We start from the raw sequence: 56,001 nt of genomic DNA, 5'->3' as shown, positions 1-56,001 counted from the left end.
GATTCAGGTAACATTGGTAACTTGCAACCTGGGCTCGTAGCTCGTAGCTCGTAGCTCGTAGCTCGTAGCTCGTAGCTCGTAGCTCGTAGCTCGTAGCTCAGATTGTCTTTCTTCCCGCTTCCAGGCGCGAAGCGCCGCTCTTACCGCTTACAGCTCCCCGAAGGCGATTTATGACCAAGGTCGATTTCTACATCCTGCCAGATACCACGCTGGAAGCCCGGCTGACCTTCGCCTGTCGACTGGCGGAGACGATCTATCGCAAGGGTTACCAGTTGCACATCCACACCCAGAACGAAGCCATGGCTCGCGAGCTCGACGAGCTGTTGTGGACGTTCCGCGAGGATAGCTATGTCCCGCACCGGGTCGCGGGAGATGAGATGGACCCTGCCCCACCGGTCACCATCGGCTGGGAAACCGTGCCGGAACCGGGCGTGCAGGCGATGCTCAATCTGAACGACGAGATCCCCGAGTGGTTCTCGCGGCTGGAGCGCGTCGCCGAGATCATCAACCAGCATCAGGACGTGCTGCGCACCAAGCGCGCCTGCTGGAAGACCTACAAGGATCGGGGGTACCGGGTCAAGGCGCACAAGCTGGGGCAGTGAGCCCCAGCCTGGCGCCGGCCTCACGAAGAGGATGTGATCTACAGCTTGAAGATCCGAATCGCCTCGCGCAGTGCTACCGATCGCTCCCGCAGGGCATCCGCCATGCTCGAGGTCTGCTCGACCAGCGCGGCGTTCTGCTGAGTGGTCTGGTCTAGCTGGGATACGGCGTCGTTGATCTGCTCGATACCACCGGTCTGCTCCAGTGCCGCATTGGCGATCTGGTCGAACAGCGTGTCGATCTCGCGGATCTGGCCGTCGATTTCCTGCATCTGCGCCTTGGCATCGTTGACTCGCGTCGCGCCGGTGGCCACCTGCGCGCTGGAGGTCTCGATCAACCGCTTGATATCCTGCGCGGCCGTCGCCGAGCGGTTGGCCAGCTGCCTCACCTCACCGGCCACCACCGCGAAACCGCGTCCATGCTCACCGGCACGAGCCGCCTCGACCGACGCATTCAGTGCCAGGATGTTGGTCTGGAATGCGATGTTGTCGATCAGGCCGATGATCTCGGTGATCTGACTGGCGCCTTGGCGGATCTCCTGCATCGACTCCACCGCGCCGAGAATCGCCCGCTGGCCGGTCTGCGAGGTCTCTCCGGTCAGCTCTACCAGCGCACGGGCACGCTTGGCGTTATCAGCGCTGTGACGGGTCGTCGCGGTCATCTCCTCCATGCTGGTCGAGGTCTGCTGGAGCGCCGCGGCCTGCTCCTCGGTGCGCGATGCCAGCTCCTGATTGCCGGCCGCGATCTCCTCGGCGCCCTGGCCAACGTCCAGACTCGACGCCTGGATATTCCCCACGGCCGCTCGCAGGCGATCCCGCATGCGCTGGATATCTCCCAGCAGGCTGTGCGCGTACCGACGATCCAACGCGATATCGACACCCAGATCGCCTCCGGCGATACGCTCCACCACGCCGGCGGTGTAGGCCGGCTCGCCACCGAGACGGCGCAGCACCCGAGCGATCATGAACCAGAAAGCGATCGTCACCAGAGCGCCGGCAACGAGGCTGACGAGTGCCGAACGCAGCAGTTGCGCCATGACATGAGCGTCGACGTCGCCCATGAAGACACCACTGGCCGCGTAGACGCCCCAGGGTTTGAAGGCTTCCACGAACGAGTGAACGCGTGGCTGCGCCGACGCGCCACGGGCGAAGTTGGAGCGATAGTCGACGAAGCCCTGACCGCTGGCCCGCGCCGCCTGGATCATATCGACGAAGATCAGCTTGCCGGTGGGGTCCGTCGCCTTGGACACGTCCTGGCCCTGCTCACGCTTGGGATGGGCACGGATATGCAGATCGTCACCGAAGACGTAGATGTAGTTGTCACCGCCCTCGAATCGGATCTCCCGAATGGCGTCGAACGCCTGCGCCTGTGCCTCGGCGTCACTGATCTCGCCGCGTTCGACGCGCTGCCGGTAATGCGCCATCAATGACACCGACATCTCCACTGCGGTCATCATGCGCTTCTCGCGCTCCTCGATCAGCGCACTACGCATCTGCAACGCATTGGTGACCAGCATCGCGATCAGGATCAGCCATAGTACGGCGATGCCGATCCATCGCTGCCGGCGCAGCGACACGCCCCTTCGCGTCGTGCCATCGGCCGGCGGTGCGACGTCACTCCTGCCCGCCTCTCGTTCGATGCCGCCCGCTGCAGCCTGATATTCCGTTGCCTGGTTCATGTACTATCGAATGCTCCCTGTCATCTATCCAGCCATCACATACGACTAAAGTCGTATGACGAAGCGGCTTTATCGTCCCGAGAGCAGGGAGATTGAGTTTTGTTGCTAAATAAAGCGGCTCCCTGACGCCACCCTTGCTCAAGCGTTATAATCCCCGCCATTTTCGCGACGCCACGCCTCGATCCAGCTCCGGGATCCTGCAATCCCGGCCCGGGAGCCGAGGCGCGGCGACTGCCATCGACACCGATTGCCGAGCCCGATATAGCCGCCATGGACAAGACCTACCAACCCGATCAGATCGAAACCCGCTGGTACGAGAGCTGGGAAACCAACAACCGTTTCGCCCCGAGCGGTCAGGGCGAGCCGTTCTCGATCATGATCCCGCCGCCCAACGTGACCGGCAGCCTGCACATGGGCCACGCCTTCCAGGACACGATCATGGACACGCTGGTGCGCTGGAAGCGCATGCGCGGCAACAACACCCTGTGGCAGGTGGGAACGGATCACGCCGGCATCGCCACCCAGATGCTGGTGGAGCGCAAGCTGGCCGCGGAGACCGGTCAGTCGCGTCACGACCTGGGGCGCGAGGCGTTCATCGACAAGATCTGGGAATGGAAGGAAGAGTCCGGCGGCCATATCACCCGCCAGTTGCGCCGCATGGGCGCGAGCGTCGACTGGAGCCGCGAACGCTTCACCATGGACGACGGCTTCTACAAGGCGGTGCAGGAGGTCTTCGTCAAGCTGTTCGACGAGGGCCTGATCTATCGCGGCAAGCGCCTGGTCAACTGGGACCCGACCCTGCATACCGCCATCTCCGATCTGGAGGTGGAGAACCGCGAGCAGCAGGGCCAGTTCTGGCACTTCCGCTATCCGCTGGCCGACGGCGTCACCACCGCCGACGGCAGGGACTACCTGGTCGTCGCCACCACCCGTCCGGAGACGCTGCTGGGTGACACCGGCGTGGCGGTCAATCCGGAAGATCCGCGCTATGCGTCGCTGATCGGCAAGTTCATCGAACTGCCGCTGGTCGGCCGCCGCATCCCGGTGATCGCCGACGAGCACGCGGACATGGAGAAGGGTTCGGGCTGCGTCAAGATCACCCCGGCCCACGACTTCAACGACTACGAGGTCGGCAAGCGCCACGATCACGCGCTGATCAACGTCTTCTCGCAGGACGCGACCATTCTCGAACGCGCCGAGGCGTTCGACCTGCAAGGACGTCCGCTGCCGGACGTCGACGTCACGCTGCCTGCCGCCTACGCGGGGCTGGATCGCTACGTCGCACGAGAGCGCATCGTCGCCGACATGGAAGCCGCCGGGCTGCTCGAGCAGATCGAGACGGTCACCAACACCCTGCCCTACGGCGACCGTTCCGGCGATGTGATCGAGCCGCTGCTGACGGACCAGTGGTTCGTCGCCGTCGAGAAGCTGGCCAAGCCGGCCATCGAAGCGGTGGAGAACGGCGACATCGAGTTCGTGCCCAAGAACTACGAGAACATGTACTTCGCCTGGATGCGCGACCTGCAGGACTGGTGCATCTCCCGCCAGCTGTGGTGGGGCCACCGCATTCCCGCCTGGTACGACGCCGAGGGCAATATCTTCGTCGCCCGCACCGAGCAGGAGGCCCGCGAGAAGTACGCCATCGCCGACGGGGTGACCCTGACCCAGGACGACGATGTGCTCGACACCTGGTTCAGTTCCGGGCTGTGGACCTTCGGCACCCTGGGCTGGCCCGAGAAGACGCCGGAGCTCGAGACCTTCCACTCCACCAGCGTGCTGGTGACCGGCTTCGACATCATCTTCTTCTGGGTCGCCCGGATGATCATGCTGACCGGCCACTTTACCGGCCAGGTGCCGTTCAAGACCGTCTATGTCCACGGCCTGGTGCGCGACAGCCAGGGCCAGAAGATGTCCAAGTCCAAGGGCAACGTGCTCGATCCCATCGATCTGATCGACGGCATCGACCTCGAGACACTGGTGGCCAAGCGCACCGGCAACATGATGCAGCCGCAGAAGGCTCGCGCCATCGAGAAGGCCACCCGAGCCGAATTCCCGGAGGGCATCGAGGCCCACGGCACCGATGCCCTGCGCTACACCTTCCTGTCGCTGGCCACCACCGGTCGCGACATCAAGTTCGACATGGGCCGCCTCGACGGCTACCGCAACTTCTGCAACAAGCTGTGGAACGCCTCCCGTTACGTACTGATGAACGCCGAGGACCAGGATGTCGGCCTCGGCGGCGAGAGCGTGGCGCTGTCGCTGGCGGATCGCTGGATCATCTCCCGTCTGCAGCAGACCGAAGCGCAGGTCACCAGAGCGCTGGAGGAGTATCGTTTCGACCATGCCTCCCAGGCGCTCTACGACTTCGTCTGGAACGAGTACTGCGACTGGTACCTGGAGCTCTCCAAGCCGGTACTGTGGGACGAGAACGCCTCGGCGGAGGCCAAGCGCGGCACCCGCCGCACCCTGGTTCGCGTGCTCGAGGTGATTCTGCGCCTGGCGCATCCGATGATGCCGTTCATCAGCGAGGAGATCTGGCAGCGCGTGGCGCCCCTCGCGGGCACGGCATCCGCCACGGAGTCGACGAGCCTGATGATCCAGCCGTGGCCGGAAGCGGACCCCTCGCGCATCGACGAGCAGTCCATTCGCGATATCGAATGGCTCAAGGGCGTGATCGTCGCGGTGCGCAACATCCGCGCCGAGATGAACATCGCCCCCGGCAAGCCGCTGGAGGTGCTGCTGATCAAGGGCGATGCCGGCGACCGCGCGCGTCTCGAGGCCAACCGGCTGTTCCTGGCCAAGCTGGCCAAGCTGGAGAGCGTGACCTGGCTCGACGATCCGGCCGAGGCGCCCCTGTCCGCCACCCAATTGGTGGGCGACATGGAAGTGCTGGTACCGATGGCCGACCTGATCGACAAGGAGGCCGAAATGCAGCGGCTGGCCAAGGAGATCGACAAGCAGGACAAGCTGATCGTCGGTATCGAGAAGAAGCTCGGCAACGAGAGCTTCACCGCCAAGGCACCCGAGGCAGTGGTCGAGAAGGAGCGCGGCAAGCTCAAGGAGTATCTGGCGGCGCGCCAGCACCTGGTCGAGCAGCGCAACAAGATCGCCGAACTCGACGGCTAGGCACGTTCTACCTCGCGCGAGTCAGGCGCCGGCCCTACCCAGGGGCCGGCGTCTTTTCGTTCAGGCCGATGGAAAGAGCGGCGGCGAGTCGAGACCAGTTTAGAAACACTGTTCCTTATGTATGGCTTAAATTATAATGGCGGAAAGTCACACCGAGCCTTCGTCATGGATATTCGCCGAATCCTCTTCTACAACCTGCTCGCCCTCGTGCTGGTCATCAGTTGGTGGCTCCCGACCGTACTGTTCTGGACCCGGCTGGACGACGACGTGTTTTTCTTCTTCAACCAGTTCATAGGCCCCGTCTACCCCCACTGGACGGAACTCCTGGCGGTTCTCAACACCCGCGCGTTCGACAAGATCCTGTTCGGCGTGTTGCTGGGGATTCTGTGCTTGGCCATGCTTCGCGACCGCAACGGCGGGTGGCCGAAGTGGCTGGCCATTGGCCTGGTCATGTCCGCCGTTGCCGCGACGCTCGGTGCGCTATTGCACGAGCACCTGCTGATGGTGCGCCCCAGCCCGACGTTGTGGCACGGCCAGGTCAACCTCCTGAGCGATTACACCTCGCTCCACGCCAAGGATTCGGCATCCGACAGCTTCCCGAGCGATCACGGGCTGATGGCGATGGTCTTCGCCAGCTTCATGCTGCGCTTCGCCGACCGGCTGACGGCAGCGCTGGCCGTCACCCTGACGGGCCTGGTCACGCTGCCGCGAATCATGGTCGGCGCGCACTGGGTAAGCGATGTCTACCTGGGATCGCTGGCGATCGCCCTGGTGGTCCTGCCCTGGGTACTTTGCAACGCCTGGATCGTGCGGCTGATCAGCGGCATGGCAGCGGCATTCGACACCCTCTATCGGCGCCTTCACCCGAGCCACTAACAAGGAGTTGGTCATGACACCGACGCGGATAGATCTCAAACGCATCATCGCCTTCAACCTGACCGGCCTCGTGCTGCTGCTGAGTTGGGCACTACCCCACGGGCTACCCTGGACCGACCTGGACGACAAAATCTTCTGGGCTTTCAACCAGTGGATCACTCCCGAGAACGGACTCTGGAACGATACGCTGGCGCTGCTCAACACGCGCTTCTTCGATGCCGCGTCGTTCGGCGTCATGGGCGTACTGTTTGCCATCGCCATGCGCCGCGATCCGCGACCCGACCGGGTGCGTCACTGGTTCGGCATCGGCGTGACGATGCTGCTGACCGCCGGCATCATTGCGGTGGTCACCAACAAGGCGATCACCTACGGGCATCCCAGCCCGACACGCTTCTTCGAACATGCCGCCCACCTGACGGATATCGTCTCGATCCCCACCAAGGATTCGGCATCGAACAGTTTCCCCGGCGACCATGGGCTGATGTTGATGATCTTCGCCGGATTCATGCTGCGCTTTGCCGATCGCCGCACGGCCGGCTGGAGCGTGGCCTTCGTGATGCTGCTGAGCGCACCCAGGATCATGGTCGGCGCGCACTGGTTCAGCGATGTCTACATGGGCGCGCTCAGCATCGCGCTGCTCGCTCTGCCCTGGGTCCTGTGCACGCCGGTGGCGACCAGCGTGACGACGCTCGTCCAGCGCGGGCTGTCACGCCTGCCACTGCCCCACTGACCGCACACCGGCTCGAGGTTGTAACGAAGCGCTTCCCTCCGGCGCTGCGGCGGCGATTCCCTTCAGACGCGGTCCGTCTCCAGCGCCCGCTCGACCCCCTGGGCGAGGCGCTGCGAGTTTCGCGACGTCGCGGCGCCGGCATGCCCCTCGGCCACCACTTGATCTCGCCCGGCGGACTTGGCGGCATAGAGTCGCCGATCGGCCAGTTCGATCAGTTCCCGCAGATGCAGGGCCTCGTCGGCAGTGGCGATTCCCATCGATAGCGTGACCGGCAGCTCGATACTGTCGAGTCGGCAGGGATTGCGCGCCAGTCGATTGCGCATGCGCGTGGCGGCTTCGATGCCCTGGCGCTTGCCGGCACCGGGCAACAGGATCAGGAACTCCTCCCCGCCGACCCGCCCGACGCTGTCGTCACTGCGCAGCGTCTCCCGCAGCAGGGTGGCCAAATGGCGCAGAACGGCGTCGCCGGCAGAGTGTCCATGGTTATCGTTGATCTCCTTGAAGCGGTCGGCATCCACCAGCACCAAGGCAAACTCGCGATGGGTCTTCCAGTAGAGGGAAGCCCGTTCGAAGATCGCACGCCGATTGAGCACCCGCGTCAGCGAGTCATGCATGGCGTCACGCCGATAGCGATGCTCGTGGTAGTCGGTGATCGCCAGCATGCGCAGAATCACGATGCATAGCATGGTGAAGACCAGCCCCAGACCCAGTTCGGCAAGAAACATGTCGATGCCGGAAGCCTGACGGGGTGCGCCAGGCAACGGGGGCAGATGGAGGACACCAAGAGAAAACGTGACGAGGCAGCCGGTCGCGATGATCTTGGTGCGACGACGAAGGTCGGCAAGCATCATTTCGACTTCGGCAAACAGGAGAAAGTAGATCAGACTGGCCTGGTTGGCGGTGACGACGGCACCGACAATGACGAAAACGAGAAACGCGCCCAGCTTGACCGCCAGCGCGGTCGCCACGAACAGACGACGATGCAGCACCAGTGCCACCACGTAACCGGCAAGACAGGCCAGATTGAGCCAACCGAGGACCGGGCGGCCGACGAGAAACAGCACAGGCGCGATCATCGACTGCGCACAGAGTGCCAGCAGATAGATCTCGGCCATGATCTCGAAACTTCTCCGACGCTCCGCCGGGAGGGAATCGGGCGCTTCGGTGCATTTCCGCCAAAGGGAGAAGAACTGGCTCCGCATTTACGACTCGTTGTTGTGTTTGGGTAGGACCCTTCTACGAGCACTTCGCTCGGGCCAGCGCCAGAAAAAACCCCGGCCCGGCGGGCCGATGCTCCCCCCTCACCGAAGAATCGGCACAAGTATCACCGTTTTCGACGACAGAGGACATTGTCAGAATCGCCATCGCCAACGTAGTCCATCGCTTACAAAAAGATACCAATATCCCCGCGCCACGAATCCAGCGCAAGTTCTGTTAGCCTATGCGCGCCAATAAGGCACTGGAACCTTGGACAATACGGAACTCCCTATGCGCTTCCTGCAAAACGATGATCTGGGCAAGCTTCTGCTGCGCCTGTGCGTTGGCGTCCTGATACTGCTGCATGGCATCAGCAAGCTGATGGATCCGACCAGTCTCAACGGGATTGCCCATCAGCTATCGGGCATGGGCCTCCCCTCCTTCGTCGCCTACGGCGTTCTGGTCGGCGAGATCGTCGCCCCGCTGATGGCGATCGTCGGCTGGCAAGCGCGGATTGGCGGGTTGCTGATGGCGGTCAACATGATCGTGGCACTGATACTGGTCCACATGTCGCAACTGTGGACGCTCAATAGCCAGGGGGGATGGACGCTGGAGCTGCAGGGCATGTTCCTGTTCGGCGCCCTGGCGATCATGTTCCTGGGGAGTGGGCGTATGGCGGCCCGCCCGGACTAGCCAAGCCGGTCAGGCCCCGAGCGCCGACAGCCGCCGGTCCAGCAGCTCGGGAAAGCGCTTGAACCAGCGCTGGTTGAGCGGCGAGGGGTGCGGAAGCGGTGCGAGGGTGAAGTGGCGGGTTCCGCCGGTCGGTAGCGTCAGCGCCGTGACACAGGTCGCGGTAAAACGATCCTCGCGGGCCCAGAAAGCCTCCAGCCCATCGCGCACCTCGCGCGACTGGCCGATACCGAACCACAGGAAGGCTTCCCGTCCGAGCGTGATCACCTGATCGCCGGACCACTGCTGCGCCAGCAGTGCCGCTATCAGCGGCTGGAAGCGCCGCTTCACCGCCATTGGCCAGGCCTTGTTGCCCAGCGGCTTGTAGGGGACGGTATTGATCCAGAACAGATCCTCCCCTACCTCCAGCGAGGATTCGAAATCCGGCAACGCTCGTCCGTGACGATGTCGATAGAGCGCATCGCGAACCTTCTGCCCGCCGGCGCCGACGAACGGCTGCCCCATCTCGACCTCTTTCCTGCCGGGATCGCGGCCGAAGATGGCCAGCTTGGCTTCTCTGGGCCCCAAACCGACGATCGGCGCCAGAGGGTCGCGGTCGTAGTGGTGATAGACCTCTCGATCCAGCCGCTCGAGCCCGGCCGCCTCGCGGCGCATCGCGGCCTCGATATCGGCAGGCAGCTGTCGTGTCGGCTGGGTCATGGTGACGGCTCCAGGGGTCTGTCGAGATAACGCCGATCGATGGCGGCCACGGGACGGCGCGATATCAGTCCCATGGCGCGTTGAGTATCAGTACGCCCGCGTTGAGATAGGCGGCGAAGCTCACCCATATCAAATAGGGCACCAGCAAGCCGGCCGCGAAGCGTGAATGGCGCGAGAACGTCACGATCGTCCATACGAGCAGCCCCCACAACAGCAGCAGGTCGAGCAGACCGATCAGCGTCCAGTGGGCGGCGAAAAACAGCCACGACCACACACCGTTGGCGACCAGTTGCAGCACGAACGGTGCCAAGGCGGACCAACGTCCACCCTGGGGTACCGCCAGCGTCACTTTCGTCGCCGCGACCGCCATCATCAGGTAGAGCAGCGTCCAGGCCATCGGAAACAGCCAATCCGGTGGCGTCAGGGGCGGCTTGGCCAGCGCCGCATACCACTCGCCGGGTGGGGCGAGGATGCCGCTGCTGGCAGCGATCGCCACCAGCAGCAGCCAGCCGAGAAAGATACGCGTCGAGCGATTCACGGCGTCACCAGCTACCGGTGTTTTCCATCGAAGCCCACGGCTCCTTCGGTGCCTGCGCCTCGCCCTTCTGGAGCAGTTCGATCGAAATGCCGTCGGGAGAGCGCACGAAAGCCATGTGTCCGTCCCGCGGCGGCCGATTGATGGTCACGCCACCCGCCTGCAGCTTTTCGCAGAGGGCGTAGATATCGTCGACCCGATAGGCCAGGTGGCCGAAATTGCGACCGCCGGTGTAGGTTTCCGGATCCCAGTTGTAGGTCAGCTCGACCATCGGCGACTGCTCGGCCTTGGCGCGTGGCGTGTCATTCGGCGTGGCCAGGAAAACCAGTGTGAAACGCCCCTTCTCGCTCTCCTTGCGTGACACCTCCTGCAGGCCCAGCAAGTCGCAATAGAAGTGCAGCGACGCGTCGAGATCGGCGACGCGAACCATCGTATGCAGGTATTCCATGGATTTGTTCCTGATTCGTCAGTGAGTTGGACCATCCCATGGTAGACCACCGCCGTCGATCGGTGAATGACGCCTCGCTGGTTACGTTCGAGTCGACGCGGCGGCCAACCTCGCACACACTGCGACGTTCGGCAGATGCCGTCACTCTCGACCGCCCATGATAGGGACATCGTATGGACTCCGTTACCCAAGCCTGCCTGGGCGCCGCCATCGGCGGCGTGGTCATGCCTCGACTCGGCCGGCGTGCGCTGCTGATCGGGGCCGCCCTCGGCACCCTGCCGGACCTCGACGTGCTGATCGATTATGGCGACGCCGTTGCCGACTACACCCGGCATCGCGGCTTCAGTCACTCACTGATCGTGCTGACCGGCATCGCGACGCTTTTCGCCGGGCTCGCCGCACGCTGGTCGCGCACGCGCGAGATCGCCTCCTTCCAGCACTGGTGGTGGCTGTTCACCCTCTGCCTGACGACGCATCCGTTGCTCGATGCCTTCACGACCTATGGCACCCAGCTGCTGTGGCCGCTGCCGCTGCGACCGATCAGTTGGCATACCCTGTTCATCATCGATCCGCTCTACACGCTTCCCCTGCTGATCGGGGTGATCGTGTTCGCCATACGTCCCAGCACCCAACGGCTGCTGGCCGCGATGCTGGGGCTGTCATGCCTCTACATCGGTTTCAGCCTGGCGGCCCAGGCGTTCGTCGAGCAACGGCTCGCGCCTCTCCTGGCCCAACGGGGCATGAGCGGCGACCCCATCCTGGTTCAGCCAGCCCCCCTGACCACCCTGCTCTGGCGCGTCACCGTCATCCATGACGGCGCGGCCTACGAAGGTTGGGTCAGCCTGCTGGACGGCGATGCCCCGCCGACGCTGGCACCCTGGCCACTGGGGGATGAATGGCGACGGGCTGCGCAGCGGACTCGGGATGGCCAGCGCCTCGCCTGGTTCAGCGGCTCGTTCCTGCGTTACGAAACCCGCCGCGAGGCGGGCAGAGAGAGGCTCCTGGCCACCGACATTCGCCTGGGCGTGCCGGGTGCCCACCCGTTCACCTTCTCGATTGCCGAGCGCGGGGATGACGGCCAGTGGCAGCCCGTGACCAGCGAGCGCGTGGGTTCGGCCCGTCCGGACCGGGCCGTCATGCAGCGGCTGCTGGCGCGAATCACCTCGCCCCAGGTCGAGCCGATCACCGCGCCCGACTGAAACGAGAGCCGCCCGCTACATCGGTAGCGGGCGGCTCGGGTCGACGCTGGAACGAGGTCCGACGATCAGAAATGCGAGTCGACGTAGTGGCCGATCGCCTGCTTGGCTTCGGTCAGGGATTGATGCTTGCGATCGTCGCCCATGTTAAGGCCTTCGGCGTAGATGGCGTCGACCTCCTTGATGCCGATCAGGCCCAGCATGTGCCTGAGGTGTGGCGTTTGCGAGTCCATCTCGGTGCCGGCGTACATGCCCCCACGGGCGGCCAGAATCAGCGCCGACTTGCCCTCCAGCAGCCCCACCGGGCCGTTGGCGGTGTACTGGAAGGTCTTGCCAGCGCGCAGGATACGATCGAACCATGACTTGAGCTGACTCGGAATGCCCAGATTGTAGAGCGGCACCGCCAGCACCAGCACATCGCAGGCATCGACCTCGGACAGCAGTTCGTCGGATACCTGGGCCAGTTGCCGCTGCTCGTCACTGCGCTCGGAGGGATCGGTCATCCAGCTCGTCATTTCGGCACCGGTCAGGTGGGGCAGCGGCTGCTCGACCACGTTGCGCTCGGTCAACTCGACGTCCCGCCCCTGCAAGGCGGCCTTGAACGATGCCGCCAGCGCTCGGGACTGGCCAGCCTCGCCGAAGAGGGAACTGGTGATGAGAAGAACACGTCGTGTCATGAAGCCGTCTCCATTATTGAAGTCACACCCAATCAAGATGCCGTCGATGAGCGGCAAGCGTTGCAGGGATTATTCGTTGCACTTCATGAAATGAAAACCGCTAAAAATAGCATCAACCTTTCGACAATTTCGTTCGTTCTCACATTCATGGCGCTGGTCGCTCAGCGGCTGGCTTCCACGCCCTGCCCGCAGCCCTGGAACTCGCGAGCCCCGTAGCGCAGCGTCACCTTGACCGGCCACGGCTGGCCACTCATGTCATCGAAGCAGGCGCCGGCGCGAAGATCGAGTTCCATGGGATATCGGCCGCTGTCGCTGACCAGCACCATGCGCGCATCGCCTCCGTTCTTCACCGAGGCGACCCGGTAGTCGAACGTATCGGTAGCCTGGCCATAATCGGACACCAGCGTCAGCGAATGGCTGTTGCGATCCAGCGAGACGTTCCAGCCGGGCTCGTTGCCGCTGGCGTAGAAGATGGTGTCGGGATGCGCCTTGCGCGTCGTCGTCTGGCGCTCGCTGGCCAGCGTGCAGACCAGCCGGCCGTTATCGCTCTCGACCCGGGCATCACGCCCCTGGCGCCAGAACGACACCCCGCCGAGCTGGTAGCGGGAGCCGGCGCCCACCACGGCGCTCGGCAGTTCGGTCTCCCCCAGCGCGGTCCACAACCGCAGTCGCCGATCATCGGGCGTGGTGGTGACCAGATCCTGGGATGGGGTACAGCGCCAGGCGGTGAACGTCTCGCCACCGTCGGCGAAGAAGGCACTCGGCATCAGCGGCGACTTGAGCGCAGCCAGGCCCGCCGACGGCGCGGTGGACTTCACCCCCTGCTGAGCGCCACCGGCACAGGCCGTGAGCAGCAGCGACGCGGCCGACAGGGCCAGCCAGCGAAACGATGGGCGATAACGACGGATGAGGGCGCGGCGGTCTTTGCCAGCCTGGAGCGCATTGGGCATGAGCAAGGTTCCCGAGAGATGTCTGGACAGGAAGAGAGTGTTTACCAAAGGGCTGCGCTCGACAATGCGGCGTTGAAATTGACCTCACCGAACTTCAGTTCAGAACGTCCCTAGGACGGCCCGAAGGGCGAGCGGTGCGAGTCAAATACTCATTTACGCCCGGTAAATTCCGCTTTCTCGTCCAATTTCGCCTTGCCTTGTCTTCGCTCGCCTGTTTTGTGAACACCCTCTGATAGCCGTCATAAAAAAGCGCCGCGGGATCGCCCCGCGGCGCAACGTTCAGCCTAACATGCCAGGCGCGCTGGCGGGCCAAACCATGAACCCGTTCATCGCGCGACGCTCATGCGTAGCGCTTGCGCAGCTCGCGGGCCGCTTCGACCATGTTGGCCAGCGCGGGCTCCACTTCCGCCCAGCCGCGCGTCTTGAGACCGCAGTCCGGATTGACCCAGAGTCGCTCGGGCGCAATCTTCTCCGCAGCCTTGGTCATCAGGTCGACCATCCAGGCGCGCTCGGGGATGTTCGGCGAGTGAATGTCGTAGACGCCGGGCCCGATCTCGTTGGGGTAGTCGAAGTCCTGGAACGCATCCAGCAGCTCCATGTCCGAACGCGAGGTCTCGACGGTGATGACGTCGGCATCCATGGCCGCGATGGCGCCGATGATGTCGTTGAACTCGGCGTAGCACATGTGGGTGTGGATCTGGGTCTCGTCGGCGGCGACGGCAGCGCTCAACTGGAAGCACTCCACCGCCCAGTCGAGATACGCCTGCCACTCGGCCTGGCGCAGCGGCAGACCCTCCCGCAGTGCAGGCTCGTCGATCTGAATGATCGCGATACCCGCGCGCTCGAGGTCGGCGACCTCATCGCGCAGGGCCAGCGCGATCTGCCGGCAGGTCTCGGCGCGCGGCTGGTCGTCGCGCACGAACGACCACTGCAGAATGGTGACCGGTCCGGTCAGCATGCCCTTCATCGGCTTGTCGGTGAGCGACTGGGCATACTGGCTCCAGCGCACCGTCATCGCCGCTGGCCGCTCCACGTCGCCGAAGATCACCGGCGGCTTGACGCAGCGTGAACCGTAGCTCTGCACCCAGCCGTTCTGGGTGAAGGCAAAGCCATCGAGCTGCTCGCCGAAGTACTCGACCATGTCGTTACGCTCGGCCTCGCCGTGTACCGGCACATCGAGCCCGAGCTGCGCCTGGCGCTCGACGACCATTGCAATCTCCTCCCGCATGCGGGCTTCGTAATCGGCCAGGTCGAGGATCCCCTTCTTGAAGTCGCGGCGTGCCGCGCGGATCTCCTGGGTCTGCGGGAAGGACCCGATCGACGTGGTCGGGAACAGCGGCAGGGCGAGACGCTCCCGCTGCGCGCTGGCGCGTACCGCGTAGACGTTGCCACGGCGCGTGTCGGCAGCGCTCACCTTGGCTAGACGCTCGGCGACCCGAGGCTTGTGGATGCGCCGCGACGCTCGGCGCGCCGCCAGGGCCTGGCTGGCCTCATCCACCCGCTGGCGATCCGTCGCCGTCTCGGTGCCATCGAGCACGTGGGCGAGCGTCACCACCTCGCCGAGCTTCTGCCGCGCGAAGGCCAGCCAGCTCTTCAGCTCGGGATCGAGTCCGGTTTCGTTGTCCAGGTCGACGGGGACGTGAAGCAGCGAGCAACTCGGCGCCAGCCACAGGCGGTCGCCCAGGCGAGCCTTGGCGTCCGCGAGCTCGCCGGCGAGTCGGGTGAGATCGGCACGCCAGATGTTGCGGCCATCGATGGCGCCTACCGAGAGCACCTTGTCGGATGGCAGCCTGTCGAGCACCGCGCTCAGCTGCTGCGGCGCCCGCACCACATCCACGTGCAGCCCCTCGACCGGCAGCGCGACGGCCAGCCCCAGATTGTCGCCGAGCCCGCCGAAGTAGCTTGCCACCAGCAGCTTGACCGGTGTCGACTGGAGCGTGGCGTAAGCCGATTCGAAGGCGCGCTGCCAGTCGCTGGGCAAGTCCTGCACCAGCGCCGGCTCGTCGAGTTGCACCCATTCGACGCCTGCGCTCGCGAGGCGACCCAGAATGTCGCTATAGGTCGCGACGAGCTCGTCGAGGAGCGAGAGACGTTCGAGCCCGTCGCTCTTGGCCTTGGCCAGCCACAGCCAGGTCACCGGGCCGGTCAGCGCCACCTTGACGGGATGGCCTTCGGCCCGGGCTTCCGCGACCTCGTCGAATAGCCGCTCGCTGGCAATGCAAAACGTCTGTCCCTGGTATAGCTCCGGCACCAGATAGTGGTAGTTGGTATCGAAATACTTCGTCATCTCGCAAGCCGCTGCCGGCTCGCCGCTGGGCGCGCGGCCACGTGCCATCCGAAAGCTGGTGTCGAGATCGACCTCGCCGCCGGTGCGACCGAAGCGCGGCGGAACGGCGCCGATCATCACCGAGACGTTGAGCACCTGGTCGTAAAAGGCGAAGTCCCCCACCGTCACCAGGTCCAGGCCTGCATCGACCTGATCCTGCCAGTGCGTTTTGCGAAGGCGCGTACCTTCCCGCTCGAGTCCATCGCGGTCGAGTTCGCCTTTCCAGTAGGCTTCGACGGCTTTCTTCAGTTCGCGATGGGCACCGATTCTCGGGTAGCCCAGGGTATGCACCGGCGTGGTCATGTGTAGGGTCTCTCAGAGTTAGCGGTTAGAATGGTGAAGATGATGGCTTGGCGGGCAGTGTCCCCGGCGATATATCCTGAATCAAACGCGTTTATCTAATCCTCAACGTGAGCAGAATTCATAGCATGCTCGAACTTCGCCACCTCCGCACGCTGATCGCCCTGCGCGATACCGGTTCCCTGGTCGAGGCGGCGGAGCGCGTCCACCTGACCCAATCGGCGCTGTCCCACCAGATCAAGGATCTGGAGTCGCGTCTCGGCATGCCGCTGTTCACGCGCAAGACACGTCCGGTGTCGTTCACGCGCGCCGGGGAGCGCCTGCTGACACTGGCCGAACAGGTTCTGCCTCAGTTGCGTCTGGCGGAGCGGGACCTGGCTCGGCTGGCGGGACACGAACAAGGGCGCCTGCACATGGCGATCGAGTGCCACAGCTGCTTTCAGTGGCTGATGCCGACGGTCGACCACTTTCGCAATCACTGGCCGGAAGTCGAGGTCGACATCCCCAGCGGCCAGAATTTCGACCTGCTGCCCGGCCTGACCCGCGAAGTTCTCGATCTGGTCATCACCGACAATCCCGAGCCGCTGCCGGGCGTGCACTACGAACCGCTGTTCCGCTACGAAGGCTTGCTGGCAGTGGCCAAGCAGCACGCCCTGGCGACCCGAAGCTGGGTCGAGCCATCGGACTTGATCGAGGAGACGCTGATCGTCTACCCGGTGGACCACTCCCGGCTGGACGTCTTCACCCAGTTTCTGGACCCGGTCAGCGTGCGGCCGAAGGAGATCCGCAGTGCGGAGCTGACGGTGATGATGATGCAGCTGGTAGCCAGCGGGCGCGGCGTCTGCGCCCTGCCCAACTGGGCACTGACCGAGTATCTGGAGCGCGACTACGTCAAGGCGCTGCCGCTGGGCAAGGAAGGGGTATGGAGCACGCTGTATGCGGCGATCCGGGAGGAGAATCTGGCGCTACCGTGGATGGAGGACTTCATTCGTACCGCCAGAGACACGTCGTTCGCGGTACTGAACGGGATCAAGCCGGCGGGCGCGGAGCCCACCTGAGCCACGAACCACGGTGCGGACGCCGAAGCGCGTGCCGGCGCTGGCTCGTCAGGACGACTCCTCCTCGTCGAAGTTCAGCGGGTGAATCGCCTCCCGCCCATGGAGCGGTAGCAGCAAGCTGAACCGGGCGCCCCCCAGGCTGGCACTGCGATCGACCACGACATTGCCACCGTGCCAGGCCATGATCTTCTGCACGATGGAGAGCCCCAGCCCGTAGCCGCCGGAGCGGCGGGTGCGGCTGTCGTCCAGCCGGGCGAATGGCTTGAAGATGGCAATCCGCTTCTCTTCCGGCACCCCCGGACCATCGTCCTCGACATCGATCCGGACAGCCCTCGGCTCGCGGTGGATCGTCACCATGACCCGGGATTCGGCATGGCGGCAGGCATTGGCGACCAGATTCTGTACCGCGCGCTGCAGGTAGCGCGGCTCCGCTTCCACCTCGAGCTCCTCGCCATCGACGACGCCGAGTTCGAGGTGCGGATGCAGCGGGCTCAGCGTATCCAGCACTCGCCAGGCAACCGCCCGACACTCCATGCTCTCCGTCTTGAGCGTGACGCCTTGCGCGTTCTCGCTGTCGAGCTTGGCGTAGGTGAGGATCTCGTCGATCAGCCGGTCGAGCTCGGAAATGTCCTCGTCGATTCCCGCCAGCTGGCGCTGGGCGCTTTCATCCTTGCTGAGATCCTCGAGCATCTGGACCGCGAAGCGAATGCGGGCCACCGGCGTGCGCAACTCGTGGGAAACGGCACGGATCATCTCCTGCTGGCTGCGCAGCAGCGACTGGACCTGGGCGGCCATGCCATTGAGCGCCATGCCCAGGCGACCGACGAAGTCGTTGCTGTCGACCCGCACCCGCGAGTTGAGATGCCCGGCGGCAATCCTCGTCGCGGCGCGCTCCAGCCGCCCCACGCGCCCTTCGACACTCCAGACGATGAGATAGATGGCTCCCGCCAGGGTCAAGAGCACCATGATCAGCAGCGCCAGCGCCAGCGACAGCGGCATCGATTCGAAACTGGGCAGTGGACCGATTCGCAACCAGCGATCCGGGCCGACTCGGGCGTGGATATAGAGCGCGCTGAGGCCCGTTTCGAGACGCACCACCACCTCGCCGGCGTCGAGGCGCGTCGCCTGGATGGGGTCGACATCCGTCGGTGGCGCGGTGTAGAGACCGAGTGGCACGTGGAACTGCTGTTTGACCCGCTCGAAGCGTCGAGCCTGGATCTCGTCCGTCTCGCCGCTCAGCCAGCTCCGCAGCACCTCGGTGATGCCGCGCAGCTGCATCTCGTTGAGGCTGTTGATGCGCGCCGCCAGCACCCACTGGGAGTGCGGCAACTGGTAGAGAGAGCGCCAGCCCTTGTCGGTCGACTCGATGACGGGGCGGTTCTCGCGCAAGCGCGCCCGCTCGAAGTAGTTGAGCGAAAGCTCGTCGAGCTTGAACAGCCCCAACGGCATGCCCAGTGTCGATGCCATCGATGCCAGCCAGTCATTCCGCTGCGCCAACGGTTGGCGAGAGACGAGATCGGAAAGCAGCGCCAGCGGACCGCTGACGAGGTTCTCCCGATAATGTTCCTGGCGCACCTTGTCGACCATCAGGAAACCGAGCAGCACCAGCGCGAAGGTGATGACCAACGCCGCCAGCAACGACACGTAGAACCGAAAGAATGTGCTGTCGGTAAAGGAACGACGCATGTTGAATCTCGCGCGGCAATCGGCTTCGTGGATGGCCAGAAGGCTAGTTTCGCCCGTCTCCGCGAGGAGACGGGGGCCTGCTGCAGGAGGCGATCGATGTCCGCCGTGCGGCACCCGTGGCCCCGCGCTCGGCCGGCGTCGCGACGACTCGCCTATCGCCCCTGCCTGGCGTGGCCGGCCGAGCGACGGTAGTCGTGATCGCGAAGCTACTGACCGCAACAGCCCGGCAACCTGCCGGTTTCACGGCCCAGGAGAACCGAGCGGACACCGTGATCGGTTCGCTTCAGCTATCCCTGACGAATAGATACCCCTTGCTCCGCACGGTCTTGATGCGATGGGGGTGGTTGGGGTCGTCACCGATCTTGGGACGAATACGCGAGACGCGCACGTCGATGGAGCGATCCTGTCCATCGTATTTGATGCCGCGCAGCTGGGAAAATATCTCTTCCCGGGTCAGCACGCGGCCGGCGTTATCGGCCAGCAGCCAGAGGAGGTCGAACTCGGCGCTGGTGAGATCGACCCGCTCCTCCTCCAGCCAGGCTTCGCGAGTGGCGCTGTCGATGACCAGGTTGTCGAAGGTCAGGCGGGTCGCTCCACTGGAGGAGACCAGGCTGTCGGCGCGGCGCATCAGTGCTCTCATGCGCGCCAGCAGGACCCTGGGCTGAACCGGCTTGGGCACGTAGTCGTCGGCGCCCATCTCCAGGCCGAGGACCTGATCCATGTCGTCGGTGCGCGCGGTCAGCATCAGGATGGGGCCGGCATAGTGCGGTCGCGCCCGCCGGCAGATGGACAGGCCATCCTCGCCGGGCAGCATCAGATCGAGGATCACCATGTCCGGCTGCTCCTCGACGATACGTTCCACGCCGTGCGCGCCATCATGCTCCAGCCCGACCTGGAACCCGTTGGCCTCCAGATACTCACGCGTCAGATGTGCCAGACGCTCGTCGTCTTCGATGATCAATACGCGATCTTGATGTGCAGTGCTGTCCAAGCTGTCATCCATCCCTTTGAGTTGGCCTCGAAACCCTGCATACCGATATTCATTTATTATGTGGCGGCTCACGGCAATCACGATTCACGCAACTGCATTATGGCTTGCCATCATGATACTGCTGTCTCTGAAAACCGACTTCGAAAACAAAGACTGACGCTACGCTTAAAAACAGAACATAGCGAATTAAACAGCATCATACCCGAATTGTTCCCTTTGTAACCCAGTATCGCTGGCGGCCAAGGTACCTTGGGTTGGAATCCTCCGGGAGCGCACCATCAAGATGCCCGTCGTGACGCCATGCAGGGTGTCGCTCCTGGCGAATTTCTTAGCGCGGGATCAGTAAGTCAGGCGTCCGTAAAGTTCGCCGAAAGGGCGCATGACGTGGCGTTGATAGTGGGGGCGCTGCTGCAGCCGTCGATACCACGCTTCCACGTTGGGCAGCGACGGTCGCGGTATCTCGAGTTCGAAGTAACGGTAGAGCGTGGTGCCGGCCGGAATATCGGCCAATCCCAGCCGATCTCCGCTGAGGAACGGACTCTGGGCCAGGCGCTCGTCGAGGAGGCGGTAGAGCCGGTCGCACTTGGCCAGCGAACGTTCGATGGCGACATCGTCATGCTGGTCGCCCGGCGTGCGATAGAAGCCCCAGAAGATACCACCAAAGAAAGCCGGCTCCAGTTCGGACAATGACCAATCGAGCCAGCGATCGATCAGCGACTGGGCGGCCGGAGAGGCGCGCCGAAAATCCTGTCCGCCATGCGCCGAAGCCAGGTAGCGAAGGATTGCGTGCGTTTCCCAGACGATGGTCTCGCCCTCTTCGATGACGGGAATCCGCCCGTTGGGATTCATCGCCAGAAACGCCTCGTCGTCCAGGCCGCCCTGCTCTCCCCCCGCCGGTCGATGGCGGTAGTCGAGTCCGATTTCGTCAGCCAGCCATAGCACTTTCTGGACGTTGTATGAGCTCTCGCGCCCCCAGATCGTCAACATCGTTCGCCCCTCCGGTTCACGGCCCGTCTCTCGCGCCGTCTCGACCTCCATTTCCCGTCGCCGACCTCAGCGGCTCAAATCCACGTCCCGGGTCTGCCCCTCGCCGAGTTCGATCTGCTTGATGATGATCGGACTGCGCGAGTTGCCACCGGGAAGCAACACGCTGCCGGCGACGTAGAAGACACCGGCGGGGATACCGCGCACGACGAAATAGCCGTTGTCGTCGGTCTTGGCGTAGTGCGTGTACTCCCGGGCCCGTGGGTCGGCAGGTTCGATCTTGCGCCCCGAGAGCGCCACGTCGGCGGCTTCGGCGGCATAACGGGTCGCGGGCGCTACCGATATCGTCTCGCCGGCGCCGATCAACGTCTGGCCGGCCGAGGTCTCATAGGTCAGACGTCCCTGTACGGCAGAAGTCCCCTTTTTCTCCAGCTTCGCGTACTCGTCGGCCGGAAAGGGAATCTGGCGCTTCACCACGGCCTCGTCGCTGCCGGAACCACCGAAGATATCGGGCATCTGAAACGACCCCGTCGAAAGGCTCTCGCAGCCCGCCAGCACCAGCGTCATCGCCAGCGCCATGGCGCCCAGCCGAAGATTTCCCGCCACCATCGATTCTCTCCTTGAACATTGACGCTGGTCGTCAGCGTCGTGCGCGTCATCCTGCCTGCCAATCGGGCAACAAGTTCGCAAGCCGTCATCACCATGACGCCATGCCGTTCGCTCACGGCAGCGCGTCCCGAGGCAACGCATAAGCCACGACATAGTCCCCCATACGGGAGCCGAAAGTCCCGTGCCCGCCGGCCGTGACGACCACGTACTGGCGGCCGTCCCTGCCCCGGTAGGTCATTGGCGTGGCCTGTCCGCCTGCGGGGAGCCGGGCTTTCCAGAGTTCGCGACCACTGGTCAGGTCGTAAGCCCGCAGATATTGATCGAGCGTGCCGCTGAGAAAACTGACGCCACCGGCGGTGGTGATCGGCCCGCCCAGCGCCGGGACGCCGACGGCCAACGGGATCGGCAGGTCGAACGGCATGCTGTCTCTCGTGGTGCCGTTGCGATGCTGCCAGACCACTTCACGACTGCCGAGATCGATCCCCGCGACCTGGCCCCAGGGCGGCGCCTGGCAAGGCAGGCCGAGTATCGACAGGAACGGCCCCAGTTCGACGGCGTATGGCGCCCCCCGATTGGGTCGAACGCCCTGTTCACTGGTGGACGCCTCCGGATCGTCTTCACCGTCGCGGGGTATCAGACGCGAGACGAAGGCGAGATAGTTGGGACTGGTGAACATGGCCTGACGCGCCGGATCGGCGGCCACTCCGCTCCAGTTGAAAACGCCGACATTGCCGGGATAGACGAGACTCCCGTTCAGCGATGGCGGCGTGTACTGCCCTCGATAGTCGAGGGAGTGGAACTGGATGCGGCACAGCATCTGATCGATCGGCGAGGCGCCCCACATGTCGCTGCCGGTGAGTGGCGGCGGCAGCAGGTTGAGTATCGAGCGCGGCTGGGTCGCCGCGGTGAAGTCACCCTCGACCGCACCGCTGGGCGCCTTGACCTCCTCGATCGGCACGATCGGCTCCCCGGTCCTCCGGTCGAGCACGTAGAGGCTGCCCTGCTTGGTCGGTTGAATCACCGCCGACAACATGCCGTCTGGCGTCTGCAGGTCCAGCAGGACGGGCTGCGCGGGGGTATCCATGTCCCACAGGTCGTGGTGGACGAACTGCCGCCGCCAGCGGACTCCGCCGGTGGCGAGATCCAGCGCCACCAGTGCCGCGCCGTAGGTCTCGTCGTTCTCGTCGCGATCGGCACCGTACTGGTCCGGCGTGGCGTTGCCGGTCGGCAGATAGACCAGCCCCAGGCGCTCGTCGACGCTGAGCGGCGCCCAGACATTGGGGGAGTTGCGGGTGTAGGTCGCCTCGGGCGCAATGGGAGCGGTGGCTTCCGGATTACCGCTGTCCCAGTTCCAGACCAGCTCTCCCGTACCGACATCGTAGGCCCGGACGACCCCCGACGGCTCATCGGTGGAGCCGTTGTCGGTGACGTGACCGCCAACGATGACCAGACGTTCGGTGACCACCGGGGGCGACGTGGCGTAGTAACCGCCGGGCGCGAAGCCGCCGATGTTGCGCGTCAGGTCGACCTCGCCATCGGCCCCGAAACCGGGACAGCGCTCGCCGCTTTGGGCGTCCAGCGCGATCAGCCTGGCATCGGCCGTCGGCAAGAAGAGTCGTCGCGGACACATCACGTCCGTCTGGCTAATCGACGGCACCCGCGGCACGACGGGCCCGTCATCACGCCCGACATTGCCATCCTCGGTCGCAACCCCGCTCCCAGCCCTGTCGGCGTAATCGGACACGTCGTAGTAGGCAATACCGCGACAGGTCATGTGCGCCCAGCCAGAGAAGTCGTCGGCGCCCATCCTGCTGAGCTCGGGATCGAAGGTCCATCGGGCCTCGCCGGTCTCCGGCGACACCGCTATCACTCGGCTATGGGAAGTGCACAGGAAGAGATTATCGCCCACCTTCAGCGGCGTGTTCTCGTTGGTAATCTCCGGTGGCGAGGTGGACGTCGCGATGTCACCGGTTCGAAGGCGCCAGGCTTCCTGGAGCCTGCCGACATTCTCCGGCGTGATCTGGTCGAGGGACGAATAGTGGGTACCGGCATTGGTGCCGCCGTAGGCGGGCCAGTTCTCTCCTGCCACCTGCGCCTCGTTGATCACCTGCGCCCTGCGTTCGGGATCGAGTCGTCCCTCGATGATGCCCGGTGCGGTGAACTGCGCGACCACCGCAACCCCGATCGTCAGGCCGACGGCCAGCGCCAGCGCGCCGCTTCCCAGCGGCGAGGCTACCGGCCTTCTCCACCACGGCAACAGCAGCATGATCCCGAGCACGCAGGGTAGCGCGACCCGCGGCACCAGTTGCCACCAGTCGAATCCCACCTCCCACAGCGACCAGGTCAGCGTCGCCAGCAGTACCATCGCGTAAAGCAGCAGCGCCGCCGGATGGCCACGAATCAGCAACCCGCCGCTGGCCAGGAGCCCGAGACCGGCGAGCAGATAGTAGCCGCTGCCCCGCAGGACGATCAGCCAGCCCCCGCCCACGACCAGGATCAGGCCCACGACCACCATGACGGCGCCCAGCACCCAGGTAGCGAACCGATACGGTTTGCGTGCGCTCATGTCGATGGCACTCCCCTCGCTGGCAAGCTTTCCCCGTGGGGACATCGATGTCGCTCGAGTCCGGGGATCTTTTCTCCAGTACCGCCGAATTCCCAGTATGGCTCAAATCAAGGGTCTGGCGGGCCGACGATCATCTGACTGCCACGTATCTGGATATCGAACCGGCCCAGAAAGCTCATCCCGAGCAGCACCACGTCGTCGCCGATACCCGCGTGGATCGAACCGGGCACCTGTCGGGCGGTCAGCCCTCCCAGCCTTACACTCTCCAGCGTGGCCAGATTGCCGCTGACGCGACCGTTGGCCGTGGTGAACATGACCTCCGGCCCGGGTTCGATCTGCAAGGTGCGGGCGAGAGACTGAGAGAGCGAGACGTAGGTGGCGCCGGTATCGATCAGGAACGTCACCGCCTGGCCATCGACCTCCCCCGGCGCCACGAAATGACCCTGCGCATTGCGCTCCAGGGTGACCGGCGTCTGATCCTCGAACGTCGCGGTCGCCAGTTCCGCGTTGGGATGACTACGCCGCTGCTCCAGCCCACGAAACCACCAGCCCGCCAGCAGCAGCAGGAGCAGGAGCACCCAGAACAGCACCATCATGCCGATGCCGGTGCGGCGGACACCTCGCGCGTCGTCACCCATCGCGGTCGGCCGGCAACTGCAGCCGGATCGCTCCGTGCCAGGGCTCTTCCGGCGACAGCGCCCGCCCCCGCTGAAGCACAGCGAGACGTCCCTCGCGGGCCAGCTCGCGCGAACTGGCCCTGACCGGCGCCATCAGGGGGCGCCAGTCGTCATCCAACTGGCGCGCGACTTCCGAAGGACAAAAGGTCTTGGTGGAGCCGCGCGATTCGGCCATCGCCAGGATCGCGCGACGCAGCGTCGCCGGGTGGGGTGACGACGCCATGACGACTCAGCGCAGGTCCGGATTGAGCGTATAGGTCCCGGTCACGCTGGATTCGGCCAGGACGTGACCTGCCATCGCCTCGCGAACCTGTTCACCGGTGAACTCCCCCGACAGCCCCAGCGTGGGGATGTCCAGCGCGAACAGGCTGAACGTGTAGCGATGCACGATCTCGTCGTTCCACGGCGGACAGGGGCCGTCGTAGCCACCGTAAACGCCCGCCATGTCCGGGTCGCCGGCCAGGAATCCGGTGTAGCCGTTGATGCCGCTGATCCCCTTGGCGGTCTGCCCCGGTGATTTCCCCTTGGGCACCACGCCGTCGGCCATTTCACCTTCCTCCAGCAGATTGACCTCCGCCGGAATGTCGACCAGCACCCAATGATAGAAGTCGACTCGCGGCAGTTCCGGCGGCAACGTCTTGCCTTCCTGGTTGACGTCATCCGCCACACCGGGGACGTCGGGATCGGTCACCAGCATCACGAAGCTCCGCGTCTCCGATGGCGCATCCAGCCAGCGCACTTCCGGATTGCGGTTGTCGCTGAGGCGCATGTGCTGCTCCGGATCCGGGACGGCAAAAGCGAAGGTTGCCGGAATCGGCTTGCCCTCCTCGATACCCTTGATGGTCAGACGCATGGGCTACTCCTCTCGGTCGAAAAACAGGATCGGGTGAAAGCGGACGTCTCGTCACTATCGATGACAGGCTATCGATGACAGGCGCATCCGCGAGAGATACCGACAACCTTAGGTCCCTTCGAGGTTTTTGTCATGACCGAAGCCAGCGACGGCGTCGAGCGGACCGGTTATCGACAGAACGAGATACCTCGCATACCGAGATGAAAATGGTTGGCATGGGCGGCGTTGTAGTCGGGCCCCAAGGTGGTCCCGAAGTAGTGGCAGGCACCCTTCTGGGCCTCCTCGAGGAACCGGCCGCGTTCGCCACCGTCCCGCCAATCGTCGAGCACGCTGATAGTGCGACCATCCTCTAGCCCGAAGGCGGCGACGTCCAGCGCCGACGCCGTGGCGTGCTCGCTTCGTCTCGCGTTCTCCCGATGGTAGATATTGCGACAGGCAAAGGAGCCATAGTGCCGGACGCTGGCGACCCGCTCACCGAAGACTCGCTGCGACAGCGGTTGCAACTCGTGCTGCTCATACATGGTCCAGGCCAGGGCCAGGGGGCAACTGGCGACGAAACTGGCGTTGAACCGGACCTGGGTATGGCTCACGCGCACCACGTTCTCCAGCGGACAGCCGGCGACCGGCGTGTAGTCAGCCAGGGGGGTGTAACGAATGTCAGGTGCGGTGTCGAGTGCCTCCAGGCAGGCACCGCGATCACCGGATAGCGCCTTCAGCTTCCAGCGTGTGACCGGCGTCACGGGATCGCTGACGACCAGTGGCGCCAGAGGATTCCACTCACGCGGAACCTGCCAGACGCCTTTATCGAGAGCGACGCCCAGCGCGATCAGCACGATATAGAAGAAGGTAGCCGGAGACGGTTTCATAGACCTCGCGAATTGAAGAAGAGATTCGTCATCATGCGGCAGTGCTCGGAGGTGTCCTTTCTGGGCGACACGACCGTCGGTGTTAAGCGACGTTCATTGCACCAGTATCTACACTTACCTACCAAATCGCTGCTATTCGATCATAGTCATCTATTCTAAGCTTAGTTAACTTGTCAGGACCGCAATGGAGTGCGCTGCTGGCAAGGCTCATCATGGCAGTGCACGCCGTCAGGGAGGACAACGATGCCGGGTTGCGCCAGGTACGATGGCGTCTGCGGACGCTGCGATGCGCCGCTGGATTTCGATTTCACCATGGCATTTCAGCCGCTCGTCGACATCGACGAGGGCCGCGTCTATGGCTACGAAGCCCTCGTCAGAGGCCCCGAGGGAGAGTCCGCCGCAGCCGTGCTGGCCAAGGTCGATGACAGGACACGCTATCGTTTCGATCAGGCCTGTCGCGTCAAGGCGATCGAAATCGCCCATCGGCTGAACGCGCGGGGCGTGCTGTCGATCAATTTTCTGCCCAACGCCGTCTACGAACCCGAAGCCTGTATCCAGGCGACACTGGCAGCTGCCGAGCGCGTCGGATGGCCGGTCAGCCGACTATGTTTCGAGATCGTCGAAAGCGAGAGCGTCACGGACCGGCGCCACCTGCAAAACATCGTGGCCAGCTACCGTGCCATGGGCATGAAGACGGCGCTCGACGACTTCGGCACCGGCTACGCCAACCTCGACCTGCTGGCCGAGATCTCGCCCGATATGCTGAAGATCGACCGCCAGTTGATCAGCAACATCGATGCCTCCCCCCGAAAACAGATCGTGATCCGCCATCTCGTCGACCTGGCGCGCCATCTCGACATCAAGCTGGTCGCCGAGGGCATCGAGACCTTGGAAGAGGCTCGCTGGCTCTACCGCCACGGTATTGCAAGGCAGCAGGGATACTGGTTTGCCCGACCGGCCGCGGAACGGCTGCCCGCCTGCCCGGACTCGCGCTTCGCGCTGGTCAAGGGACGGTACTGACCGTCGCAGGACACTCGGCAACTCCATTCACCGTACGAACTCACGGTACCCTGGCTCATGGTTGCATCGAAAAGACGATTGTCACGACAGGCCATTGAACGTCCCTCGACGCCGGATGGACTGGACACGCTGGATATCGCGGCACTGATCTACCGGCTCGACGGCGGCGTCCCGTTACTGGTCGACGCCAATGCAACGGCGAAACGCCAATTGCGCCTGGGAGGCCGCTTTCCCATGGCCGATCCCTGGCAGTGGCTCGATGCCGGACGGCACCCGGCCGCTGGCCGGGATCACCCCGCCCTGCTGAGTGTCGCCGCCGACGATTCAAGACAATGGCACAGTTTCTACATCCGCCAGCACCGACAGCCGCCGCTGGCCGTGAAGCTCAAGGTTTCCTCGCTCGAGGCGCCTGGCGATACCGAGTCCTCACGCCACGTATTGATCGCCATCGGCGAGGTAACCACTGACGGCACCGAGCCGAGCCTGCTGCCCCAGCACCAGCCCCAACTGCGTCAGCTCCTCGAGAACCTGCCCATGGCCGTGTGCACGATCGATGCGGGCGGATACCTGCGCCAGGTCAATCGCGCCTTCTGCGAGTTCTTCGGCCATGCGGAAAGCGAACTGCTCAACGCCCACTTTCGCAAACTGCTGCCCCCGCAGAGTCGACAGGCCGCGGAAAAACGGCATGCCGCCAGCTTTCCCCATGCCTTGAACCAGCGCCACTCGCTGGAGGTGAGGCTTCACGATGGCACCTCGCGCACCGTGATGCTCGAGGATACGGTCAGCCGTGACGAACGGGGCCATCCCCAGCGAGTCGTCTTTCTGGTCGACATCACCCAGCGGCGCGACGTCGAACGTCGACTGGAAGAGAAAAACCGGCGTCTCGAGTACCTGGCGACGCGCGACGACCTGACAGGTCTGCATAATCGTCGGATGGGCGGGGAGTTGCTCGAGCAGGCGCTGGAGCGCGGCAAGCGGGTTGGCGACAAGGTGGCCGTCGTGATGCTGGACCTGGATCACTTCAAAGCGATCAACGATCGCTACGGCCACGCCGTCGGCGATACGGTACTGAGAGAGTTCAGCCATTTCGTTGCCGGCACGCTGCGCTCCAGCGACACGTTGATTCGCTGGGGCGGGGAGGAGTTCCTGATGATTCTGCCGGGCATCGACCGTTTTTCGGCACAGGCGACGGTGAACCGTGTGCTGGCCCAGCTCCGCCATCAGGCCTTGAGCACGCTGGACCTGCGCGTCAGCTTCTCCGCGGGTGTCGGCGAACACCGCCACCAGACTTCCAAGGGGTTGCTGGAGGAGATCGATCTGGCGCTCTATCAGGCCAAGTCCGCGGGCCGTGGCTGCGTCGCCATCGCACCGGTCCCGGCGTCCCGCCCGGGCCGGTGTCTCAACCGGGCGTTCTCATCGCCTTAGTGGAGCGGCCGGCTCCCGCCGGCCCCCTTCTCTCAGAAGACCGCGCGTACGGCCAGAAACAGCACCGTCGGCGCCAGCAGGATGCCGAGCCCGGTGTAGAACGTCGCGGTCATCGCCCCGTAGGGCACCAGGCGCGCGTCAGTGGCTGCCAGGCCCGCGGCCACACCACTGGTGGTACCGATCAGGCCACCGAAAATCATCGCCGAGCGCGGATTGTCCAGGCCGATCCATCTGGCCGTCAACGGTGTCGCGATCATGGTGAGGATCGATTTCACCAGACCGGCAGCGATCGACAGCGCGATCACCTCCGAACTCGCGCCCAGGGTGGCACCGGTCACCGGCCCGACGATGTAGGTCACCGCGCCGGCCGCAATGGTGGTGATGTCCACCGGGTCGGTGTAGCCGAAGCCGATCGCCACGGCGGCACCGGCGACGAACGACACCAGCACGCCGAGGAACAGTGCGATCACGCCGCGCAGGCCAGCTTTCTTGATCTCCTGAAAACGTACGCCATAGGCGGTGGCGATAATCGCCAGATCCCGCAGCATGCCGCCACCCATCAGGCCGAGGCCGGAAAACAGCGTGACGTCGGAAAGCCCCTTGCTGCCGCCGGTGGACACGCCACCGACGTACGCCAGTGCCAGGCCGATGATGATCGCGATCGCCGAGCCGTGCAGGCGCCCAGCGGTCAGATGTCGACTCAGCCAATAGGCGATGTACATGGTCAGACCGACCACCGCAAACGCAGCGATCAGGTGATATTTGTCGACCAGAGAGACGATGGAATCGTTCATGTCGGTATCCTCTCTCAGTGACCGCTAGGGGTGGTCGGGGCCGAATCGAGCGGGCTCGCATCGTCGACTTTCTTGCCGGTCAGCACCGGGACCAGTGCCAGCCCCAGCACCACCGCGAGGACGCCGGCGAGAATCGCCACCATGCCTCCACTGAAGGCCGCGGCCACGTTCTGGCTCGCCGCCATGGCGACGACGATGGGAATGTACATCGCGTTCCAGAAGTTGATGCCACTTTCGGTCGTCTCCGGCAGCTTGCCGCGATCCTTGAGATACCCGGTCACGAAGATCAGCAGCAGCATGGCGATACCCACGCCACCCAGGTTGGCATCGATTCCCAGCAACTGGCCGAGTACGTCGCCGATGATCAGCCCGGCCAGCATGCAGCCGGCCAGGAGTGCTACACCGTAAATCACCATCGTTATCACCTCATGGGGCGTTATTGTCGAGAATGGTCATGATTAGCCCGGTTATCGGAGCTTGGCGTGTGTCGAGACAGCCACTCACGGGGTGGCTGTCGTGCCGCGTTACCCACGCGGCGGGGTCAACAGTGAAATGGCGAGCTACTTGCCGACCGTTTCGGCACTACGGTAGATATCGGCATAGCGGTCGCGCAGCGCGTTCTTCTGCACCTTGCCCATGACGTTGCGCGGCAGGCTGTCGATGAAGAACACTCGCTTGGGCTGCTTGTAGCGAGCCACCTTGTCTTCGAGCGCCGCCAGCACCTGGGATTCGTCGAGCGACTCGCCGGGTTTCAGCACCACCGCGGCAGTCACGCCCTCACCGAGATCGGGATGGGCCACGCCGATGACGGCCGACTCGGCGACCTGCGGCATCTCGTCGATCCACTGCTCGATCTCCTTCGGATAGACGTTGTAACCGCCGGAGATCACCAGATCCTTGTCGCGCCCGACGATCTGCAGGTAGCCATCCGCATCGATCAGGCCGAGATCGCCGGTAATGAAGAAACCGTCGTCGCGGAACTCGGTGGCGGTCTTTTCCGGCATTCGCCAATAGCCCTGGAAGACGTTCGGGCCGCGAACCTCCACCAGTCCCGTCTCCCCGGCCGCCAGAGTCTTGCCGCTCTCGCGGTCGGTGATACGTACCTCGCTGCCCGGCAGCGCGAAACCGACCGTGCCCGGGCGGCGCTCGCCGTCGTAGGGGTTGGAGGTGTTCATGTTGGTTTCGGTCATGCCGTAGCGCTCGAGAATGGCGTGCCCGGTTCGCTCGGAGAACTCGCGATGGGTTTCCGCCAGCAGCGGCGCGGAACCGGAGACGAACAGCCGCATGTTGGCGGTCGTCGTCCTGTCCAGGCGCGGGCTGGCGAGCAGGCGGGTGTAGAACGTCGGCACGCCCATCAGCACCGTCGCCCGAGGCATCAGGTCGAGCAATTGCTCGGGGTCGAGCTTGGGCAGAAAGGTCATCGACGCGCCCACGGTCAGGACGATGTTGCACGCCACGAACAACCCATGGGTATGGAAGATGGGCAGCGCATGCAGCAGATGATCATCGGCGCTGAAGTGCCAGGTCTGCGCCAGCGCCTGGCTGTTGGCCGCCAGATTGCCGTGGCTGAGCATCGCTCCCTTGGAGCGCCCGGTGGTGCCGGAGGTGTAGAGAATCGACGCAAGCTCATCGGCCTCGAGTTCGACGATGCTCGTCTCCTCCTCGGCGCGCGCTACCAGCTCCATCAGAGATCCATCCGCCTCGCTGCCCAAACTCTCGACGGCCGACACACCGCAGCGTCGCGCCAGCTCCCGTGCGGTCTCGACATCGGCCGGACGACAGACATAGAGCCGCGGCTCGGCATCGGTCAGGAAGTACTCGACCTCGGCTTCGGTGTAGGCGGTGTTGAGCGGCAGATAGACGGCCCCCGTCTGCAGACAGGCCAGATAGAGCATGATCGCCTGCGGGCTCTTGTCGACCTGGACGACGACCCGATCGCCCCGCTCGACCCCGAGGTCGAGCAACACCCGTGCCAGCCGCCGCGATGTGGACAGCACGTCGCGATAGCGATACGTCTCGCCACTCGGCGTGTCGATCAGTACCTTGTCGGGATCGCGCTCGAAGTTGCCCGAAAACTGCAGATACAAGTTGTGATTCATTCCACCTCTCCTGCTTTGAATACGCGACCGATCAGGCGTCGGTGCGGGAGCCATGACGGCAACGTGAGCGCCCCTGCTTGGCATCGCGACGGATGTCGCTGGTGCAGACCACCGTGCCCTCGCGACTGAACGCTTCGTGGTTCTGCTCGATCCGGTCGAGCTCGTAGAGATAGTTGACCATCAGGCCGTGAGACTGGCGACGGCCGTTCTCGGACGTGTCGCCGGGCCAGTTGAGCCGATGGAGACTGGCGCCATTGCCCAGATGAAAGCGAGCGACCGGGTCCAGCGGCAGGCCATTGTCGCGCTTGGCATCGATCAGATAATGCGCCGCCAGGCCGCGCACCTCCGGCGTGAGCTTTTCGCGCAGCTTGGGGTTCTCGACCCAGCCTTCGGCGTCCAGACCGTCTGCGACCTCATCGGTCAGCTGGCAGGCGCCGCTTTCACGTTCGGCCGCCAGCCACTTGGCAAAACCCGGTACCGGCGACAGCGTCACGAACTTCTCCAGGTTGGGTAGTTCGCGCTTGAGCTCCTGAACCACCTGCTTGATCAGGAAGTTGCCGAACGAGATACCCCGCAGACCAGCCTGGCAGTTGCTGATGCTGTAGAACGCAGCCGTATCGGCCTCTTCCGGGCGCACGTCGTCGCCCCCCTCGAGAATCGTCTGGATACTGTTGGGAATGCCCTTGCACAGCGCCACTTCGACGAAGATCAGCGGCTCGTCTCCCGTGGCCGGGTGAAAGAAGGCGTAACAGTGACGGTCTTCCGGGTCCAGGCGGCGGCGCAGGTCCGACCAGTCGCCGATCGCATGCACGGCCTCGTAGTGAATGATCTTCTCGAGTACCGCCGCAGGCGTGTTCCAGTCGATGCTCTCGAGCACCAGGAAACCGCGATTGAACCAGGAGGCGAACAGGTGCTCGAAGTCGGCGTCCAGCGGGGCCAGTTCTGGATGGGTCTTGAGGCAGCGCAACAGGTCCGCACGCATCTTGACCAGTTCGTAGGTGCCGCCGGGGCACAGATTCAGTCGGCGCAGCAGATGCTGTCGTCGCGGCTCGCAGGCAGAGAACAGCCGCTGCAGACTGGCATTGTCCCCGGTATCGCGATACGCGGCATAGGCTTGATGGATGGCATCGGGTTCGGCGGCGTAGCGCTCCCCCAGCAGTTGGAAAAATGCGACACGATCGCTGTCGTCCAGCGAGGCATAGCGCTCCAGCGCCTCCTGAGCGATCAGGATCTGCGAGGCTTCGCCGCCGGGGTGCATCAGGGTCTCGCACACCGAGGTCAATCTCGCCAGACTGCTCGGCTTGTCGCCGTCCTTGCCACCGAACAGGTATTGGCCTCGGGTTCGGCGGCCGATACTGGAGAGCAGATCCTGCAGAAAATTCATGTTGACGTTCATGCCGTCCCTCTCGGATCGGAGACTGGTGCTTCCACCGGTGCCGCGCGACGTCGCCGGTGAGCGTGAACGGAGCGAGACAGCGGGCCGGAACCCCATCCGATCGCGTGATTCGGCAACCGGCAGTTAACATACATGTCATCGCTCTGTTATATATAACAGTTATGCCCCCGCCGACCGGGTGTCAATATAGGAGAAAGTCTAATATGGCCCGCATCCCGCATGCCCAGCGGCTTCGCGACCTGCTCGAGGATGCCATCGTCGACGGCCATTACGCGCCGGGGGACAAATTGGACCCGGAAGCCCTGGCCAAGGAGTACGACTGCTCGCGCACCCCGATTCGCGAAGCACTGCAGCAACTGGCGGCGTCGGGCATGGTCCGCGTCCTGCCGAAACGCGGCACCTTCGTTGCTCAACTGAGCGTGACCGAGCTGGTCGAGCGGTTCGAGGTCATGGCGGAACTGGAGGGCATGTGCGCTCGGCTGGCGGCGCGACGCGCCACCCCCGAAGAGCTGGCGGCACTGCATCGTGCCCAGGCGGCCTGCCGGGCGTGCATGCGTTCGGGAGACGCCGACGGCTACTACTACGAAAACGGCATCTTCCATCATCTGATCTACGAAGCCAGCCACAACGACTTTCTGACCCAGGAAGCGGCCCGCCTGCATGCCATCCTGAAACCCTATCGTCGCCTGCAACTACACGCCCGCCACCGCCTCGCCAGCAGTTTCGACGAGCACGAGGCCATCATGGCGGCGCTGGAGCGAGGCGAGGCCGACGCTGCCGAGGCTGCGATCAAGGCACATGTGCAGGTTCAGGGGGAACGGTTCAACGATCTGGTGGCGTCAATGCAACGCCTGCAGGTCAGACGCCGCGAGGGCTAGCGAGTCAGGCGACAGGGTGTTTCCGGCGCGGGCTCCGCACCGAGCACCTGGATCGAGGGCATGGAGATGGCAGGCCGGAGCCGATCCGGTCTCGAGCGGTTCAGAACAGCAGGATGACAAGCAGCGCCGCGCCGCCGACGATCAGTGCCGTGACCACGAACAGGCTGACCAGCGCATCGAGCCATCGGTCGATCCTGGAATCGGCAGACGGCACGCCGCGGCGAGTGGCGCCATGACGCGGTTGTCGGGAAGACTTCAAGGCCGGTGGCATGGATGAGCTCCGCAAGGCTTTATCATCTTATTAACGGCGGCGTGAAGATGAAATCCAGTTACAAATTAGGCTGTTTCGCGATTTTTCGCCACCGGCGCCAGATTCGCTCGGCGCTCCCCCGTGCGTGCCAGCCGTTCCGGTCCAGCGACGAAAACGGCCCCGGTCCTTACAGACCGGGGCCGTGGTTCCCCACGCCGACGATCAGCGCGGGTTGATGCGACGGTTCTTGACGTCGGGGGCACGTCGATAGCGATCTTCTTCGCCCAGTTCCTCGGCCTCGAAGGCGTCGGCCCCGACCGGGGTGTCGCTATGGCGCCGATAGAGTGCGGTCAGCATCGCCTTGCGGTCGGCGCGCAGCTCCTTCAACGTCACGAATATCATCCCGTAGAGGATGAAGGTGAAGGGCAACGCCGCCAGCACCGAGGCCGATTGCAGCCCCTTCAGTCCGTTCTCGCCACCGGCGGAGAGCAGCGTCAGGCAGATCGCCGCGATCAGCACCCCCCAGATGATACGTTTCATCAGCGGCGGATTGAGCGAGCCGTTATCCGTCATCTGCGACACGATGTAGGTCGCCGAGTCCGCCGAGGTCACCAGGAAGATGAAGATCAGGCAGAGTGCAACGACCGACAGCACGTTCGAGAACGGCATCAGGTCGAACATGCGGAACAGCGCCGAGGTGATATTGTCTGCCGTTGCCTGGGCAAGACCCGCATCGCTGTTCATCTCCATCTGGATGGCGGCACCACCGAAGACCCCGATCCACAGGCAAGCCAGCAGCGGCGGCACCACGAGCACCCCGAAAACGTACTGCTTGATGGTTCGCCCGCGCGAGATTCGCGCCACGAACGTCCCCACGAACGGCGACCAGGCAATGACCCAGGCCCAGTAGAAGATGGTCCAGTTCGAGGCCCACTGACTGTCATCGTAGGGCGACATCCGCAGACTCATGCCGATGAAGTTCTGCAGATAGTCGCCGATGCCCAGCGTGATGGTCTCGAGAATCGCGATGGTCGGCCCCGTGAACAGGACGTAGAACATCAGTGCGAAGCAGATAATCAGGTTCAGGTTGGACAGGTTCTTGATGCCTTTGTCGAGACCCGATGTGGCCGAGATCATGTAGCAGATGAACATCGCGCCCATGATGATGAACTGCCACATCATGTTCTCCGGCACGTCGAACACCGAGTGCAGGCCACCATTGATCTGCAGGACCGCCAAGCCGATGGAGGTCGCCACGCCCATCACCGTTGCGACGACCGCGAAGATATCGAGAACCGGCCCGAGACGGCGCAACTTCGGGCGTTTCGCGGTGACCGACGACAGCACGTTGGAGACCATGCCCGCCTGCCCCTTGCGAAACTGGTAGTAGGCGATGATCAGACCGACGACCGAAAACGCCGCCCACTGGTGAATCCCCCAGTTGAAGAAAGCGTACTGAATCGCATAACGAGCCGATTCGGCGGATTCCGGTTCCACGTCACCATAGGGTGGCGTCATGTAATGCGTCATGGGCTCCGCCATGCCGTAGAACACCAGGCCGACCCCGAAGCCCGCCGCGAGCAGCATGCTGACCCATGAAAAGAAACCGTAAGTCGGTTTGCTGTCCTGTGGCCCCAGGCGAATCTTGCCGTACCTGCTGAACGCCAGACCAACCAGAAAAATGACGAATCCGAACACGGAAATCAGGTAGAACCACCCGAAGTAATGTGTTGTCGCCCCCAGTGCCGCATTGGCGATATTTCCGAATCCGGTCGGGAAAATCGCGCCTATGGCCACGATCGCCGCGATCACCACCGCCGAGACGATGAATACGCCTTGCTTGCCGAGTTTAGGCATGTCGTCCCCTTTTGTTTGTGCTGATTTCCTTCGACGTCAATAGTGTAGACGACCCCGCCGCGCTCTGCGGAAGCCCCGTCGCACGCCTGGTCCGGACGGGGCGAAAGATTCCCCCACCGGATTCCAGCGTAAGACTTCGTTAAGCCCCTGCCCTTCAATCTAGCCTCCATCAACTTGTCGGAGAGCTACCGATGTCGGGTTTACCTGCTTCAGCAGCGAATACCGTATGGCGTGAAAGTCGCGGCGACCGTGAGCGCGCCACGCTCGAGAACTTCATTGCCGACACCTACCGGCAGCAGCATGGTGCGTCGATCGGCCAGTTCGCGCCACGACTCTACGGGCTCTGGGAGCGCGATGAATTGCAGGCTGCCGTCGGCGTCCGTCGCGCCGACGCCTCCCCGCTCTTTCTCGAATGCTACCTGGAAACGCCCATCGAGCAGGCACTCTCCACAGTGCTGGAGCAGCCGGTAGAGCGCACTGCATTGGCAGAGATCGGCAACCTGGCGGCACGCCGCCCGGGCATGACGGTCGCGCTGATTCGCGCCCTGATCGATTCGCTCGTCGCCGAGGAGTGCCGCTGGCTGGCGTTCACCGCGACGGCAACGGTGCGCAACGGTTTTCGACGCCTCGGTCTCGACGTTCACCGTCTGGCAGACGCCGATCCGGCCCGGTTGGGCGACACCCAGGGCGATTGGGGCAACTACTACCTGCATCGGCCCTGGGTCATGGGTGGCGACCTGATCGCCGCCTGGCACCGCCTCACCCCGAGCCACGGCCGCTCCACCACCACTACCGTGCCAGCCGCGGCCCCGCATCTCAAGGACATCGATCATGCGTGAGCGCTTTCTGGACCATCTCCGGGCGCTGGGAAACGACGATGCGAACCGCATCGCCCTGGAGGATGAAACCCGGTCAATCCGCTACGGCGACCTGATGCCGCTCGTCGACTCCCGGGCACGGCAGCTGCGCCGGCTCGGCAGCCAACGTGTGGGGTTGGCGCTGGACAATGGCATCGACTGGGCGCTGTGGGATCTGGCGATGATGCAGGAAGCCATCGTCAACGTGCCATTGCCAGGCTTCTTCACCCCGGCGCAGTTGACCCACCTTGTTGACCAGGCCGGTATCGATACCCTGATCGGCCCCGGATCACTGGCGAGCGTACTGGGTTTCGATGCCACCCCGGATGCCGACGCCATGCTCTGGCAGCGTCGCGGTGTCTCGCCACTGCCGAAGCTGCCCGCGGGCACCCACAAGATCACCTTCACCTCGGGCACCAGTGGTACGCCAAAAGGGGTTTGTCTGAGCAGCGACAATCAGCTCACGGTCGCCGAGAGTCTCGCCGGTATCGCCGCTAGCGTCGACGTGCGCCGTCACCTGGCGGTACTCCCGCTGGCGACGCTGCTGGAAAACATCGGCGGCATCTATGCGCCGCTATGGCTCGGGGGCAGTATCAGCCTGCCATCGCTGGCCGCCCTGGGCTGGCAGGGCGCCAGCGGCTTCGACAGTGCCAGCGGCTGGCGGGTCATCAGTCGCCAGGCGCCGGACAGCCTGATTCTGGTGCCGCAGTTGCTGTCGGCGCTACTCACCCGGCAAGGCGATGCCCCCATCGGCTTTGGCCGCTTCTTCGCCGTCGGCGGGGCCACGGTGTCGCCAGCGCTGCTGGCGCGCGCGGAAGCCGCCGGTTGGCCGGTATTCGAGGGCTACGGCCTCTCCGAGTGCGCCTCCGTGGTCACGCTCAACCGTCCCGGTGAACGGCATCCCGGCAGCGTCGGACGCCCCCTGCCTCACGTCGAGGTCAGACTGGCCGACGACGGCGAGGTTCTGGTCCAGGGCAATGTGATGCTGGGCTATCTGGGTGACAGCGCGCCGGCGCCGACAGTCTGGCCCACCGGCGATCTGGGGCAATGGGACGGCGATGCGCTGAGACTCAAGGGCCGTCGTCGCCAGGTATTCATCACCGCCTACGGACGCAATGTCGATCCGGCCTGGGTCGAAGCCGAACTGACCGCCGAACCCGCGATTGCCCAGGCCTGGGTGAGCGGTGAAGCGCAGTCTTTCAACCGTGCCCTGCTGGTACCGCGGGGCGACTGGGTCAACGATCGCCAGATCGAGGATGCCGTGGCCAGCGCCAACGCCCGATTGCCCGATTACGCGCGTGTCTCGCTGTGGCAACGCAGCACTCCCTTTACCACACAGAACGGTCTGGCGACTGCCAATGGCAGGCTGCGCCGTGACGCCCTGAACGCGCATTACCACACTTGGCTAACCAGCCCGGTACATCCATCGGCGGATGCATAGGCCATCCGTCCACGTCCAAGGAGACGACATCATGTCCCACTACGAAACTCTGCAACAAGCCACTGCCAGCCATCGCCAATGGCTGCTCGACACGCCGGTGATTCGCCAGGCGCTGGAGGGCAACATCACCAAGGAGATCTATCAGGCGTTTCTGGCGCAGGCTTACCATCACGTCAAACAGACGGTGCCGTTGATGATGGCTTGCGGTGCGCGCCTGCCTCCGCGTCTCGAGTGGTTGCGTGGCGCGCTGGTCGAGTACATCGAGGAGGAGTACGGCCACCAGGAGTGGATCCTGGACGATATTCGAGCCCTGGGCGGCGATGCCGAGGCGGTCGCCCGCGCGACCCCGGCGCCAGCGACCGAACTGATGGTACGCTACGTCCGTGACGTAATCGCCTACGACAATCCGGTCGGCTTCTTCGGCATGGTGCACGTATTGGAAGGTACCAGCACCGCCATCGCCACCCAGGCCGCCGAGCAGATGCGAGACGGCGCGGGCCTTCCGGCCAACGCTTTCCGCTATCTCGAGTCCCACGGCAGCCTCGATATCGGCCATCTGGCGTTCTTCGAGGAGCAGATCAACCGGCTCGAAGACCCCGCCGACCTGCAAGCCATCATCGATGCCGCCAACATGGTCTATCGGCTCTACGGTGCCATGTTCCGCAACCTCCGCCAGGACGCCGACGACGCGGTCAGCCACGAGGGCCTGAGCCATGCGCTGGTCTGATCGCCGCATCCTGATCACCGGCGCCAGCGGCGGTATCGGACGTGAACTGGTGACCCTGCTGGCACAGCGCGGCGCACGGCTGCTGATCGTGGGGCGTAACGCCAGCGTCCTGAAAGCGCTGGCTGCGCTGGCGCCAGAGCGCATACGTACGCTGCCTGCGGACCTGACGACGCCAGAGGATCGTCGTCGGGTGGTCGAGACCGCGGAAGAGACGCGTATCGATATGCTGATCAACGCCGCCGGCGTCAATCACTTCGGTCTGTTCGACGAGCAGTCCCCGGCGGCGATCTCGTCGATGGTGGACCTCAACGTGACCGCCACCCTGCTGCTCACGCAAGCGCTGCTACCGCGACTGCTGCACGAGAACAGCGCCTGGATCGTCAACCTCGGCTCCGCGTTCGGCGCCATCGGGCACCCCGGCTACACCGCCTACTGCACGACCAAGTTCGCCCTGCGCGGATTCAGCCAGGCGCTGCGCCGGGAACTGGCCGACACCCCGGTCCAGGTGCTGCACATCTCGCCTCGGGCCACCCGAACCGGCATGAACAGCGACCGCGCCGATGCCCTCAATACCGAACTGGGCAACCACGTGGACGAACCTGCCCAGGTCGCGGCGAGGGTGATTCGCGGCATCGAGGCGCAGGCTCGTGATCGGCAGCTCGGTTGGCCGGAGTGCCTGCTGGTCAAGTTGAACGGGATCCTACCCGGCATCGTCGACCGCGCACTCAGGAAACGGCTCCCGACGATCCAGCAGCATGCACGTCGCCCCTCCCCCTCGCCATGATCCGTACACGGAGATCACCATGACAGCATACCGATCCATGAAGGTGCTGATTCTCGCCACCGCGCTTGCCACCATGTCGGGGATCGCGCTTGCCGCCAGCCCGCTCGCACTGGCGGCCGAATCCCCGACGGCATCGAGCGCGGCATCGGCGACCGCGGTTGCCGCGGGTCTGCACGAGCTCCAGAGCCGCTGGGCCAATATCCAGTACAAGACGCCGGAAGCGCGGCGTGTCGACGCCTTCGATCAGCTCTACCAGCGCGCTCAGGCCTTGCTCAAGGCGCAGCCCGATAGCGCGGCGCTGCACACCTGGGCAGGCATCATCCGAGGTTCCCAGGCGGGTGCGAAGGGTGGCCTGGGCGCACTCTCCCTGGTCAAGGAGGCACGCTCCGAGTTCGAGCGGGCGATATCGATCGATCCGACGGCGCTGGACGGATCGGCCTATACCAGCCTGGGCACCCTCTATCACCAGGTCCCCGGCTGGCCCCTGAGCTTCGGCGACGACGACAAGGCGCGCGAGCTGCTGCAGAAAGGGTTGAACCTCAATCCCGACGGGATCGACAGCAACTACTTCTGGGCCCAATTCCTTCACGACGAGGGCGACGACGCGCAGGCCCGCCAGGCACTCGAGAAAGCGATGGCCGCCGCGCCGCGCCCCGGCCGGGAAACGGCCGATGCCGGACGCCGCCAAGACATTCAGGCATTGCTGCAGGAGATCTAGACGCAGCGGCCTCGTTCTGACGTCCGAGCAATCCGGCATAGCGTGGAGATCGACAGCGGGTATCGGTTGCATTCATCGCAACAGCCCTCATGATGGAGATCATGAGGGCGCTAACGAGCGCCCATCCATTTCCTGAAGGGAACGCTCATGTCACGACTTGCCGATACTCCTCTCTCGGTACTGGATCTGGCGCCGATCACGCGCGACGGCACCGCAGCGGAGACGTTCCGCCGCAGCGTCGACCTGGCCCAGCAGACCGAGCGCCTGGGCTACAACCGCTACTGGCTGGCCGAGCACCACAATATCGACGGTATCGCCAGCGCGGCGACCAGCGTGCTGATCGGCCATATCGCCGGGGCGACCTCGACCATGCGCATCGGCAGCGGCGGGATCATGCTCCCCAACCATCCGCCGTTGGCGATCGCCGAGCAGTTCGGCACCCTGGCTACGCTCTACCCGGATCGCATCGATCTCGGCCTCGGCCGTGCCCCGGGCTCCGACGGCATCACCATGCAGGCCATGCGTCGCGACCCGCGCGCCGGGGTCAACGATTTCCCCGATCGCCTCGACGAACTCCGCCGCTACCTGGGCGATACCGTACCCGGCCAGCGGGTGCGGGCGATTCCCGGCGAAGGCACCCATGTGCCGATCTGGCTGCTCGGTTCCAGCGGCTACAGCGCCCAGCTCGCGGCCAGGCTCGGGCTACCGTTCGCCTTCGCCGGTCAGTTCGCCCCCGGTTACATGATCGAGGCCCTGCATCTCTATCGCGAAGGCTTCCAGCCGGGGGTGCTCGACAAGCCTCACGCGATGATCGGCATCCCGCTGGTCGCCGCCGACACCGACGAGCGCGCCCGCTTCCTCGCCTCCACCCAGCAGCAGAAGTTCCTCAACCTGATCCGTGGCAAGAGCACGCGGACCCAGCCACCGGTGGAGCATCTCGACTGGTCGCCCCAGGAGCAGGCCATGGTCGCCCAGAATCTCGGAGCCGCCGTCGTCGGCGGTCCCGAGAGCGTACGCCAGCAACTGGAGGAGCTGCTGGACCGGACCGGGGCCGACGAGATCATGGTCAACACCGACTGTTACGATCACGCCGAGCGGGTGAAGTCCTACGAGATTCTGGCGGAGGTTCAGCGGGCGTCACGATAGTCGTCGCCGCCCGCAACTCTCCAGACTTATTTCGTTTTGGGTTGGCTCAGCACTGACGAGGATCCAGCCACCCTCACCTGACCTCTGACGAGGGGACTTAACGCTCGTCCCCTCGCCGCTCCCCTTCTTTTAGCGCCGCAGGATCGCGAAACCCTGGCCCGTCGGAGACCTTCGCCGGGGTCGGCGCATAAAGGACATCCATGTCCTAATGCGCCTCTTGCGACATCCCTGTCGCAAGACCCCGCTACGGCACCTCAGGCCAGCGCGCTCCTGAAGGCGCCACGGTGGTCGGTTCCAATGAATCCAATGGTGTCATATCGATAAAAAAACACCCGGCCTATAGCCGGGTGTCTCTGCATCGAGCTTGAAAGAAAAGACTCAGCCCAATCGCTTGGCCAGCAGACCTTCCAGCTTCTTCTGGTCGGCGGCGAAGGTGCGAATACCTTCGGCCAGCTTCTCGGTGGCCATGGCGTCCTCGTTGTGCTCCCAGCGGAACTGCGCTTCGCCGATCGGGTCGAGACGCTTGGCACCGCTACCCTGATCGGTGATCTTGCGCGTCACTTCCCCTTCCGCCGAGGAGAGCTCCTCGAGCAGGGCCGGCGAAATGGTCAGGCGATTACAGCCGGCCAGCGCCAGAATCTGATCGGTGTTACGGAAGCTGGCGCCCATGACCACGGTCTCGTAGCCGTACTGGCTGGCGTAGTCGCACACACCGCGGACGAACTTGACACCCGGATCCTCGTCCGGCGCGTAGGATTCGGTGCCGGTGGATTTCTTGTACCAGTCGGTAACGCGGCCGACGAAGGGAGAGATCAGATATACACCCGCTTCGAAACAGGCGCGAGCCTGGGCATCCGAGAAGAGCAGCGTCAAATTGCACTTGATGCCTTCCTTCTCGAGCCTTTCGGCAGCACGAATGCCTTCCCAGGTGGAAGCGAGCTTGATCAGCACGCGATCCTTGGAGACGCCCTGCTTCTCGTAAAGCTTGATCAGATGATGGGCCTTCTCGAAACTGGCTTCCTCGTCGAAGGAGAGCTTGGCGGCCACTTCGGTGGAGACGCGACCCGGAATGATCTTGGTGATCTCGGTGCCGATCGCCACGCAGAGACGATCGACCGCGTCCTCGACGCGTGCGTCGGCATCGGACACTTCCGACTTCACCGCGGTCAGCGTCTCGTCGATCAACGCCTGATAGCCCTCGAGATCAAAGGCCTTGAGAATCAGAGAGGGATTGGTAGTCGCGTCATGCGGCTGGTAGCGGCGGATGGCATCCAGGTCGCCGGTATCGGCAACCACCATGGAAAGCTGTTTGAGAGAGTCGAGTTGCTGTGTCATGAATCGCTCCATCGTTGTGGCGTGTGATTGCATCCCGTCGCAATCCTGATTCTGAAAGCATAACACCGATGCGTGGTCATCGCCGTGCCACATGGCGTGTTTCCGGCGATCGACGATCAGGGTCGATACTGGTTGGACGGGGCCTGGCAAGTTGGAATTCCAGCGGAAAATCACCGCACCTGCTTTGTCTTATGAGGGGGAGAGGCGATGATTTCAATGCCCTCCCCCTTGCCGCAATGAGCGAGCCTCAGGCGATGCCATACTCCCGGCTCAGCGCCTCACGATAGCGCCGGTAGATGCCGTCGTAGCTGGCGACCACTTCCGGCCGTGGCCGGGTCAGGGTGTCTTCGTCCAGCCGTACCCAATCCCGGCACAGCTCGTCCAGTGCCACCTCGGAGTCGCGATCGTCGCACCAGCGTGCCTGGATGGCGCCGCCGAAGGCGGCGGCTTCAGTGACTTCCGGGCATACCACCTCGAGATCGAGCACGTCGGCGACGATCTGACGCCAGACCGGACTCTTCGCACCACCCCCGACGAGACGAATCTGGGTCGCCTCGCTCGCCAGCGAGCCGAGCAGCTCAAGCCCGTAGCGCAGCCCGAACGTGGCGCTCTCGACCGCCGCGCGACACAGGTTTTCCGGCGTGGTGTTGAAGCTGGTCATGCCGCTCATGCTGGCCTGCGCCTGCGGCAGCGCCGGCACACGCTCACCGCTGAAGAAAGGCAGCAGCGTGATGCCGCCAGCCCCCGGTTTCGCCTTGGCCACGGCGCGGTTGAACCCGTCGATGTCGAGCCCGACCAGCTCCCGCAGCGTGGTCGTGGCCGAGGTCACGTTCATGGTGCAGATCAGCGGCAGCCAGCCGCCGTGACTGGCACAGAAGTTGGCCACCATGGCATTTTCCGGCACCACCGGTTCGCCAGAGTGAACGGCGATGGTGCCTGAGGTGCCGAGACTGATCGTGACCCGGCCCGGCTCGATGTTGCCGGTGCCGATGGCGCCCATCATGTTGTCGCCGCCGCCGCTGGAGACGATGACGTCGTCGCTGAGGCCCAGCTCACGGGCCAGCGCCGGCCGCACCTTGCCCACCGCCTCGCGGGAGTCGATCAGTCGGGGCAGCACGCTGTCGAAGTCGAGTTCCGGAGCGATGATCTCGAACGCATCGCGCCGCCAGGTCCGCGCCCGGGTATCGAAGTAGCCGGTGCCTGAGGCATCGCCCGGTTCGGCCACGCGCTCGCCGGTCAGCCAGAAGTTGAGGTAGTCGTGGGGCAACAGCAGCGTGGCGATCCGGCGATAGGCCTGCGGATGGGTCTCGCGCAGCCAGGCGACCTTCGAGGCGGTATAGCCGGTCTGCAGCACCAGGCCAAGCTTGTCGATGCAGCCCTGCTCGCCACCGAGCCGATCGATCAGTCGCTCGTTCCACTCCGCGGTCTCGGTGTCGTTCCAGAGCTTGGCCGGGTGTACCGGTACGCCATCCTCGTCGAGAGCCACCATGCCGTGCTGCTGGCCGGAGATACCGATCGCGCGAATGGCATCCGCCCCGACGCCGGCATCCTTCAGCGCCTCGTCGAGCGCACCACGGAACGCCTCGGTCCACTCCTCGACCCGCTGCTCCCGCCGCCCGTGGTCGCCCTGCTCCAGCTTGTGGGGTCGCGAGGCCTCGCCGACGATGCGACCGTCGCTGCCATCGACCACCACCACCTTGGTGCTCTGGGTGCCACAATCCACACCGATATACATTACATCCATCCCTTGATCAGTTCCGTCGAGGCCGGCGCCAGTGCCGCCCTCACCCTGTCGACCGCGGGGTCAACTGGCGACGAGATGCTCGACGCAGGCCCGGGCGCCATCACGGTAGAGACGATCCAACGCATCGAGATAGGCCGAGCGGAACCGCTCGTCATCGGCCAGGTCCCCGAACAGCTGACGGTTCTCGATGAACGCGGTCGGCTGGTCGCGGTTGCGCTTGGCGATCGCCATCAGTTCGTCCTTGAGTCGGTCGACCACCGTGATCGGCTCGCCCTGCTCATCGGCCCCCTCCGCATAACGCGCCCAGCTTGCGACGACCGCCGCGCTTCGATGGATCTCTCCGCCCTGGGCCAGCTGCTCCCGGATCACCGGCAGCAGCCACTTGGGAATGCGATCCGAGCTCTCGGCGCAGAGTCGCGCCAGGGTATCCTTGATCTCCGGATTGGCGAAACGCGCGATCAGGGTCCGCTTGTAGTCGTCGAGATCGACCCCCGGCACCGGACGCAGCGTTGGCGTGCCCTCGCGGTTCATGTAGTCGAGCAGAAAGTCGACGAACAGCGGATCCTGGCACACCTCATGGGCGTAGCGGTAGCCGGCCAGGTAGCCGAAATAGGTCAGCGCCTGATGGCTGGCGTTGAGCAGGCGTAGCTTCATCAGTTCGTAGGGCATGACGTCTTCGACCAGTTGCACGCCAACCTGGTCGTAGGCCGGGCGACCCGCGTTGAAATGGTCCTCCAGCACCCACTGGGTGAATGGCTCGCACACCACCGGCCAGCGATCCTCGATACCGAAGCGGCTTCCGATCTCTTCGATGTCGGCATCGGTGGTCACCGGCGTGATGCGATCGACCATCGAGTTGGGGAAGTGGACGTTGGCATCGATCCAGTCGCCCAGTTCCACGTCCCGCGCCCGGGCATAGGCCACGAACATCTTGTGGGCGACTTCGCCGTTGCCCTGGATGTTGTCGCAGGACATCACCGTGAACGGCTCGATGCCCCGCTCGCGACGCCGGGAAAGCGCCTCGGCCACGATCCCGAAAGTGGTCCTGGGCGTCTTCGGCGAGGCCAGATCGTGCTCGACATCGGCGTTACCGAGATCGAACTCGCCGGTGACGTGGTGGAAGTTGTAGCCGCCTTCGGTCACCGTCAGCGAGACGATGCGAATCTTCGGATCCGCCAGCAGTTCCAGGGTACCTTCGATGTCGTCCGGCGCGTAGCGATAGTCGATGATCGAACCGATCACCCGCGCCTGGTACTCGCCCTCGGGATGCTTGATCACCAAGGTATAGAGATGATCCTGGGCGGAGAGCGCCGCCTGCATGCGACGGTCGCCAGGCATCACCCCGACGCCGACGATCCCCCAGTCCAGCGCCTCGCCCCGATTCATGAGGTCGTCGAGATACATCGCCTGGTGGGCGCGATGGAACCCGCCGACACCGAAGTGCACGATGCCGGGCGTGACCTGGGCCCGGTCGTAGGACGGCTTGGCGACGCTGCCGTCGAGCTGGTCGAGCGCCGCCGAATTCAACGATGCCATAGTGTTTCTCCTGAAAAAGTCACTGCCGTGGGTGATCCATCGCACAGGCCACGGTATCGGTCAGGCTTCCGCAGCCGAAGGCGCCGCCGTCGACTCGCGGGCAATGGCCAGTTCGCTCTCGCTGTCGAAAAGATGCAGCTTGTCGCTGTCGCAGGTCAGCGTCAGCGTGTCGCCGAGCTGCACCTTCCGATGGCCCGGGAGCTGTGCCGAAACGGCGTGTTCGCCCACGCTCAACTGCACCATGGTCACCGCCCCCAGCGTCTCGACGACATCCACCGTTCCCTCGATGCGATTGGTGGCCGCCGCGTCGCTCAAGCGGAGATGTTCCGGGCGGATACCGGCCCAGACGTCCGCCCCGCCCCGCGATGCCATGGTGGCTCGGTGGGCAGCGTCCAAAGAGAGCCGATAGCCATCTCCACTCACGACCCCATCGACATGCCTGGCGGGCAGGAAGTTCATCGAAGGGTTGCCGATGAAGCCGGCCACGAAGCGGTTGGCCGGGAATTCGTAGAGATTGATCGGCGTGTCGATCTGCTGGATCTTGCCATCCTTCATCACCACGATACGTTCGCCCATGGTCATCGCCTCGACCTGATCGTGGGTGACGTAGAAGGTGGTGACCTTGAGACGCTTGTGCAGCTTGACGATCTCGGCACGCATGTCGACGCGCAACTTGGCATCCAGGTTGGAGAGCGGCTCGTCCATCAGGAACACCTGCGGATCGCGCACGATCGCCCTGCCCAGCGCGACACGCTGACGTTGCCCGCCGGAGAGTTCGCGCGGCTTGCGTTCGAGCAGATGCTGGATGCCGAGCGTCTGGGCCGCCTCGTCGATCTTCTGCTTGATCTCCTCGGCGGGGCGTTTCTTCAACCGCAGGCTGAACGCCATGTTCTCGGCCACGCTCATGTGCGGGTAGAGCGCGTAGCTCTGGAACACCATCGCGATGTCGCGCTCCTTGGGCGGCACCTGACTGACATCCCGGCCGCCGATCAGGATTTCGCCTTCGGTATTGCGCTCGAGCCCGGCGATCATGCGCATGGTGGTCGACTTGCCGCAGCCCGAAGGCCCCACCAGGACCACGAACTCGCCGTCACGCGTGACCAGGTTGAAGTCGTCGACGGCGTTGCTGCTGCTGGCGCCCTTGAGTTGCGAACCATAATTCTTGGCGACGTTCTTGAGTTCGACGATAGCCATGTCGTTAACCCTCTATAGGAAATCCGTTACCAGCACGATCGCCGGTCATTTGACGGCGCCGAAAGTCAGGCCTCTGACCATCTGGCGTTGCGTGAACCAGCCGAGCACGATGATCGGCGCGATCGCCAGCACGGAGGCGGCGGACATCTTGGCCCAGAACAGCCCCTCGGCACTCTTGAACGAGGCAATGTAGACCGCCAGCGTCGCCGCGCTATGGTCGGTCATGGTGATGCTCCAGAACGACTCATTCCAGGCCAGGATCAGCGCCAGCAACCCCGTCGAGGCCAGCCCGGGCAGCGCCAGCGGCAGCACCACCTTGAACAGTGTCTGCATGATGCTGGCACCGTCGATGTCGGCGGCCTCGACGATGTCCTTGGGAATGTCGCGAAAGTAGGAGTAGACCATCCAGACGATGATCGGCAGGTTCATGGCGGTGAACAGCAGCGTCAGCCCCAACGCGTTGTCCAGCAGCCCGACCGCGCTGTAGACCAGGTAGATCGGGATCAGCACGCCCACCGCCGGGATGAACTTGGTCGAGACCATCCATACCAGCAGGAAGTCGGTGCGCTTGTTGGGATAGAACGCCATCGCATAGGCGGCCGGCACCGCCAGCGCCAGCCCGATCACGGTCGAGGCGACGGCGGTCAGCGCGGAGTTCCAGGCGTAGTGCCAGTAACCGCTGCCCTGCGCCAGGGCCATCTTGAAACTCTCCAGCGTCGGCGAGAAGAAGAAGTTCGGCACCACCGTGAAGGCCTGCTGCTCGGTCTTGAACGAGGTCAGCAGCAGCCACAGGATCGGGAAGAAGATCAGCAGCGCCACGCCCCACGCGAGTACGCCCAGGGCACCGTTGGCAAACCGGTTCGAATTCATCGTGCGGCTCCCGCGTTGAGGTTCCCGGCAATGAAGCGAATCAGCATGATGGCGAAGATGTTCGCCAGGATCACGGCGCCGATGGCGGCCGCCGAGGCGATGCCGATGTCGTTCTGCTGGAACACGGTCTGGAAGATGTAGTACGGCAGGTTGGTCGTGGCAGTGCCGGGGCCGCCGCCAGTGGTGGTATAGATCTCCGCGAACGAGGTCAGGAAGAAGATGCTCTCAAGCATCACCACGACGTACAGCACCTGCCCCAGGTGGGGAATCACGATATGGCGAAACTCCTGCCAAGCACTGGCGCCATCGAGCTTGGCCGCCTCGATCTGGTCTTCCGGCAGCGACTGCAGGCCGGTCAGCAGCACCAGCAACGCGAACGGGGTCCATTCCCAGGTGATCATGATGATCACCGACAGCATCGGATAGTGGGCGAGCCAGTCGATCGGCTCCAGCCCCAGCTGTCTAGCCACCCAGGCGAACAGGCCGTACACCGGGTGGAACAACATGTTCTTCCAGATCAGACCGGTCACGACCGGCATCACGAAGAACGGCGCGACCGCCAGCGTGCGCGCGACGCCGCGGCCGACGAAGGTCCGGTTGAAAAGCAGTGCCAGCGCCAGGCCCAGACAGACCGTGATGACCAGACTGGCCCCGACGATGATCAGGGTGTTGGCCAGCGATTTCCAGAAGGTGGGATCGCTCAACAGGATGGTGAAATTGGTCAACCCGGCGAAGCCGTTGTACATCGGCATGATCAGGTTGTACTGCTGAAACGAGTAATAGATGGTCATTGCCAGCGGCACGAGCATCCAGATCAGCAGGAAGATGACCGCCGGCGCCATCAGCAGTCGCGTCGTGCGAGCGAACGAGCGCGCACCGGCCTCTTCGGCGGATGGCGCGGTGGTCGAGGCGGTTCGAGAAATGGCTTTCATGCGTGATTCCCGTGGCTTTGGATTGCGTCATGCAACCACTGGTCCGACTTGCGCAGCGACACCGCCGATCGCCATGGCGGCTCGGCGGTGTCCGTGGCGAATCGCTTACTGCGGCTTGCCGGTCTGCTGCATGATGCGGTCGGTGAAGGTCTGCCCCTGCTGCAGCGCTTCATCGACGCTGCTCTGACCGGACAGCATCGCTGCCATCAGCTGGCCGACCCGTGTCCCGATCGCCTGGAACTGCGGAATGGTGACGAACTGCACGCCGGTATAGGGCACTTCCTGCGCGCTGGGGTCGTTCGGACTGGCGCTCTTGATCGCCGTCTCGACCAGCGGCGCAAACGGTGCTGCCTTGACGTAATCCTCGCTGGCATAGGTCGATTGGCGCGTTCCCGGCGGAACGGCCAGCCAGCCCTTGTCATCAGCCACGGCCTGGATGTAGTCCTTGGAAGTCGCCCAGTCGACGAAGGTCTTCGCCGCGTCCTGTTGCTTGGAGGACTGCGGCACCGCCAGCGCCCAGGTGAACAGCCAGTTGGAGCCTTTCTCCGTCGTCTCGTAAGGCGCCTGAGCGAAGCCCACCTTGTCGGCGACCTGCGAGGTTTTCGGGTCGCTCACGTAGCTCGCCGCGACGGTGGAATCCACCCACATCCCGCACTGGCCATTGGCGAACAGCGTCTCGGATTCGGTGAAGCCGTTGGAGGTCACGCCCGGGGGGCCATAGTTGTTGAGCAGATCGACATAGGCGTGGGCCGCGTTCTTCCACTCTTCGCTGGTCAGCTGCGGTTTCCAGTCCATGTCGAACCAGCGACCGCCGAAGCTGTTGACCATGGTGCCGAACAGCGCCATGTTCTGCCCCCATCCGGGCAGTCCGCGCAGACAGATGCCATAGACGCCATCCGAGGGCGAATGAATCTTGGAGGCGAACTCCTCGACCTGGCTCCAGGTCGGCTTGTCCGGCATCTCGATCCCGGCCTTCTCGAACAGATCCTTGCGGTAGTAGGTCACCGAGGATTCCGCATAGAACGGCAAGGCGTAGAGCGTGCCGTCGACCGACAGGCCATCCTTGACCGGCTTGAGCAGATCATCGACGTCATAGCTCTCGGGCAGGTTCTCCATCGGCGTCAGCCAGTCGTTCTGCGCCCAGATCGGCGTCTCGTAGTTGCTTACGGTCACCACGTCGTACTGGCCGGCCCCGCTGGCGATATCGGTCGTGACCTTCTGCCGCAACTCGTTTTCCGGTAGCGTCACCCAGTTGACCTTGATATCCGGATGCGCGTCGTTGAACGCCGACATCATGCTCTGCATGGTCACCATGTCGGGGTTGTTCACCGTGGCGACGGTGATTTCCGTGCTCTGTGCCATGGCGACGGAGCAGACACTCAAGCCTGCGATCCCGACACCTGAAATGAACAAGGCAAGTCTCATCTGGAATTCCTCTCGTAGCGCTCGTTATTGCTATGTTTTCGACGGCGGTCATATTCGACGGCTATCGCGCCGAGCATCGAACGATCCCACGGATACGATCCGACCCGATCTACCTAGGCTGGCGTTGTGATGAAGAGGATCGACCGTACACTCATGGATGCCCGCCCTGACGCACATGACATCAAGAGGAAATCATAGCGTTAACACTGAAGGAATCAAGCCGACTGAATTTTAATTTATCTTTTAAAATCAGTATATTGAAAAACATTAGACCAATGTTTAATGCCCTGAATAGACCTAAGTAGTAGAGAAAAACCAGTCCCTCGCGGACAATATCGATGTTATGAAATGACACAAAATGATATTAGATGCTCATGATCGTCACTGCACCGGGAGAGGTCGCCGGCTTGCCGGCCACGTTCTCGACAGGTCGAAAATCACGAGTATCACCAGGGAGATGAGGTCGATGCCTCGAACCACGCTCGAAGATATTGCCCGACAGGCCGGGGTCAGCAAGATTACCGTCTCGCGGACCTTCTCTTCGCCGGAGAAGGTGCACGCCGAGACCCGTAGTCAGATATTGCGAATCGCCCGTGAACTCAACTACGTGCCGCAGTCGCAGACGGCCAATCGCGATCCCGCGATCACGCGAACGCTGGGTGTGGTCAACCCCAACATGAGCAACCCGTTCTTCGGCCGGATGACGCGGGAGATCACACTGGCCGCCAGAGCCCGGGGCTATACGGTGCTGGTGTTCGACTCCTACGAGTCGGAAACGCTGGAAGACGAAGCGATCGGCAAGTTGATCGAATTCTCCGTCGATGCCGTCATCCTGTCGGTCATCTCCTCGGACATCGACTATCATCCGGCCTACCTGGATCGCCTGGAGGCGGCGAGGATTCCGGTGGTACTGGTCGACCGCGAACTCAAGGCCGCGCATTACGGCGGCGTCTACATCGACAATCTCGACTGCGGTTATCAGGCCGGGCGCTACTGCCTGGAGAAGGGATTGACGCAGCTGCTCGCCGTGTCGGGCCCGGCCGACTCGATGGTCTCGATCGGGCGCATGTCCGGGCTGCGTGAAGCGATCGGCAGCCGACCGGTATCGCTCGAGGTGATCTACAGCGATTTCAGCTTCGAGCCCGCCTATCTGGCGCTGCGCGACTATCTGCGTGACCACTCCTGGCCAGAGGCGATCATCGGGGCCAACAACCAGATCACCATGGCGGTGCTGAAGCTTTGTCACGAACAGGGCGTCGTGCCACAACGAGACGTCCAGTTGTTCAGCATCGACGACATCGAGCACAGCGATGTGTTCGGGGTGCATATCCCCTGCATTCACCACAACCTGCCGGAAATTGCCCAGCAGGCGCTGCAGCTGGCATTGGCGGCGATCCAGTCACCGGACCAGCGCGGATTCCGAACCGTGGTGAGAGGCCAGCTACGCACTTGGTGACAGGCCGGGGCGGCCGGACACGGCGGCCGAGCGCAAGACGATCAATCGGGTGCCGATGTCCGCCCGGCAGCGTTGCCGACCTGGGCGGAGACCGGTGACGCGGGCAACCAGACATCGGCCGCCAGCCCGCCCAGCGCCGCTCGCTCGAGGCGCAGGGTGCCACCGTAAAGCATCATCAGATCCTCGACGATCGACAGTCCCAACCCGGAACCGGAGCCCCGGGCATCCAGGCGCACGCCCCGCGCCAGCGCCGACTCACCCTGGGCACGCGTCATTCCCGGGCCGTCGTCCTCGATTCGCAGGCGAACCCCCTGGGGCACCTGGGAGACCGTGAACGAGACCCTGGTGCTTGCCCAACGCAGCGCGTTCTCCAGCAAATTGCCGGTGAGCTCCTGAATATCCTGCGGGTCGATACGCGCCGCCGCCCTGGGATCGATATCGGTATCGAACCGCACGCCACGACGCTCCGCGAGCCTGGCCAGCCCCTGCACCACCGGGGCAATCGCGTCGCCGATCGCCACACGCCCCGAGAATGCCACGCCGCCCGCCGCCGAGGCTCGCGCCAGATGATGACGCACCGCGTCATCGATCCGCGTCAGCTCGGTGTTGATGGGTCTGCGCTGCTCTTCGGGGAAGCGCTCCGACAAGGTCTTCAGCACGCTGACCGGCGTCTTCAGCGCGTGCGCCAGATTGCCGGCCGCCGCGCGACCTCGCTCGATCAAGCGCCGATCGCGCTCGAGAACGCCGTTCATGGCCAGCGCCAGCTCCTTGAGCTCCATCGGCAACTGCGTGTCCAGCCGCTCGCTCTCGCCCTCCTCCACTGACTGCAGGTTGGCCGACATTCGTCTCAGCGGCGCGAGCCCCCAGCGCATCTGAAGCGCCAACCCTGCGAGCAGCAACACACCGAAGGCGGCCAGCGACAGGATCAGCAGTCTCTCGAAGCGCCCGACCTCGCGATCCAGCTCCGCGGTCGAACCTGCCAGCGCCACGTGGATGAGGTCGCTGTAGCCAGGCAACCGAAGATCGCGCTCGATCATGCGAAGCGCGTCGTCACGCGGGCCGCTGACTTCATAGATATTGATCCCGTTGTGGTGACCGGGGATGGGCAGCCGCTGGTCCCACAGCGAGCGCGACGTCATGGTGAGATCGCCTCCATCGCTCACCTGCCAGTACCAGCCGGAATAGACGCGGTCGAAGCGAGCGTCGCCCAGCGAGCGATTGAGGTGAAGGCGCTGACCGACACTGTCGACCTGAATCCCGGCCAGCAGGGCATTGAGCTGGGATTCGAGCCGGCTGTCGAAAGAGGCGGTGGCGGATTGGCGAAAATTGTAACTCAGCCCGACACCGGCCAGCGGGAGCAGCACGATGACCAGAAGCAGTGACGCCACCAGCAGACGTGCGCCCAATGGCGCCAGGCGCAGACGCTCGCCCAGATGGAGAATCCAGCGGGGTTGCCAACGCTTCAAGTATCGGCCTCGAGATCGACCAGACGGTAGCCCTGGCCTCGAAGCGTCTCGATCCGGGCGCGACCGAACTTGCGTCGCAAGCGACTGATCTGCACATCGATGACGTTGGAGTCGGGTTCATGGTCGCGGTTGTAGACGTGCTCGACCAGTTCGGCCCGACTGACGATGCGTGGTGAGGCGTGCATCAAGTAGGAGAGCAGCCGGGACTCCTGAGCGGTCAATGTAATGGGGCGGCCCGCCAGCGAGACGCTGCCGGAGTGGGTGTCCAGGGTCAGTTCCCCCACCCGGATCACGGGATGGGCATGGCCATGGCTGCGCCGGACCAATGCGCGCAGGCGGAACAGCACCTCGGCGGTCTCGAACGGCTTGACCACGTAGTCATCGGCGCCGGCGGAAAAGCCCGCGGCCTTGTCGGACCAGCGCTCCCGTGCCGTCAGGACCAGCACCGGCAGATCGATGTCGTCCTCCCGCCACTGGGAGAGCCAGCGGGTGCCATCGCCATCGGGCAGTCCCAGATCCAGGATGATCGCATCGTAGCGTTCGGTGCGGACCAGAAAATCGGCTTCCTGCCCGGTGGTGGTCGACTCGATCAGCAACCCGGCCTCGGCCAGCGCATCGGCCAGCGCCTCGGCGAGCGCCGCATCGTCCTCGACCAACAATACCTTCATTACCGACTCCCCGGTTCCAGGCTCATCCATCGTCGCTGCTCTGCGGCGACGTGCGACGACAATCGTTCACGGCGATTTCTTCATCGCCTCGATATTGACTCCCTCGACGCTCAGCAGCTCGCCACTGGTTGCATCGAACTCGAACTCCACCACCTGCCCCTGAGGCCCGATCATCTCCACCTCGTACTCGATCCGGCCATCCTCCTGCTCCAGTTCGACCTCGAGAATCTGTCCTTCGTAGCGGGCTTCCAGCCAGTCCATGATCTCGTCGATACCGACCAGATGGCCTTCCTTGACCTCCTTGTGGAGATCCCGCCAATTGTCGCCGTCGGCGCTCACAGGCACCAGTGCCCCGCTCATCATCAATGGCAGGGTCACGATCAGCAGCACGAGGGGGTTGCGAAGTTTCATGCCGCCAGTGTGCCGTAATCGCCATGAATCCGACATGAACATCCGGCCGAACGAGCACCATCCCCATCGGCCCTCTAGGGGCGATTAACGCAATATGAATGTCACCGTCAGTTCGACGCAAGGTCTGCGCGCGTATAACGGGTGACAGTGTCGACCACGTTCGACTGACGCGACCCGCGTCTTCCGGAAACGGTCACTCAGGAGGTACGTGATGAAAAATCGCTTATGGTTACTCCCTGCCGTCGCCCTTGGCGGAAGTTTCGGCGCCAATGCCCTGGCCGACGACACCACACTCTCCTACGGTCAGTTGGAGAGGCTGCTCAACAGCGCAGAGGATTACGGTTTCAATCGCTACGAGAAACTGGACGCCGATCACGACGACAACCGTTTCGAGATCGAGGGCTGGCGCGCCGATGGCTGGGAACTCGACGTTTCGATGACGCTGAACGATGGGACGCTGACGCGAGAGAGTCAGCGGAAGTCGATCGCTCCGGACTGGGGACTGACCAGAGAGGAGCTCGACGCGGCACTCTCCAAGGCCCGGGCCGGTGGAATGCAACATTTCGCGGAGCTCGAGGTCGATAGTAATGGGCATGTAGAGATCGAAGGCTACAATGCGCAGCAAGCGCAGTTCGAACTCGACCTGCACCGCGATGAGCTGAATTACGAGCATCTCGACAGCGGGAGTGAAAACGGATGACCGACAACCGCCAGAACGACAACGCCGCCTGGCGTGCCGCCCAGCAGTGGCGCGAGCGCGTTCAGCAGACCCGCCCCAGCCAGGGGGCCAGCGGGATTCGACTGTTGCTGACCTGGCTACTGTTCGGCGCCATGCTGATCATTGGCACCCTACTGGGGCTGTTCTTCCTCGTCATCGGCTGGGCCATGCTACCGTTTCTTCGCCACCGGATGAAAAAACGCGCCGAACAGGTACGCGCCTCCCGGGCGCAGTACGCCGGCGGCAGCGCCGACCATGGCGGTGAGGCCGCTACCGGGCGTTCTCAGCGGGTGCTCGACGGCGAATACGAAGTCCGTTCCAGGGATAATTGATCTCGCCGGCACCCGCCGGCTCTCCTGCCATCGATCGCATCGCGCACCGTGTCGCTTCGGCAATGATCGATCCGGCTCGTCGTTTCCTGTCATCTCAATACGCTGACCGCGTGCGCCTCCCCGGCGTACGCGGTAGAGTCATTTACGACCTTGGTAGAACACGCCATCACGACTGTGCCGGCAGCGCCTTGCCGTGATGGCGTC

At 64.0% G+C, this 56,001-nt stretch carries 52 protein-coding genes; 19 read left to right on the top strand and 33 right to left on the bottom strand.

Annotated elements, in window-relative coordinates:
• Nucleotides 1-170 precede the first annotated feature (170 nt).
• Entirely contained in the window at nucleotides 171-602 is a 432-nt protein-coding gene (locus tag DOM56_RS07970) for a DNA polymerase III subunit chi (RefSeq protein ID WP_110708279.1), read from the top strand.
• Nucleotides 603-640: 38 nt separating this feature from the next.
• On the opposite strand, the gene DOM56_RS07965 is transcribed toward DOM56_RS07970, so the two are convergent.
• Nucleotides 641-2,278 (bottom strand): methyl-accepting chemotaxis protein, encoded by a 1,638-nt coding sequence (locus tag DOM56_RS07965; protein WP_110598545.1) that lies wholly within the window; start codon nucleotides 2,276-2,278, stop codon nucleotides 641-643.
• A 270-nt stretch (nucleotides 2,279-2,548) separates the two neighbouring features.
• Here DOM56_RS07965 and DOM56_RS07960 point away from each other — a divergent pair, with 270 nt between their 5' ends.
• From DOM56_RS07960 to DOM56_RS07950, 3 genes are all read left to right on the top strand, one after another.
• Nucleotides 2,549-5,404 (top strand): valine--tRNA ligase, encoded by a 2,856-nt coding sequence (locus tag DOM56_RS07960; protein ID WP_110708278.1) that lies wholly within the window; start codon nucleotides 2,549-2,551, stop codon nucleotides 5,402-5,404.
• A gap of 165 nt (nucleotides 5,405-5,569) precedes the next feature.
• On the top strand, nucleotides 5,570-6,280 hold the full coding sequence (locus DOM56_RS07955; RefSeq protein ID WP_157958184.1) for a phosphatase PAP2 family protein: 711 nt from the start codon (nucleotides 5,570-5,572) through the stop codon (nucleotides 6,278-6,280).
• A gap of 13 nt (nucleotides 6,281-6,293) precedes the next feature.
• Entirely contained in the window at nucleotides 6,294-7,010 is a 717-nt protein-coding gene (locus DOM56_RS07950; RefSeq protein WP_232822226.1) for a phosphatase PAP2 family protein, read from the top strand.
• A 62-nt stretch (nucleotides 7,011-7,072) separates the two neighbouring features.
• Here the strand turns inward: DOM56_RS07950 and DOM56_RS07945 are convergent, their stop codons facing one another.
• Nucleotides 7,073-8,125: a GGDEF domain-containing protein gene (locus tag DOM56_RS07945; protein ID WP_157958183.1), complete on the bottom strand. Its 1,053-nt coding sequence runs from the start codon at nucleotides 8,123-8,125 to the stop codon at nucleotides 7,073-7,075.
• Nucleotides 8,126-8,498: 373 nt separating this feature from the next.
• On the opposite strand from DOM56_RS07945, the gene DOM56_RS07940 reads away from it, so the two are divergent.
• On the top strand, nucleotides 8,499-8,900 hold the full coding sequence (locus DOM56_RS07940) for a DoxX family protein (RefSeq protein ID WP_110598549.1): 402 nt from the start codon (nucleotides 8,499-8,501) through the stop codon (nucleotides 8,898-8,900).
• Nucleotides 8,901-8,909: 9 nt separating this feature from the next.
• Here DOM56_RS07940 and DOM56_RS07935 read toward each other — a convergent pair whose 3' ends face one another.
• From DOM56_RS07935 to DOM56_RS07925, 3 genes are all read right to left on the bottom strand, one after another.
• Entirely contained in the window at nucleotides 8,910-9,596 is a 687-nt protein-coding gene (locus DOM56_RS07935) for a uracil-DNA glycosylase family protein (protein ID WP_110708276.1), read from the bottom strand.
• A 64-nt stretch (nucleotides 9,597-9,660) separates the two neighbouring features.
• The gene (locus DOM56_RS07930; protein ID WP_110708275.1) at nucleotides 9,661-10,134 is read right to left on the bottom strand and encodes a TspO/MBR family protein; all 474 of its coding nucleotides are present in this window, start codon (nucleotides 10,132-10,134) and stop codon (nucleotides 9,661-9,663) included.
• 4 nt (nucleotides 10,135-10,138) lie between these two features.
• Nucleotides 10,139-10,579 carry a VOC family protein gene (locus DOM56_RS07925; RefSeq protein WP_110598552.1) on the bottom strand — a complete coding sequence of 147 codons (441 nt, stop codon included), beginning with the start codon at nucleotides 10,577-10,579 and terminating at the stop codon, nucleotides 10,139-10,141.
• 173 nt (nucleotides 10,580-10,752) lie between these two features.
• Between DOM56_RS07925 and DOM56_RS07920 the strand changes: the two genes are divergently transcribed.
• Nucleotides 10,753-11,778, top strand: coding sequence for a metal-dependent hydrolase (locus DOM56_RS07920; RefSeq protein ID WP_110598553.1), 1,026 nt, complete (start codon nucleotides 10,753-10,755; stop codon nucleotides 11,776-11,778).
• A gap of 65 nt (nucleotides 11,779-11,843) precedes the next feature.
• On the opposite strand, the gene DOM56_RS07915 is transcribed toward DOM56_RS07920, so the two are convergent.
• The 3 genes from DOM56_RS07915 to metE all read right to left on the bottom strand — a co-directional run bounded on the left by DOM56_RS07915 (nucleotide 11,844) and on the right by metE (nucleotide 16,031).
• Nucleotides 11,844-12,452 carry an NAD(P)H-dependent oxidoreductase gene (locus tag DOM56_RS07915; RefSeq protein ID WP_110598554.1) on the bottom strand — a complete coding sequence of 203 codons (609 nt, stop codon included), beginning with the start codon at nucleotides 12,450-12,452 and terminating at the stop codon, nucleotides 11,844-11,846.
• A 161-nt stretch (nucleotides 12,453-12,613) separates the two neighbouring features.
• The gene (locus tag DOM56_RS07910; RefSeq protein ID WP_110708274.1) at nucleotides 12,614-13,402 is read right to left on the bottom strand and encodes a C-type lysozyme, inhibitor; all 789 of its coding nucleotides are present in this window, start codon (nucleotides 13,400-13,402) and stop codon (nucleotides 12,614-12,616) included.
• A 340-nt stretch (nucleotides 13,403-13,742) separates the two neighbouring features.
• On the bottom strand, nucleotides 13,743-16,031 hold the full coding sequence (gene metE / locus DOM56_RS07905; protein WP_110708273.1) for a 5-methyltetrahydropteroyltriglutamate--homocysteine S-methyltransferase: 2,289 nt from the start codon (nucleotides 16,029-16,031) through the stop codon (nucleotides 13,743-13,745).
• A gap of 125 nt (nucleotides 16,032-16,156) precedes the next feature.
• Between metE and DOM56_RS07900 the strand changes: the two genes are divergently transcribed.
• Nucleotides 16,157-17,086, top strand: coding sequence for a LysR family transcriptional regulator (locus tag DOM56_RS07900; RefSeq protein WP_110598557.1), 930 nt, complete (start codon nucleotides 16,157-16,159; stop codon nucleotides 17,084-17,086).
• A 48-nt stretch (nucleotides 17,087-17,134) separates the two neighbouring features.
• Here the strand turns inward: DOM56_RS07900 and DOM56_RS07895 are convergent, their stop codons facing one another.
• From DOM56_RS07895 to DOM56_RS07855, 9 genes are all read right to left on the bottom strand, one after another.
• Nucleotides 17,135-18,772 (bottom strand): ATP-binding protein, encoded by a 1,638-nt coding sequence (locus DOM56_RS07895; protein ID WP_110708272.1) that lies wholly within the window; start codon nucleotides 18,770-18,772, stop codon nucleotides 17,135-17,137.
• Nucleotides 18,773-19,055: 283 nt separating this feature from the next.
• Nucleotides 19,056-19,775 carry a response regulator transcription factor gene (locus DOM56_RS07890; protein WP_110598559.1) on the bottom strand — a complete coding sequence of 240 codons (720 nt, stop codon included), beginning with the start codon at nucleotides 19,773-19,775 and terminating at the stop codon, nucleotides 19,056-19,058.
• A gap of 327 nt (nucleotides 19,776-20,102) precedes the next feature.
• The gene (locus DOM56_RS07885) at nucleotides 20,103-20,750 is read right to left on the bottom strand and encodes a glutathione S-transferase (protein WP_110708643.1); all 648 of its coding nucleotides are present in this window, start codon (nucleotides 20,748-20,750) and stop codon (nucleotides 20,103-20,105) included.
• Nucleotides 20,751-20,816: 66 nt separating this feature from the next.
• Nucleotides 20,817-21,356, bottom strand: a complete 540-nt coding sequence (locus tag DOM56_RS07880) for a carboxypeptidase-like regulatory domain-containing protein (RefSeq protein ID WP_110708271.1) — start codon at nucleotides 21,354-21,356, stop codon at nucleotides 20,817-20,819.
• Between the two features lie 112 nt (nucleotides 21,357-21,468).
• On the bottom strand, nucleotides 21,469-23,922 hold the full coding sequence (locus DOM56_RS07875; RefSeq protein ID WP_110708270.1) for a membrane-bound PQQ-dependent dehydrogenase, glucose/quinate/shikimate family: 2,454 nt from the start codon (nucleotides 23,920-23,922) through the stop codon (nucleotides 21,469-21,471).
• Between the two features lie 107 nt (nucleotides 23,923-24,029).
• The gene (locus DOM56_RS07870; protein ID WP_110708269.1) at nucleotides 24,030-24,560 is read right to left on the bottom strand and encodes a retropepsin-like aspartic protease; all 531 of its coding nucleotides are present in this window, start codon (nucleotides 24,558-24,560) and stop codon (nucleotides 24,030-24,032) included.
• Entirely contained in the window at nucleotides 24,553-24,822 is a 270-nt protein-coding gene (locus tag DOM56_RS07865; protein ID WP_110708268.1) for a DUF3253 domain-containing protein, read from the bottom strand. Before DOM56_RS07865 ends, DOM56_RS07870 begins: the two co-directional genes overlap by 8 nt.
• 6 nt (nucleotides 24,823-24,828) lie before the next feature.
• Nucleotides 24,829-25,452, bottom strand: coding sequence for a YbhB/YbcL family Raf kinase inhibitor-like protein (locus DOM56_RS07860; protein ID WP_110708267.1), 624 nt, complete (start codon nucleotides 25,450-25,452; stop codon nucleotides 24,829-24,831).
• A 167-nt stretch (nucleotides 25,453-25,619) separates the two neighbouring features.
• Nucleotides 25,620-26,318: an extensin family protein gene (locus tag DOM56_RS07855; RefSeq protein WP_110708266.1), complete on the bottom strand. Its 699-nt coding sequence runs from the start codon at nucleotides 26,316-26,318 to the stop codon at nucleotides 25,620-25,622.
• 243 nt (nucleotides 26,319-26,561) lie between these two features.
• Here DOM56_RS07855 and DOM56_RS07850 point away from each other — a divergent pair, with 243 nt between their 5' ends.
• Both DOM56_RS07850 and DOM56_RS07845 read left to right on the top strand, forming a co-directional pair.
• Nucleotides 26,562-27,338: an EAL domain-containing protein gene (locus tag DOM56_RS07850; protein WP_110708265.1), complete on the top strand. Its 777-nt coding sequence runs from the start codon at nucleotides 26,562-26,564 to the stop codon at nucleotides 27,336-27,338.
• 78 nt (nucleotides 27,339-27,416) lie between these two features.
• Nucleotides 27,417-28,763, top strand: coding sequence for a sensor domain-containing diguanylate cyclase (locus DOM56_RS07845; RefSeq protein WP_198655723.1), 1,347 nt, complete (start codon nucleotides 27,417-27,419; stop codon nucleotides 28,761-28,763).
• A 32-nt stretch (nucleotides 28,764-28,795) separates the two neighbouring features.
• Here the strand turns inward: DOM56_RS07845 and madM are convergent, their stop codons facing one another.
• The 4 genes from madM to DOM56_RS07825 all read right to left on the bottom strand — a co-directional run bounded on the left by madM (nucleotide 28,796) and on the right by DOM56_RS07825 (nucleotide 33,052).
• A complete protein-coding gene (gene madM / locus DOM56_RS07840) occupies nucleotides 28,796-29,557 on the bottom strand; it encodes a malonate transporter subunit MadM (protein ID WP_110708263.1) in 762 nt (253 codons plus the stop codon).
• Nucleotides 29,558-29,571: 14 nt separating this feature from the next.
• Nucleotides 29,572-29,973, bottom strand: a complete 402-nt coding sequence (gene madL, locus DOM56_RS07835) for a malonate transporter subunit MadL (protein ID WP_110708262.1) — start codon at nucleotides 29,971-29,973, stop codon at nucleotides 29,572-29,574.
• A gap of 144 nt (nucleotides 29,974-30,117) precedes the next feature.
• A complete protein-coding gene (locus DOM56_RS07830; RefSeq protein WP_110708261.1) occupies nucleotides 30,118-31,656 on the bottom strand; it encodes a malonyl-CoA synthase in 1,539 nt (512 codons plus the stop codon).
• Between the two features lie 31 nt (nucleotides 31,657-31,687).
• Nucleotides 31,688-33,052: a malonyl-CoA decarboxylase gene (locus DOM56_RS07825; RefSeq protein ID WP_232822225.1), complete on the bottom strand. Its 1,365-nt coding sequence runs from the start codon at nucleotides 33,050-33,052 to the stop codon at nucleotides 31,688-31,690.
• 203 nt (nucleotides 33,053-33,255) lie between these two features.
• On the opposite strand from DOM56_RS07825, the gene DOM56_RS07820 reads away from it, so the two are divergent.
• Nucleotides 33,256-33,930, top strand: coding sequence for a GntR family transcriptional regulator (locus tag DOM56_RS07820; protein WP_110708260.1), 675 nt, complete (start codon nucleotides 33,256-33,258; stop codon nucleotides 33,928-33,930).
• 100 nt (nucleotides 33,931-34,030) lie between these two features.
• On the opposite strand, the gene DOM56_RS19835 is transcribed toward DOM56_RS07820, so the two are convergent.
• On the bottom strand, nucleotides 34,031-34,201 hold the full coding sequence (locus DOM56_RS19835) for a hypothetical protein (RefSeq protein WP_198655722.1): 171 nt from the start codon (nucleotides 34,199-34,201) through the stop codon (nucleotides 34,031-34,033).
• Nucleotides 34,202-34,402: 201 nt separating this feature from the next.
• Nucleotides 34,403-36,037 carry a BCCT family transporter gene (locus DOM56_RS07815; RefSeq protein WP_110708259.1) on the bottom strand — a complete coding sequence of 545 codons (1,635 nt, stop codon included), beginning with the start codon at nucleotides 36,035-36,037 and terminating at the stop codon, nucleotides 34,403-34,405.
• A 191-nt stretch (nucleotides 36,038-36,228) separates the two neighbouring features.
• Between DOM56_RS07815 and DOM56_RS07810 the strand changes: the two genes are divergently transcribed.
• The 6 genes from DOM56_RS07810 to DOM56_RS07785 all read left to right on the top strand — a co-directional run bounded on the left by DOM56_RS07810 (nucleotide 36,229) and on the right by DOM56_RS07785 (nucleotide 41,710).
• On the top strand, nucleotides 36,229-36,876 hold the full coding sequence (locus DOM56_RS07810) for a thermostable hemolysin (RefSeq protein WP_110708258.1): 648 nt from the start codon (nucleotides 36,229-36,231) through the stop codon (nucleotides 36,874-36,876).
• Entirely contained in the window at nucleotides 36,869-38,335 is a 1,467-nt protein-coding gene (locus DOM56_RS07805; RefSeq protein ID WP_110708257.1) for an AMP-binding protein, read from the top strand. The genes DOM56_RS07810 and DOM56_RS07805 overlap by 8 nt, the downstream gene beginning before the upstream one ends.
• A gap of 31 nt (nucleotides 38,336-38,366) precedes the next feature.
• Nucleotides 38,367-39,062, top strand: coding sequence for an iron-containing redox enzyme family protein (locus tag DOM56_RS07800; RefSeq protein ID WP_110708256.1), 696 nt, complete (start codon nucleotides 38,367-38,369; stop codon nucleotides 39,060-39,062).
• The gene (locus tag DOM56_RS07795) at nucleotides 39,049-39,846 is read left to right on the top strand and encodes an SDR family oxidoreductase (protein ID WP_110708255.1); all 798 of its coding nucleotides are present in this window, start codon (nucleotides 39,049-39,051) and stop codon (nucleotides 39,844-39,846) included. The genes DOM56_RS07800 and DOM56_RS07795 overlap by 14 nt, the downstream gene beginning before the upstream one ends.
• 19 nt (nucleotides 39,847-39,865) lie before the next feature.
• A complete protein-coding gene (locus DOM56_RS07790; protein ID WP_198655721.1) occupies nucleotides 39,866-40,564 on the top strand; it encodes a hypothetical protein in 699 nt (232 codons plus the stop codon).
• A gap of 147 nt (nucleotides 40,565-40,711) precedes the next feature.
• Nucleotides 40,712-41,710: an LLM class flavin-dependent oxidoreductase gene (locus tag DOM56_RS07785; protein ID WP_110708254.1), complete on the top strand. Its 999-nt coding sequence runs from the start codon at nucleotides 40,712-40,714 to the stop codon at nucleotides 41,708-41,710.
• A gap of 378 nt (nucleotides 41,711-42,088) precedes the next feature.
• On the opposite strand, the gene tal is transcribed toward DOM56_RS07785, so the two are convergent.
• From tal to DOM56_RS07750, 7 genes are all read right to left on the bottom strand, one after another.
• Nucleotides 42,089-43,045: a transaldolase gene (tal, locus tag DOM56_RS07780; protein WP_110708253.1), complete on the bottom strand. Its 957-nt coding sequence runs from the start codon at nucleotides 43,043-43,045 to the stop codon at nucleotides 42,089-42,091.
• Nucleotides 43,046-43,292: 247 nt separating this feature from the next.
• Nucleotides 43,293-44,780, bottom strand: a complete 1,488-nt coding sequence (gene xylB, locus DOM56_RS07775) for a xylulokinase (protein ID WP_110708252.1) — start codon at nucleotides 44,778-44,780, stop codon at nucleotides 43,293-43,295.
• A gap of 69 nt (nucleotides 44,781-44,849) precedes the next feature.
• On the bottom strand, nucleotides 44,850-46,325 hold the full coding sequence (locus DOM56_RS07770) for a mannitol dehydrogenase family protein (protein WP_110708251.1): 1,476 nt from the start codon (nucleotides 46,323-46,325) through the stop codon (nucleotides 44,850-44,852).
• A 60-nt stretch (nucleotides 46,326-46,385) separates the two neighbouring features.
• A complete protein-coding gene (locus DOM56_RS07765; protein WP_110598581.1) occupies nucleotides 46,386-47,519 on the bottom strand; it encodes an ABC transporter ATP-binding protein in 1,134 nt (377 codons plus the stop codon).
• A gap of 45 nt (nucleotides 47,520-47,564) precedes the next feature.
• Nucleotides 47,565-48,389: a carbohydrate ABC transporter permease gene (locus DOM56_RS07760; protein WP_110598582.1), complete on the bottom strand. Its 825-nt coding sequence runs from the start codon at nucleotides 48,387-48,389 to the stop codon at nucleotides 47,565-47,567.
• Nucleotides 48,386-49,231: a sugar ABC transporter permease gene (locus DOM56_RS07755; RefSeq protein ID WP_110598990.1), complete on the bottom strand. Its 846-nt coding sequence runs from the start codon at nucleotides 49,229-49,231 to the stop codon at nucleotides 48,386-48,388. The genes DOM56_RS07760 and DOM56_RS07755 overlap by 4 nt, the downstream gene beginning before the upstream one ends.
• A gap of 195 nt (nucleotides 49,232-49,426) precedes the next feature.
• Nucleotides 49,427-50,746 carry a sugar ABC transporter substrate-binding protein gene (locus DOM56_RS07750; protein ID WP_110708250.1) on the bottom strand — a complete coding sequence of 440 codons (1,320 nt, stop codon included), beginning with the start codon at nucleotides 50,744-50,746 and terminating at the stop codon, nucleotides 49,427-49,429.
• 466 nt (nucleotides 50,747-51,212) lie between these two features.
• Here DOM56_RS07750 and DOM56_RS07745 point away from each other — a divergent pair, with 466 nt between their 5' ends.
• The gene (locus tag DOM56_RS07745; RefSeq protein WP_162302601.1) at nucleotides 51,213-52,202 is read left to right on the top strand and encodes a LacI family DNA-binding transcriptional regulator; all 990 of its coding nucleotides are present in this window, start codon (nucleotides 51,213-51,215) and stop codon (nucleotides 52,200-52,202) included.
• 41 nt (nucleotides 52,203-52,243) lie between these two features.
• Here the strand turns inward: DOM56_RS07745 and DOM56_RS07740 are convergent, their stop codons facing one another.
• From DOM56_RS07740 to DOM56_RS07730, 3 genes are all read right to left on the bottom strand, one after another.
• Nucleotides 52,244-53,668, bottom strand: a complete 1,425-nt coding sequence (locus tag DOM56_RS07740) for a HAMP domain-containing sensor histidine kinase (protein WP_232822224.1) — start codon at nucleotides 53,666-53,668, stop codon at nucleotides 52,244-52,246.
• Nucleotides 53,665-54,336, bottom strand: a complete 672-nt coding sequence (locus tag DOM56_RS07735) for a response regulator transcription factor (RefSeq protein ID WP_110708248.1) — start codon at nucleotides 54,334-54,336, stop codon at nucleotides 53,665-53,667. The genes DOM56_RS07740 and DOM56_RS07735 overlap by 4 nt, the downstream gene beginning before the upstream one ends.
• Nucleotides 54,337-54,402: 66 nt before the next feature.
• The gene (locus tag DOM56_RS07730; RefSeq protein WP_110708247.1) at nucleotides 54,403-54,747 is read right to left on the bottom strand and encodes a PepSY domain-containing protein; all 345 of its coding nucleotides are present in this window, start codon (nucleotides 54,745-54,747) and stop codon (nucleotides 54,403-54,405) included.
• A gap of 211 nt (nucleotides 54,748-54,958) precedes the next feature.
• Here DOM56_RS07730 and DOM56_RS07725 point away from each other — a divergent pair, with 211 nt between their 5' ends.
• Together DOM56_RS07725 and DOM56_RS07720 are read left to right on the top strand one after the other, a co-directional pair.
• A complete protein-coding gene (locus DOM56_RS07725) occupies nucleotides 54,959-55,447 on the top strand; it encodes a hypothetical protein (RefSeq protein ID WP_110708246.1) in 489 nt (162 codons plus the stop codon).
• A complete protein-coding gene (locus DOM56_RS07720; protein ID WP_110598588.1) occupies nucleotides 55,444-55,797 on the top strand; it encodes a hypothetical protein in 354 nt (117 codons plus the stop codon). Before DOM56_RS07725 ends, DOM56_RS07720 begins: the two co-directional genes overlap by 4 nt.
• Nucleotides 55,798-56,001: the final 204 nt, after the last annotated feature.

Origin of the sequence: Salinicola sp. CR57 (assembly GCF_003206585.1) — a bacterium.
GTDB classification, from domain to species: domain Bacteria; phylum Pseudomonadota; class Gammaproteobacteria; order Pseudomonadales; family Halomonadaceae; genus Salinicola; species Salinicola lusitanus.
The sequence above is the reverse complement of the archived record's forward strand: the minus strand, read 5'-3'. Positions and strand labels throughout refer to the sequence as shown.

What these genes read in the sequence shown, in the direction of transcription:
- DOM56_RS07970 (WP_110708279.1), top strand. Translation starts at nt 171, where the DNA reads ATGACCAAGGTCGATTTCTACATCCTGCCAGATACCACGCTGGAAGCC.
- DOM56_RS07965 (WP_110598545.1), bottom strand. Translation starts at nt 2,278, where the DNA reads ATGAACCAGGCAACGGAATATCAGGCTGCAGCGGGCGGCATCGAACGA.
- DOM56_RS07960 (WP_110708278.1), top strand. Translation starts at nt 2,549, where the DNA reads ATGGACAAGACCTACCAACCCGATCAGATCGAAACCCGCTGGTACGAG.
- DOM56_RS07955 (WP_157958184.1), top strand. Translation starts at nt 5,570, where the DNA reads ATGGATATTCGCCGAATCCTCTTCTACAACCTGCTCGCCCTCGTGCTG.
- DOM56_RS07950 (WP_232822226.1), top strand. Translation starts at nt 6,294, where the DNA reads ATGACACCGACGCGGATAGATCTCAAACGCATCATCGCCTTCAACCTG.
- DOM56_RS07945 (WP_157958183.1), bottom strand. Translation starts at nt 8,125, where the DNA reads ATGGCCGAGATCTATCTGCTGGCACTCTGTGCGCAGTCGATGATCGCG.
- DOM56_RS07940 (WP_110598549.1), top strand. Translation starts at nt 8,499, where the DNA reads ATGCGCTTCCTGCAAAACGATGATCTGGGCAAGCTTCTGCTGCGCCTG.
- DOM56_RS07935 (WP_110708276.1), bottom strand. Translation starts at nt 9,596, where the DNA reads ATGACCCAGCCGACACGACAGCTGCCTGCCGATATCGAGGCCGCGATG.
- DOM56_RS07925 (WP_110598552.1), bottom strand. Translation starts at nt 10,579, where the DNA reads ATGGAATACCTGCATACGATGGTTCGCGTCGCCGATCTCGACGCGTCG.
- DOM56_RS07920 (WP_110598553.1), top strand. Translation starts at nt 10,753, where the DNA reads ATGGACTCCGTTACCCAAGCCTGCCTGGGCGCCGCCATCGGCGGCGTG.
- DOM56_RS07915 (WP_110598554.1), bottom strand. Translation starts at nt 12,452, where the DNA reads ATGACACGACGTGTTCTTCTCATCACCAGTTCCCTCTTCGGCGAGGCT.
- DOM56_RS07910 (WP_110708274.1), bottom strand. Translation starts at nt 13,402, where the DNA reads ATGCCCAATGCGCTCCAGGCTGGCAAAGACCGCCGCGCCCTCATCCGT.
- metE (WP_110708273.1), bottom strand. Translation starts at nt 16,031, where the DNA reads ATGACCACGCCGGTGCATACCCTGGGCTACCCGAGAATCGGTGCCCAT.
- DOM56_RS07900 (WP_110598557.1), top strand. Translation starts at nt 16,157, where the DNA reads ATGCTCGAACTTCGCCACCTCCGCACGCTGATCGCCCTGCGCGATACC.
- DOM56_RS07895 (WP_110708272.1), bottom strand. Translation starts at nt 18,772, where the DNA reads ATGCGTCGTTCCTTTACCGACAGCACATTCTTTCGGTTCTACGTGTCG.
- DOM56_RS07890 (WP_110598559.1), bottom strand. Translation starts at nt 19,775, where the DNA reads ATGGATGACAGCTTGGACAGCACTGCACATCAAGATCGCGTATTGATC.
- DOM56_RS07885 (WP_110708643.1), bottom strand. Translation starts at nt 20,750, where the DNA reads ATGTTGACGATCTGGGGGCGCGAGAGCTCATACAACGTCCAGAAAGTG.
- DOM56_RS07880 (WP_110708271.1), bottom strand. Translation starts at nt 21,356, where the DNA reads ATGGTGGCGGGAAATCTTCGGCTGGGCGCCATGGCGCTGGCGATGACG.
- DOM56_RS07875 (WP_110708270.1), bottom strand. Translation starts at nt 23,922, where the DNA reads ATGAGCGCACGCAAACCGTATCGGTTCGCTACCTGGGTGCTGGGCGCC.
- DOM56_RS07870 (WP_110708269.1), bottom strand. Translation starts at nt 24,560, where the DNA reads ATGGGTGACGACGCGCGAGGTGTCCGCCGCACCGGCATCGGCATGATG.
- DOM56_RS07865 (WP_110708268.1), bottom strand. Translation starts at nt 24,822, where the DNA reads ATGGCGTCGTCACCCCACCCGGCGACGCTGCGTCGCGCGATCCTGGCG.
- DOM56_RS07860 (WP_110708267.1), bottom strand. Translation starts at nt 25,452, where the DNA reads ATGCGTCTGACCATCAAGGGTATCGAGGAGGGCAAGCCGATTCCGGCA.
- DOM56_RS07855 (WP_110708266.1), bottom strand. Translation starts at nt 26,318, where the DNA reads ATGAAACCGTCTCCGGCTACCTTCTTCTATATCGTGCTGATCGCGCTG.
- DOM56_RS07850 (WP_110708265.1), top strand. Translation starts at nt 26,562, where the DNA reads ATGCCGGGTTGCGCCAGGTACGATGGCGTCTGCGGACGCTGCGATGCG.
- madM (WP_110708263.1), bottom strand. Translation starts at nt 29,557, where the DNA reads ATGAACGATTCCATCGTCTCTCTGGTCGACAAATATCACCTGATCGCT.
- madL (WP_110708262.1), bottom strand. Translation starts at nt 29,973, where the DNA reads ATGGTGATTTACGGTGTAGCACTCCTGGCCGGCTGCATGCTGGCCGGG.
- DOM56_RS07830 (WP_110708261.1), bottom strand. Translation starts at nt 31,656, where the DNA reads ATGAATCACAACTTGTATCTGCAGTTTTCGGGCAACTTCGAGCGCGAT.
- DOM56_RS07825 (WP_232822225.1), bottom strand. Translation starts at nt 33,052, where the DNA reads ATGAACGTCAACATGAATTTTCTGCAGGATCTGCTCTCCAGTATCGGC.
- DOM56_RS07820 (WP_110708260.1), top strand. Translation starts at nt 33,256, where the DNA reads ATGGCCCGCATCCCGCATGCCCAGCGGCTTCGCGACCTGCTCGAGGAT.
- DOM56_RS19835 (WP_198655722.1), bottom strand. Translation starts at nt 34,201, where the DNA reads ATGCCACCGGCCTTGAAGTCTTCCCGACAACCGCGTCATGGCGCCACT.
- DOM56_RS07815 (WP_110708259.1), bottom strand. Translation starts at nt 36,037, where the DNA reads ATGCCTAAACTCGGCAAGCAAGGCGTATTCATCGTCTCGGCGGTGGTG.
- DOM56_RS07810 (WP_110708258.1), top strand. Translation starts at nt 36,229, where the DNA reads ATGTCGGGTTTACCTGCTTCAGCAGCGAATACCGTATGGCGTGAAAGT.
- DOM56_RS07805 (WP_110708257.1), top strand. Translation starts at nt 36,869, where the DNA reads ATGCGTGAGCGCTTTCTGGACCATCTCCGGGCGCTGGGAAACGACGAT.
- DOM56_RS07800 (WP_110708256.1), top strand. Translation starts at nt 38,367, where the DNA reads ATGTCCCACTACGAAACTCTGCAACAAGCCACTGCCAGCCATCGCCAA.
- DOM56_RS07795 (WP_110708255.1), top strand. Translation starts at nt 39,049, where the DNA reads ATGCGCTGGTCTGATCGCCGCATCCTGATCACCGGCGCCAGCGGCGGT.
- DOM56_RS07790 (WP_198655721.1), top strand. Translation starts at nt 39,866, where the DNA reads ATGACAGCATACCGATCCATGAAGGTGCTGATTCTCGCCACCGCGCTT.
- DOM56_RS07785 (WP_110708254.1), top strand. Translation starts at nt 40,712, where the DNA reads ATGTCACGACTTGCCGATACTCCTCTCTCGGTACTGGATCTGGCGCCG.
- tal (WP_110708253.1), bottom strand. Translation starts at nt 43,045, where the DNA reads ATGACACAGCAACTCGACTCTCTCAAACAGCTTTCCATGGTGGTTGCC.
- xylB (WP_110708252.1), bottom strand. Translation starts at nt 44,780, where the DNA reads ATGTATATCGGTGTGGATTGTGGCACCCAGAGCACCAAGGTGGTGGTG.
- DOM56_RS07770 (WP_110708251.1), bottom strand. Translation starts at nt 46,325, where the DNA reads ATGGCATCGTTGAATTCGGCGGCGCTCGACCAGCTCGACGGCAGCGTC.
- DOM56_RS07765 (WP_110598581.1), bottom strand. Translation starts at nt 47,519, where the DNA reads ATGGCTATCGTCGAACTCAAGAACGTCGCCAAGAATTATGGTTCGCAA.
- DOM56_RS07760 (WP_110598582.1), bottom strand. Translation starts at nt 48,389, where the DNA reads ATGAATTCGAACCGGTTTGCCAACGGTGCCCTGGGCGTACTCGCGTGG.
- DOM56_RS07755 (WP_110598990.1), bottom strand. Translation starts at nt 49,231, where the DNA reads ATGGCGCCGGCGGTCATCTTCCTGCTGATCTGGATGCTCGTGCCGCTG.
- DOM56_RS07750 (WP_110708250.1), bottom strand. Translation starts at nt 50,746, where the DNA reads ATGAGACTTGCCTTGTTCATTTCAGGTGTCGGGATCGCAGGCTTGAGT.
- DOM56_RS07745 (WP_162302601.1), top strand. Translation starts at nt 51,213, where the DNA reads ATGCCTCGAACCACGCTCGAAGATATTGCCCGACAGGCCGGGGTCAGC.
- DOM56_RS07735 (WP_110708248.1), bottom strand. Translation starts at nt 54,336, where the DNA reads ATGAAGGTATTGTTGGTCGAGGACGATGCGGCGCTCGCCGAGGCGCTG.
- DOM56_RS07730 (WP_110708247.1), bottom strand. Translation starts at nt 54,747, where the DNA reads ATGAAACTTCGCAACCCCCTCGTGCTGCTGATCGTGACCCTGCCATTG.
- DOM56_RS07725 (WP_110708246.1), top strand. Translation starts at nt 54,959, where the DNA reads ATGAAAAATCGCTTATGGTTACTCCCTGCCGTCGCCCTTGGCGGAAGT.
- DOM56_RS07720 (WP_110598588.1), top strand. Translation starts at nt 55,444, where the DNA reads ATGACCGACAACCGCCAGAACGACAACGCCGCCTGGCGTGCCGCCCAG.